This window comes from Psychrobacter sp. UBA3068, assembly GCF_002366815.1.
Lineage (GTDB): Bacteria > Pseudomonadota > Gammaproteobacteria > Pseudomonadales > Moraxellaceae > Psychrobacter > Psychrobacter namhaensis.
Genome location: NZ_DFBY01000011.1, coordinates 1 through 57671 on the forward strand (window position 1 = coordinate 1; position 57671 = coordinate 57671).

General features: G+C 44.8%; 46 protein-coding genes and 1 tRNA gene. 22 read left to right on the plus strand and 25 right to left on the minus strand.

All coding sequences use genetic code 11. The features are described from left to right. A partial coding sequence (locus tag B2P60_RS02575) for a hypothetical protein (RefSeq protein ID WP_286739293.1) occupies positions 1 to 820 on the plus strand: 820 nt, incomplete at its 5' end. A gap of 97 nt (positions 821 to 917) precedes the next feature. On the opposite strand, the gene B2P60_RS02580 is transcribed toward B2P60_RS02575, so the two are convergent. The 4 genes from B2P60_RS02580 to B2P60_RS02595 all read right to left on the minus strand — a co-directional run bounded on the left by B2P60_RS02580 (position 918) and on the right by B2P60_RS02595 (position 3776). Next, positions 918 to 1232 (minus strand): hypothetical protein, encoded by a 315-nt coding sequence (locus B2P60_RS02580; RefSeq protein ID WP_025650829.1) that lies wholly within the window; start codon positions 1230 to 1232, stop codon positions 918 to 920. A gap of 79 nt (positions 1233 to 1311) precedes the next feature. Continuing rightward, a complete protein-coding gene (locus tag B2P60_RS02585; RefSeq protein ID WP_025645715.1) occupies positions 1312 to 2589 on the minus strand; it encodes a tyrosine-type recombinase/integrase in 1278 nt (425 codons plus the stop codon). A gap of 182 nt (positions 2590 to 2771) precedes the next feature. Next, a tRNA-Leu gene (locus B2P60_RS02590) sits at positions 2772 to 2858 on the minus strand. A 144-nt stretch (positions 2859 to 3002) separates the two neighbouring features. Continuing rightward, a complete protein-coding gene (locus tag B2P60_RS02595) occupies positions 3003 to 3776 on the minus strand; it encodes a ferredoxin--NADP reductase (RefSeq protein WP_193006196.1) in 774 nt (257 codons plus the stop codon). Between the two features lie 438 nt (positions 3777 to 4214). Here B2P60_RS02595 and tsaA point away from each other — a divergent pair, with 438 nt between their 5' ends. The 8 genes from tsaA to gspK all read left to right on the plus strand — a co-directional run bounded on the left by tsaA (position 4215) and on the right by gspK (position 12163). Beyond that, a complete protein-coding gene (tsaA, locus tag B2P60_RS02600; RefSeq protein WP_193006195.1) occupies positions 4215 to 5063 on the plus strand; it encodes a tRNA (N6-threonylcarbamoyladenosine(37)-N6)-methyltransferase TrmO in 849 nt (282 codons plus the stop codon). A 74-nt stretch (positions 5064 to 5137) separates the two neighbouring features. Continuing rightward, a complete protein-coding gene (locus tag B2P60_RS02605; RefSeq protein ID WP_198334082.1) occupies positions 5138 to 6925 on the plus strand; it encodes a GspE/PulE family protein in 1788 nt (595 codons plus the stop codon). Between the two features lie 143 nt (positions 6926 to 7068). Continuing rightward, entirely contained in the window at positions 7069 to 7857 is a 789-nt protein-coding gene (locus B2P60_RS02610; protein ID WP_286739294.1) for a TatD family hydrolase, read from the plus strand. Between the two features lie 229 nt (positions 7858 to 8086). Next, the gene (locus B2P60_RS02615) at positions 8087 to 8770 is read left to right on the plus strand and encodes a TetR/AcrR family transcriptional regulator (RefSeq protein ID WP_193006192.1); all 684 of its coding nucleotides are present in this window, start codon (positions 8087 to 8089) and stop codon (positions 8768 to 8770) included. A 157-nt stretch (positions 8771 to 8927) separates the two neighbouring features. Then, positions 8928 to 9755 carry a prepilin-type N-terminal cleavage/methylation domain-containing protein gene (locus B2P60_RS02620; RefSeq protein WP_286739295.1) on the plus strand — a complete coding sequence of 276 codons (828 nt, stop codon included), beginning with the start codon at positions 8928 to 8930 and terminating at the stop codon, positions 9753 to 9755. Positions 9756 to 9785: 30 nt separating this feature from the next. After that, a complete protein-coding gene (gene gspI, locus B2P60_RS02625; RefSeq protein WP_226949489.1) occupies positions 9786 to 10229 on the plus strand; it encodes a type II secretion system minor pseudopilin GspI in 444 nt (147 codons plus the stop codon). Next, entirely contained in the window at positions 10226 to 11005 is a 780-nt protein-coding gene (gene gspJ / locus B2P60_RS02630) for a type II secretion system minor pseudopilin GspJ (RefSeq protein WP_286739296.1), read from the plus strand. The genes gspI and gspJ overlap by 4 nt, the downstream gene beginning before the upstream one ends. Before the next feature lie 54 nt (positions 11006 to 11059). After that, entirely contained in the window at positions 11060 to 12163 is a 1104-nt protein-coding gene (gene gspK, locus B2P60_RS02635; RefSeq protein WP_286739297.1) for a type II secretion system minor pseudopilin GspK, read from the plus strand. A gap of 21 nt (positions 12164 to 12184) precedes the next feature. Here gspK and B2P60_RS02640 read toward each other — a convergent pair whose 3' ends face one another. The 4 genes from B2P60_RS02640 to ychF all read right to left on the minus strand — a co-directional run bounded on the left by B2P60_RS02640 (position 12185) and on the right by ychF (position 16379). Further along, the gene (locus tag B2P60_RS02640) at positions 12185 to 12865 is read right to left on the minus strand and encodes a TetR family transcriptional regulator (protein ID WP_198334079.1); all 681 of its coding nucleotides are present in this window, start codon (positions 12863 to 12865) and stop codon (positions 12185 to 12187) included. 85 nt (positions 12866 to 12950) lie between these two features. Next, entirely contained in the window at positions 12951 to 14369 is a 1419-nt protein-coding gene (locus B2P60_RS02645; RefSeq protein ID WP_198334078.1) for a deoxyguanosinetriphosphate triphosphohydrolase, read from the minus strand. A gap of 176 nt (positions 14370 to 14545) precedes the next feature. Next, on the minus strand, positions 14546 to 15145 hold the full coding sequence (locus B2P60_RS02650; protein ID WP_193006186.1) for a hypothetical protein: 600 nt from the start codon (positions 15143 to 15145) through the stop codon (positions 14546 to 14548). A gap of 142 nt (positions 15146 to 15287) precedes the next feature. Further along, complete coding sequence (gene ychF / locus B2P60_RS02655) at positions 15288 to 16379, minus strand: redox-regulated ATPase YchF (protein ID WP_193006185.1); 1092 nt, start codon at positions 16377 to 16379, stop codon at positions 15288 to 15290. A gap of 501 nt (positions 16380 to 16880) precedes the next feature. Here ychF and B2P60_RS02660 point away from each other — a divergent pair. Further along, positions 16881 to 18128 carry an NAD(P)/FAD-dependent oxidoreductase gene (locus B2P60_RS02660; RefSeq protein WP_193006184.1) on the plus strand — a complete coding sequence of 416 codons (1248 nt, stop codon included), beginning with the start codon at positions 16881 to 16883 and terminating at the stop codon, positions 18126 to 18128. A gap of 58 nt (positions 18129 to 18186) precedes the next feature. Further along, the gene (locus B2P60_RS02665; RefSeq protein ID WP_193006225.1) at positions 18187 to 18525 is read left to right on the plus strand and encodes a RidA family protein; all 339 of its coding nucleotides are present in this window, start codon (positions 18187 to 18189) and stop codon (positions 18523 to 18525) included. A 73-nt stretch (positions 18526 to 18598) separates the two neighbouring features. Here the strand turns inward: B2P60_RS02665 and B2P60_RS02670 are convergent, their stop codons facing one another. Beyond that, a complete protein-coding gene (locus B2P60_RS02670) occupies positions 18599 to 19099 on the minus strand; it encodes a lactoylglutathione lyase family protein (RefSeq protein WP_193006183.1) in 501 nt (166 codons plus the stop codon). A gap of 107 nt (positions 19100 to 19206) precedes the next feature. Between B2P60_RS02670 and B2P60_RS02675 the strand changes: the two genes are divergently transcribed. Continuing rightward, positions 19207 to 20076 (plus strand): LysR family transcriptional regulator, encoded by an 870-nt coding sequence (locus tag B2P60_RS02675; RefSeq protein ID WP_193006182.1) that lies wholly within the window; start codon positions 19207 to 19209, stop codon positions 20074 to 20076. Positions 20077 to 20159: 83 nt separating this feature from the next. On the opposite strand, the gene B2P60_RS02680 is transcribed toward B2P60_RS02675, so the two are convergent. Continuing rightward, entirely contained in the window at positions 20160 to 21296 is a 1137-nt protein-coding gene (locus tag B2P60_RS02680; protein ID WP_193006181.1) for a glycerate kinase, read from the minus strand. 31 nt (positions 21297 to 21327) lie between these two features. Continuing rightward, positions 21328 to 22686 (minus strand): GntP family permease, encoded by a 1359-nt coding sequence (locus B2P60_RS02685; protein ID WP_286739305.1) that lies wholly within the window; start codon positions 22684 to 22686, stop codon positions 21328 to 21330. A 221-nt stretch (positions 22687 to 22907) separates the two neighbouring features. On the opposite strand from B2P60_RS02685, the gene cobT reads away from it, so the two are divergent. Genes cobT through B2P60_RS02700 form a run of 3 tightly spaced genes read left to right on the plus strand, consistent with a single transcriptional unit; the run spans position 22908 to position 25410 of the window. After that, a complete protein-coding gene (cobT, locus tag B2P60_RS02690) occupies positions 22908 to 23951 on the plus strand; it encodes a nicotinate-nucleotide--dimethylbenzimidazole phosphoribosyltransferase (RefSeq protein ID WP_286739307.1) in 1044 nt (347 codons plus the stop codon). Further along, positions 23951 to 24814: an adenosylcobinamide-GDP ribazoletransferase gene (cobS, locus tag B2P60_RS02695; RefSeq protein ID WP_286739309.1), complete on the plus strand. Its 864-nt coding sequence runs from the start codon at positions 23951 to 23953 to the stop codon at positions 24812 to 24814. Before cobT ends, cobS begins: the two co-directional genes overlap by 1 nt. 32 nt (positions 24815 to 24846) lie before the next feature. Next, positions 24847 to 25410, plus strand: a complete 564-nt coding sequence (locus B2P60_RS02700) for a histidine phosphatase family protein (protein WP_198334074.1) — start codon at positions 24847 to 24849, stop codon at positions 25408 to 25410. An 81-nt stretch (positions 25411 to 25491) separates the two neighbouring features. Here the strand turns inward: B2P60_RS02700 and B2P60_RS02705 are convergent, their stop codons facing one another. The 6 genes from B2P60_RS02705 to ppsA form a co-directional block, all read right to left on the minus strand. Further along, positions 25492 to 25716, minus strand: a complete 225-nt coding sequence (locus tag B2P60_RS02705) for a hypothetical protein (RefSeq protein WP_193006176.1) — start codon at positions 25714 to 25716, stop codon at positions 25492 to 25494. A 325-nt stretch (positions 25717 to 26041) separates the two neighbouring features. Beyond that, on the minus strand, positions 26042 to 26545 hold the full coding sequence (gene rplI, locus B2P60_RS02710) for a 50S ribosomal protein L9 (RefSeq protein WP_193006175.1): 504 nt from the start codon (positions 26543 to 26545) through the stop codon (positions 26042 to 26044). Positions 26546 to 26565: 20 nt separating this feature from the next. Beyond that, positions 26566 to 26796 (minus strand): 30S ribosomal protein S18, encoded by a 231-nt coding sequence (rpsR, locus tag B2P60_RS02715; protein WP_010198808.1) that lies wholly within the window; start codon positions 26794 to 26796, stop codon positions 26566 to 26568. Positions 26797 to 26812: 16 nt separating this feature from the next. After that, positions 26813 to 27217, minus strand: a complete 405-nt coding sequence (rpsF, locus tag B2P60_RS02720; protein ID WP_101205443.1) for a 30S ribosomal protein S6 — start codon at positions 27215 to 27217, stop codon at positions 26813 to 26815. A 302-nt stretch (positions 27218 to 27519) separates the two neighbouring features. Beyond that, entirely contained in the window at positions 27520 to 28515 is a 996-nt protein-coding gene (locus tag B2P60_RS02725; RefSeq protein WP_198334073.1) for an RDD family protein, read from the minus strand. Positions 28516 to 28644: 129 nt separating this feature from the next. Beyond that, positions 28645 to 31029: a phosphoenolpyruvate synthase gene (gene ppsA, locus B2P60_RS02730; protein WP_230709772.1), complete on the minus strand. Its 2385-nt coding sequence runs from the start codon at positions 31027 to 31029 to the stop codon at positions 28645 to 28647. 638 nt (positions 31030 to 31667) lie between these two features. Here ppsA and ppsR point away from each other — a divergent pair. Further along, a complete protein-coding gene (gene ppsR / locus B2P60_RS02735) occupies positions 31668 to 32564 on the plus strand; it encodes a posphoenolpyruvate synthetase regulatory kinase/phosphorylase PpsR (protein WP_226949486.1) in 897 nt (298 codons plus the stop codon). A gap of 162 nt (positions 32565 to 32726) precedes the next feature. Further along, complete coding sequence (gene sthA / locus B2P60_RS02740) at positions 32727 to 34376, plus strand: Si-specific NAD(P)(+) transhydrogenase (RefSeq protein ID WP_193006172.1); 1650 nt, start codon at positions 32727 to 32729, stop codon at positions 34374 to 34376. A 91-nt stretch (positions 34377 to 34467) separates the two neighbouring features. Here sthA and B2P60_RS02745 read toward each other — a convergent pair whose 3' ends face one another. The 5 genes from B2P60_RS02745 to B2P60_RS02765 all read right to left on the minus strand — a co-directional run bounded on the left by B2P60_RS02745 (position 34468) and on the right by B2P60_RS02765 (position 40880). Continuing rightward, positions 34468 to 35670, minus strand: a complete 1203-nt coding sequence (locus tag B2P60_RS02745) for an ABC transporter permease (RefSeq protein ID WP_286739314.1) — start codon at positions 35668 to 35670, stop codon at positions 34468 to 34470. Then, positions 35670 to 36995 carry an ABC transporter permease gene (locus B2P60_RS02750; RefSeq protein WP_286739315.1) on the minus strand — a complete coding sequence of 442 codons (1326 nt, stop codon included), beginning with the start codon at positions 36993 to 36995 and terminating at the stop codon, positions 35670 to 35672. The genes B2P60_RS02745 and B2P60_RS02750 overlap by 1 nt, the downstream gene beginning before the upstream one ends. 3 nt (positions 36996 to 36998) lie before the next feature. Further along, on the minus strand, positions 36999 to 38207 hold the full coding sequence (locus tag B2P60_RS02755; protein ID WP_286739317.1) for an HlyD family secretion protein: 1209 nt from the start codon (positions 38205 to 38207) through the stop codon (positions 36999 to 37001). A gap of 48 nt (positions 38208 to 38255) precedes the next feature. Further along, complete coding sequence (locus B2P60_RS02760; protein WP_286739319.1) at positions 38256 to 39149, minus strand: YihY/virulence factor BrkB family protein; 894 nt, start codon at positions 39147 to 39149, stop codon at positions 38256 to 38258. Between the two features lie 72 nt (positions 39150 to 39221). Next, on the minus strand, positions 39222 to 40880 hold the full coding sequence (locus B2P60_RS02765; RefSeq protein WP_286739320.1) for a TolC family protein: 1659 nt from the start codon (positions 40878 to 40880) through the stop codon (positions 39222 to 39224). Between the two features lie 360 nt (positions 40881 to 41240). Here B2P60_RS02765 and glpK point away from each other — a divergent pair, with 360 nt between their 5' ends. The 4 genes from glpK (at position 41241) to B2P60_RS02785 (ending at position 46077) form a co-directional block, all read left to right on the plus strand. Further along, entirely contained in the window at positions 41241 to 42833 is a 1593-nt protein-coding gene (glpK, locus tag B2P60_RS02770) for a glycerol kinase GlpK (RefSeq protein ID WP_286739321.1), read from the plus strand. 518 nt (positions 42834 to 43351) lie between these two features. Continuing rightward, entirely contained in the window at positions 43352 to 43822 is a 471-nt protein-coding gene (locus B2P60_RS02775) for a hypothetical protein (RefSeq protein ID WP_226949493.1), read from the plus strand. 303 nt (positions 43823 to 44125) lie between these two features. Further along, entirely contained in the window at positions 44126 to 45154 is a 1029-nt protein-coding gene (locus tag B2P60_RS02780; RefSeq protein WP_193006164.1) for an endonuclease/exonuclease/phosphatase family protein, read from the plus strand. Positions 45155 to 45384: 230 nt separating this feature from the next. Continuing rightward, a complete protein-coding gene (locus tag B2P60_RS02785) occupies positions 45385 to 46077 on the plus strand; it encodes a TetR/AcrR family transcriptional regulator (RefSeq protein ID WP_193006223.1) in 693 nt (230 codons plus the stop codon). A gap of 167 nt (positions 46078 to 46244) precedes the next feature. Here the strand turns inward: B2P60_RS02785 and B2P60_RS02790 are convergent, their stop codons facing one another. The 3 genes from B2P60_RS02790 to B2P60_RS02800 form a co-directional block, all read right to left on the minus strand. Then, on the minus strand, positions 46245 to 51542 hold the full coding sequence (locus B2P60_RS02790) for a hypothetical protein (protein WP_286739322.1): 5298 nt from the start codon (positions 51540 to 51542) through the stop codon (positions 46245 to 46247). Positions 51543 to 51705: 163 nt separating this feature from the next. After that, complete coding sequence (locus B2P60_RS02795) at positions 51706 to 53520, minus strand: hypothetical protein (protein WP_286739323.1); 1815 nt, start codon at positions 53518 to 53520, stop codon at positions 51706 to 51708. A gap of 38 nt (positions 53521 to 53558) precedes the next feature. After that, a complete protein-coding gene (locus tag B2P60_RS02800) occupies positions 53559 to 54263 on the minus strand; it encodes a hypothetical protein (protein ID WP_286739324.1) in 705 nt (234 codons plus the stop codon). Between the two features lie 583 nt (positions 54264 to 54846). On the opposite strand from B2P60_RS02800, the gene aceE reads away from it, so the two are divergent. Then, on the plus strand, positions 54847 to 57660 hold the full coding sequence (aceE, locus tag B2P60_RS02805) for a pyruvate dehydrogenase (acetyl-transferring), homodimeric type (RefSeq protein WP_286739325.1): 2814 nt from the start codon (positions 54847 to 54849) through the stop codon (positions 57658 to 57660). Positions 57661 to 57671: the final 11 nt, after the last annotated feature.

The window sequence follows — 57671 nt, forward strand, 5'->3', positions numbered from 1 at the left end:
CTTAAGTTTGGGAGGGTTACCATATGCTCAATCAGGTGTAAGGTGTGCGTGGTTGCTTAGAAGTGGCTCAATTAAAGATACCAACGCAATTACAGGCGATTATGCCTATAGTACGAAAGACATACCTGTATTCTCTATTTATAGAAATAAGACGCAGGGCAATCAAGCTTATATGATTTATAACGTGAATAAGCTAGACAGCAACAGTAGTCGGTACAACCACCGTTCATTTAAGCCTATTACACTACCATTAGAGAATTTTATACAAAGATTGGTTTCACAGGGCCTAGTTTTTATACCTTATGAGCGATTCACCTCTACAAAGTTTAGATTTAAATCCAACGGTATCACTGAGATGACTTTAGGGGTGAGTAAAGACTCTTGCGCTAAATGTGGTTACTCCAATCCGATAATTTCTGAGGTGAGATATAAAGAAGACTATAAAGTACGTTCTAAGAAAATAAAAGATTGTAGCGATAAAGAGCTTAGAATTATTAATACACATTTTTCTAAGAATTATGTTTTTTCACCCATAAAAAAGGTGCGTAGTGAAATACTTAACAAAGTTTTTATAGTCAACACTTGTGTTGAATGTGGTTTTGTCATAGATAGAGATGGTCAATATAGTACCTATTTAAAAAAATTTTTCACTAAGCCGCTTTTTATAAAGCATTTAGGTCTTAATACAGAAAAATTCTATACTTCGAATACAACTCTTAATACGGAATGTGTTTACCTTGTAAACAACAGTTTCAAAATCAAATATAACGAGAGTTTTGAGTTTGGTAAATGGGTTACTAGAGATAGTGAACCAGTTTAATCAGAATAATTGGCATATATGATTGTTTATAAAAAATCATATAATGTAATTTACTACTGTAGATTTTGCAATAATTACTATATAAGTTTGAAAGCGATCAAACGTAATCCTTTTGCCATACTGCGTTTTTGCAAACCATACAACACCAACTATCTTGAGCACGCATATATAGGATATCTGCTGGCATCTCTACCGGGCAAGCACTTGCACAGTACTCACAGAGCATATCATCTAAACAAGCGTAACATTGAGCAATCGTCTCAAACAATAGATTTGAGCTGATTCTATATTTCTGACATAGCATTTGTACATGTTCAAGATAATCCTCCTTATGATCATATGCCCAATAATCAACACAGATTTTTTGATCTCTACTATTCTGTGTCATACCAAATTCAAGTTTGATACCCATAGTATGTCTCCTAATCAAAATGTCATTACATGTTCTATCGATTAGTTAGTTGTACAGAACTTTAAAAAATTATATGAAGTTATGTCTGTAAGAGACTCTTAATCACCTCATCTTGAGTCATTCCTATATGCTTGCAATAAAAAGCTTCAATCTCATCTAAAGCTTCACGTAATTGTCGCTGTGATACCTGTATGTAATGTAGTGTCACATCATCACTAGATTTAGCCTCACGATGATTGAGCAGTCTCTTTAACACTGGATAGGTTACATTAAGACCATTAGCGACAGTGCCAAATGTACGACGCAAATCGTGAGGCGTAATGTGCAAGCCAGCTTTGTTTGATATTGAATGATAACTACCGCTCAAATCTTTAACGTGGTCGCTATTTCTTTTCAAATCACTCGGAAATACCCAACGCTCTCCATTGCTCAATCTATAGCGTTCACTAAGTATGGCTTGAAGTATTTTTCCAGTAGGCATATGGTAATCAGAACCATTTTTAGTGGCTTTAAAAACGATACGAGCAGCGTCAAGATCTACATCTTCCCATCTTAGTGTCTGCGCTTCATTTAAGCGAACTCCAGCAAACATAAAAAGCAGTAAAAGATCACGAGCATTATTGCTATAAGATGCTTGTTTGAAAGAACTACCGTCACGGTGTTCAATCAAAGTTCTAAAATATACTCCTAAATACTCTTCTTCAACATGACGAGTACGAGGTTTAATTTTGTTCCAATCATTTTTGGCATTCAGTATTCGAATGGGTTGATCCTTTATTATGTACTCCTCATCGTCATCTAAGAAGCTATCTTGACAATAATTCCATACTGATCGAAGAGCTCGCATAGTAGCATTCGCTTGAGCTGGACTAGATTTGCTGATTTCCTTATGTTTTTCACTTATCATAGTTTTAGTTATATCGTTTAACGATATATCAAGCCAGTCATCGAGTCGACCAAGTATTTGCTGATCATAAGTTTCAATAGTACGGCTGGCAAGATTTGGCTTCATAGATTTAAAGTAGGTATATGCTTCATTAAGTGTTGGTATATCAGAATCTTGAATGTCTTTTAACTTTGGAGTAGCGTGATAACCATCGTAAACATCAAGTCCCTTTTTTATGTTGACCATCATCGTGCTCGCTTTTTCACGAGCTTCAGTCAAAGTGATTAGATGTGTTTCTTCAACTTCGTCACGATAGAGCTTACCATTGATGCGTTTATGAAGCGTGTATCTCTTAGATTGCTTACCCACACGAAGTGCAAAACCCGTTAATACTTCATCCATGTAGATGTCTGTACCATTTGAAGCATATGCAACTGAATCGATAAACTTCTTACTAAGCTTAACTTTCATAATTCATCCGTCACGCCGCAGTTATTATATTAATAGCACTATAATACGTGAACATGCAGATGTATTAAAGTATCAAGATAGTATCAAAATTTTATTTTACGCTGTTATTACTCGACCAATTTATAAATAATTCACGCAATAAAAAACCCTCACAATCTATAGACTGTAAGGGTTTCGTATAGTGGTACCAGTGGTCGGACTCGAACCGACACGCTTTTAAAGGCAACGGATTTTGAATCCGTCATGTCTACCAATTCCATCACACTGGCATGTTAGAAGATAACGTCTATTGGATAGATATTATCGAATTGGGTTACAGGGTTAACTCTGTATAGGCTGCGTATTATAGCAGCCTTTTTTTCACCGTCAAGAATTATTTACTATAATTTTCAATCAAAGCCAAAAAATGTAGTTTATCCAACAAAAGCGCGCTCAACTGCATAATCCGCTTGGACACCCATACGCGGTGAAACCGTTAAACCGAAATCATCTAAAATCGCTGAGACTTCTGCATTAAAAGGCATACTACCGCATATCATCACGCGATCATCGTCTTTGTTGATAGGGGGTAAGCCAATGTCTTCAAAAAGTTTACCTGACTTCATCAAATCGGTCACACGGCCTTGGTTTTTAAATTCTTCACGAGTCACGGTCGGGTAGTAGATGAATTTTTCGCGGTACCATTCTCCAAAGATTTCGTCATTGGGCAGCTCGTTTTCGAACATCTCACGATAAGCCAAATCCTCTGCATGACGTACGCCATGTACCAAAATGATTTTGTCAAAGCGCTCATAGACTTCAGGGTCACGTGCCAACGCTAAGAATGGCGCTAATCCTGTGCCTGTTGAGAGCATATAAAGGTGTTTGCCGGGTAGTAAGTCATCTAGCACTAGGGTCCCTGTTGGTTTTTTACTGACCAACAATTCATCGCCCACTTTGATGTGCTGCAAGCGTGACGTCAGTGGACCATCTGGCACTTTGATAGAAAAGAATTCCAAATGGTCTTCGTAATTAGGGCTAGCAATTGAGTAAGCGCGCAACAATGGCCTGCCATCGACAACGATTCCAATCATCGCAAACTCGCCATTACGAAAACGTAAGCCGTCGTCACGAGTGGTTTTGATGCTAAATAGAGAGTCATTCCAATGATGAACCTCTGTGACCGTTTCGGTGCGAAGTTTTGACATAAAGTCCTCGTTAATAAGTTGCTAACTGTAACGTTAAGTTAAATATGTGTAAAATCAATAGTTTCAATGACAAATAAAAATTATAACGCCGTATCTGGAGCCTGATGGTTGTCTAAATAGTTGTTGTTAACACATCAGTTTTGCCAGAGTTTGGGCACGGTAGATAGTCTGTAATCAAAAATTTCAAATGCTATTCTAACATTTTGTCGGATGTTATGAGTACGTATAGATGCCTACAAAGTCTACAGAAACGTACGAGAGTCTACGAGCTTAAACGGCTGTCATTGAATGGCTCGCTCATAATAACAAACTTTAAAATAAAAATCCGTCCAGCAGTGACGATGGGGCATGATAAAATGGAATATCGTTAGCGAATAATTTTGTAAGATTGGGCATATCAGTTTAACAGTAGCAGTTTGTCACGCAGGGAGACAGTGTATGTGGGGTGAAAAAGTGTCCCAAGATGAGAGTCATCGTGCGCCAATTATTGGCTACCATCGTGCGCCGCTATCACAAAAGTTTGGTGCGCCAAGGCAGCCAAATCTGGTCGCGTTGACCAGTGTTATTGAGATGCGAGCGCCTTATGATACGCCAGCGGCTTTCGTTGGTTTGGAGGCGTTTAGTCATATTTGGGTCAGTTGGCAATTTCATCATAACTATCTTGATAAGGGCAATGGCTTGCATAAAGCAGACAGGGAATTTCGCCCGCAAGTACGACCACCAAGACTCGGTGGCAATCAAAAAATAGGCGTGTTCGCCAGTCGAAGTATGTATCGGCCTTCGGCATTAGGACTGTCTGTGGTCAAGCTTGAGCGTGTGGCGGTGGTACAAGGACGTGCGTTGCTTATCATTAGCGGTGCAGATATGATAAATGACACGCCTATTATCGATATCAAACCCTATGTGGCTTATAGTGACGCTATCGCCCAAGCAGAGAGTGGCTTTGCACCCACTGCCCCTGTGTCGTCGGAGGTGACTATCACTGAGTCAGCGTATGCACAATTTATAACGTTGGTTCATACAGGAGAGTCGGGTAGAGGTGATAATAAACCCACTGATACAGAACCTGCTACGGTCGCTGCGCTGCTATACAAGATACAAAACCAATTGAGCCTCTCTGATATCGACGCGATTAAAGCACTCATCGCGCAAGACCCGCGTCCAGCGTATCGCCGTCATGAATTAAAGATGCCATTTATTATGCGCTATAAGTCTGTCGATGTCAGTTTTCAGTTGCTAGAGTCAGGACAGTTACAAATAAGTTCTGTTGTAGCAGTCAGTTTGTAGCGGCAAATGAGCGTCACTAGTACCGCACTCCTCACTATCAGTAACTTATTTACCCGTAATAAAAGAAGAATAATATGTCTGTTCAGAACTATTCAATAGTGATTGATTTGCGTTGGTGCCTAGATGAGCTTTTGGTCGACAAGGTGATTGATCAGCGTGGCTACAATCTAGTGATTACTAGCCGCCGTGATAAGGCACAGCATCCACTGCTGACCATCAGTGAGTTTGGCTTGCCGAATGGTCATGCGCCTGATAACAGCGCTGACAATAAATTAACGTTGGCTTGGTTGAATCAATGGTTGGCCGCAAAAGCGGGTATGCCACTTGTTCGTATTGACCCTTTAAAAGTCGATGTTCCAGCCGTGACACAGCTGATGTCCTTTGAGTATGCACGCTTGCAGCATATTTTACCGATTGAGGTGAGCTTAGATGAGGTGGTCATCGGTACAGATCAGCCGTTTTATACGGACTGGCAAGCAAACATTGACAAGTTAATCAAATCTAAAAGCTATCGCACGGTCTATCTTAGTCCTGAACAGATTAATCGCTATCGCCGAGAGTTCTATCAAGTCACGCAAGCGATTGCGGGGGCAAATAGTGTCCATAAACGGGCGGCAGCTGATGTCACCAATGTCGAGGCACTATTGCAGCTGGGTGACAACACCAATCCCGATGCCAATGATCAGCATATCGTCAGAGTCGTTGACTGGTTACTACAATATGCCTTTGAACAGCGTGCCAGTGACATTCATCTAGAGCCGCGGCGGGAGACAGGCAAGGTACGTTTTCGCATAGATGGTGTGCTCCATACCGTCTACGAGATGCCACTGGCGATTATCGTGGCGGTCACGGCGCGTATTAAAATCTTAGGGCGGCTCAATGTCGCAGAAAAACGCAAACCGCAGGATGGTCGTCTAAAAACCCGTACCCCAAAAGGGCTGGAGACTGAGCTACGTCTCTCTACCATGCCGACTGCTTTCGGTGAAAAGTTGGTCATGCGCGTGTTTGATCCTGAGGTGCTGGTGCGCTCGTTTGCTCAGCTCGGCCTATCTGGTAAACAGCTGGAAACGTGGCATGAATTAACGGCGCATCCAAACGGTATTGTTTTGGTCACAGGACCAACTGGCTCAGGTAAAACCACCACCCTATATAGTACGCTCAAGCAGCTCGCCACTGAGCAAGTCAATGTCTGTACGATCGAAGATCCGATTGAGATGATTGAGCCGGCGTTTAATCAAATGCAGGTCAACCCAGGCGTCGATTTGTATTTTTCTGATGGTATCCGCTCATTAATGCGTCAAGACCCGGATATCATTATGGTGGGTGAGATTCGTGATGCCGAAACGGCAAACATGGCAGTGCAAGCCTCCCTTACAGGGCATTTGGTGCTCTCGACTTTGCACACCAATGACGCCCCAAGCTCCCTCACTCGTCTACACGATTTGGGCATCCAGCCTTTTTTGACCTCAGCGACGATATTGGGTGTGATGGCACAGCGCTTATTACGGACGTTATGTCCGCACTGTAAGCAAGCGGTGGATGTGACGCGAGATAGTGAGATAGCGATTCAATGGCAAGAGCTGGTACAGCCTTGGCGTGCGCCAGTGCCAGCACAGATCTATACGGCGCAAGGTTGTGAGCGCTGTCGCCATACCGGTTATCAGGGCCGTGTTGGCCTATATGAAATCATGCCGTTATCCAACGAATTAAAAAAGTTGGTTGCCGCCGATGCAAATTTAGACGTACTCAAGCAGCAAGCGTACCGCGAAGGGGTACAGCCATTACGCTTATCAGGTGCAAAGCGTGTTAGTGAAGGGCTGACGACCATAGAAGAGGTAATGCGCGTTGTGCCGCTGCACTGATGTCAAGTATTTATAAATCGGTATGATAAGTAAGTGACTTTTACCTGACTTGAAAACTGCTGTCTTTAGAGCAATAAACACCCATACAACTTTGAATTTTGACCTAACTTTTTTATTTATAATTTTTATTAATGAGAGTTTTTATGTTTACTGATAGTCATTGCCATCTGAACCGTTTAGATTTGACGAAGTATGACGGCCAATTGTCTGGCGCGATTGACGCTATGAAAGCCGCTAACGTCACCCGTGCGATGGCGATTATGTGTGATTTTGCTGAGTATGATGATATTGCCAACATTGTACGCACTTATGGTGACGAAACGCTAAATTTAGGGATGAGTGTGGGTATCCATCCTTGTGAAGATATTCAGGTCTTACAATCAGCGACCATCGAGCGGCTGATAGAAACGGCCAGTGCTGATCATGTATGGGCAATAGGGGAGACGGGTCTGGATTATTATTGGTCAACTGAGAATAAAAAAGAACAACAAGCCAGTCTTGCCCGTCATATTCACGCGAGCCAAAGTCTAAAAAAGCCACTCGTGATCCACATGCGTGATGCCAAAGAAGACACCATTGATATCTTAAAAAGTGAGGGCGCTGAACATGGCATTATTCACTGCTTTACCGAAGATTGGGAGACAGCGAAACGCGCCTTAGACTTAGGGTTTTATATCTCTTTCTCGGGTATTGTCAGCTTTAAGAGTGCGCAAATGATCCAAGATGCCGCTCAAAAAATGCCCAGAGATAGAATGCTGATCGAAACGGATAGCCCTTATTTAGCACCTGTGCCTAAACGTGGTAGACCTAATGAGCCGGCTTACGTACCCTACGTGGCAGCTTATCTCGCAGACATGTATGGCTGTAGTAGCAAGGAGATAGGCGCTTTGACTGCAAAAAACTTTGAAAATTTACTGGCACAGTACCACTAAAATGGGTATGCTATGACCACTCAGTCATTTATGAAATCACCATATGGTTTGCGCGCTATATCGTTAAATACCAAGCGTAATCATATAATTGTCTATGACTATTTAGCAAACATAAGCATATTCTCATTGTCGTCCTCGAGCAGTCTTTGTATAGCCTCATACTTTTTTGCCGACGTACTAGTGTAAACAATGGTCATATGCTTAATCTTGTCAGGTTTTAGGAGAGATTATGAGTCGTCAGCATCAGTTCAAGGCACGAGAAGAAAATATCTTAGCGATGGCAGAGCAACTGCTACTTGAGTCAGGCGATGGTGATATCACTTTAGACAGTTTGGCAGACCAGCTTGATTTGGCTAAAGGCACACTGTACAAGCATTTCTCCAGTAAAGATGAGCTCTATTTGCGCATTATCATTCGTTATGAAGAGCAGTTGTTCGAGATCAATCGCATTGATGATTGCCCGTCGGCAGGCGTGGCCCGCATGATTTTTCAACAGCTGTTTAACCCACAAAAAGCCATGCTGCTTAACCAAATCGAAGAGCGTTTGGCGGCATCAGTGACGGGTCTTAATCGCTTATTTGGTGAGCTTTACGATATACGCCGCCAGCGCATGAAGCGTTTGATTGATATTATCAGTGCTTATTTAAAAGATGAAAATAGTAACCTAAGTACTCGTGATTATTTATCTTCCATTTGGGCAATGGGTCAAGGCGGTGCGGGGTTATTAAATTCAAGCTTTTATCAGCGTTATTTGGGCCGCCGTGATACCTTGCGTTACGCGTTTGTCCAGCAAATGCTTGAGCTCCCCAGCCATTATCCTGCCGATGAGGATGGGGTGATGGATGAAGATATGCAAGAGCTGGTAGAACAAATCGATACCGAGTCAGAAGAGCATCGCAATACCAATTACTAGCTTGCCTGTGACTCTTTCGAAGCTCAATGTACTACCGTAAGCGTTCCGTGTTGCAATATTCTATAGTGCCACACGGGCAACCCTATCTGTTCAGTGTTTTAAAAATAGTGATGTCACTTTATACATGATAACCTAATAATAAGCTTATAGGTGCCATATGCCGGTCACTGTCAAGACTCAGTCCAGCTCAGCGGCCACTTGCCATTTAAGCATCAACCCGCAACATTCTGCCTATCATAAAACAGAGTTTAGTCTGCCCCCTCGTCCTTGTTCCAGTGACTACTCGCTGTTAAAAAATTCTCAGATTTTCTCTGCTAAACCATTAAGCCTTTGTCGATCGCAAACGGGTTTTACCCTCGTTGAAATCGTGGTGGTGGTGGTTATTCTATCTATATTTGCTGGCATGATGAGTTTGTCGGTCGGTAGCAGTGAATCCCGCAAAAACCGTGCTTTTTATGAGCACTTTACCGACTCATTAAGTTACGTTCGTCTGTTATCAGCTGAGCGTATGCAGCCCATGGGGCTAGTTTTACAAGCGGATAAAGAAGGTCAGGTAAACCCTGTGATTGTCACCTTATCAAATCCTTATGTCGCTTATCAAAGCGCTGACATCACATCGAGTAGTGTAGACAGCCGTCCCAAAAATGCCATGGAGTTGTCTACCGATTTGAATGCTATGTCAGGGGCTATGAGCGACCAACCGCCAACCCCGAGTTGGGAGAGTGAACCAGAAGTCAGCTTGCCTGAACTGCCTGCTGGGGTCAGCTTAAGGATTCAAAGCTTAGAGTCTGGTAACTTATCAATTTCTGGACAAAAACAAACACTACAGCCGTGGTTTGCCAACCAAGCAGTACCACAGGTCCTATGGTTTGGTACTGGGCAAGCGACTCCCGTCACCATTGAAGTGCTGCATGATTCGCGTTTGGTGGGTGAGGTGATTACGATTATGCCCGATGGTAGTATGATGATCGGACAGGGGGTATAGTTGATGGCTATCTTTTCCAAGTCGCTTACTATGCCTACCTACTCTCAGTTTAAGCGTGAGCGTGGCTTTACCTTGATTGAGGTGATGGTTGCTTTGGCCATTTTGGCAGTGGTTGCCGTGGCGGCCAGTCGGGCCAGTAGCGCCTACCTGCACTCAGTCGATGTATTGCGCACCCGCACGCTGGCGCACTTTGTCGCACAAAACGCGGCGTCTGATTTGCGTATTCAAAAGACGTGGCTGACCGCAAGTCGTACTCAGACTGTCAATGCCCAAGGTCGTGATTGGCAAGTGGTTATGACAGTGGGTGAGGCCATGACACCTGCCTTAAAACAAGTGAATATCGCTGTTGCTCCCATTATTGATGGACAAACGCGTAGTGCTGTGACAGACATTGATGTGATGTTAAGCAGCGCTGAGCAAGAGGTTGGCAGTTTGGATTTGGCTGGTTTAAACCCAAATGGTCGTGTGCCATGAGTCAGCGCGGCTTTACCTTACTTGAGCTGATGGTTGCCATGGCAATATTTGCGATGCTGGCGGTGGCGGGTTGGCAAGTATTTGACAGTGTCAACCGTGCTCGTGAACGGGCGCAGTTCCATGCGGATAATTTGGCAGTATTGCAATACGCTTATCTACAGCTACAGCAAGATATGGGGCAAATCATTCCTTATCAAGCGATCAATGTCCAACAAGATAGCATCAGCAGCAATGATGGTAACCAAGCAAGTAACATTGAGCCTGAGCCTTTTATGCGCTTAGATGGCGAGCAGGTCAGCTTTGTACGCTTTGCCGATCCTGATCCGCGCTATCAAAGCAGCACTAGTGTGCAGCATGTCGAATACGTTTTTGTAGATGAGCGCTTAATACGCCGTCAATACACCAGCTTGGATGGTGGGCGTGATAGCGTCAGCTTAGACAGTGTGTTGCTAGAAGGCGTCACCGCAGGCCGTTGGCAAGCGTATTTACCAGCGCTGAGCAGCACATTCCCCAACGAAGACGGCAGTAGTGTCGGTACAAATGTAACCTCTGAACAACCAGCTGATACAGTAGACATGCATCCTGAAGTGGCTTTACTGCCAAAAGGTATTGCCGTTAGTTTTACTTATCAAGACATGCCAATTACTTGGCAGTGGGCGCTCGCGCCGCAGTCGTTACCCCAGAGCAGTCGTCAAAACGTTCCTAATAAAAACAGCAACAACAATGGCAATGATGGTAGCGAGGCAGGTAGCGTTGGTGAGGAAACCAGTAATTGAAAAGGCAGTATTGAAAATGGTTTATTGGCTCAATAATGAAGGCAATTTATGTCAATGACAGCCCATTCTCAGCGCGGGGTAGCGCTGCTCACTATCTTGCTATTAGTAGTCAGTATTACTGTGGTCGCAGGGGCGATGCTTGCCAGCCAAAAGATTGCTATTAGGCGTAGCGGCTTATTGTTTGACCAAAACCAGTTATTACAAGACATTCATGCAGGTCAGCAATTGGCCCTCACGGTGATTCGTGCTGACGATAAGCTAAATGATACCGACAGCGAGCAGGATATTTGGGCACAACCCATTCCACCTTATACCTTAGGCACGCATAGCATCAGCGTCGAGTTACGTGATGAAGCCAGTCGGTTTAATATCAACAACTTATATCAGAAGGGAGCGGTAGATACAGCCGCTTTAGCACTCTTTCAAAGACTGCTGACACAATTGAACTTAGAGCCTGACATTGCCATCGCGGTACTTGACTATCAAGACACAGACAGCGACGTGTATCAAGACGGTGGTAACGAAAGTACAGTCTACTCTCAGCAATCGAGTGCGACAGTCAATAATACGTTGCCAAATCAGCCCTTTGTTAGTGTTGATCAGCTGCAAGCGGTTCGAGGCGTCAATACTGACGTGCTAGCGACACTACGCCCTTATATCACGGCGGCTCCCTACTTTGTACCGGTTAATATTAATACAGCCAGTCCTGTTTTATTGGCTGCACTGGTAGACGGCGCTACTAGTGAGCAGATGCAAGGACTGGTCGACATGCGGACGCAGCGGGCGTTAGAGTCTATTGATGCTGTGTGGCAATTGCCAAATTTGAGCGGTTTAAACGAAGAACAACGAGCCGCATTAGCGCCACTATTAGCCGTTGATAGTCAGGCTTTTATGACGCTTATTACGGTTACTGATAATGCAACGGTCGGGCAGGAAAAATACCGTTATGCCACTGTATTGGTGAGTAAAACGGCGAATGATGCTGAAGGTAGTAGCAACGCGAATAATAACAGCTCAAATGGCAACAATGCCAATAACGCCAATAACAATGTTCCTAACAGGAACCCTAACGGTGCCAACTATAACGGCGACAGCAAAAAAACCAAGCAAATCGACGTAGTGGCACAGCGGCTATGGGCTTTTCGGCCCAGTTTTTAATCACTCTCCTAAAACGAGTGATCAATCCTTTAAAAGGGTTTCCTCACTGGACTTCCAATTGTAAGCGCCATAAAAAAGCATCTGTGCTTGGCGGGTACAGTTGTGTAGCATCGTCTGTTTATTCTCTTCAATCTCATTCAAATCGATTTCATCATCATGGTCTTCAGTATAGGTCAACTCTAACCAATCGATGATCCAAGAAAAGAACATATTTACGCCAGCCTCAGCCAACAGACGGCGGTCATAGTCATTGATGTGCGTAAACGCTGGCTGTAGCGCGAGATCTTCCGCTAAGCTGTGGGCGTGCTTTTTGACCAGCTCATTAATGGCCTTTCGCACGGCGTCTGAGCCGCCATAACGTTCACTGACTAAAAACTGCCAGTAGTAAGGCTGATCACTGACCATATACAAAAAGAGTTGGATACTCTTAGCGATTTGGCGATCAAAACTACGTTTACGGCCAATCTGTAAGCTATCGCTTAATATGGCTAAGGTGCCTCCTAGCTCTTCTACCACCAAGGCTCGTCCAAGCGACTCCATATCATCGAAATGCCGATAAAACGCAGTCGGCACAACGCCCACCTCACGTGTTACCTGTCTGAGGCTGATGGAGCTAAAAGACTGCCCTGTCATACATAAATCCAGCACAGCATTAAAAAACGCGTGCCGAGTTTGAAGTTTTTTTTGTTCGCGACTGCTCATAATATTTCAAAATTATCCGATAGGGGTTTATGATACTCATTTCAGCGCGTAAATACGACTGAAATACGCCACATATGTTAATTTATTAAACCATCGTGCCCCAGTGACCTTGTAACTCTTGCGCCAACCGATAAGCCTCATGATCATTCATGCCGGTAATAAAGTCTAAGATATTCAAAATATTGTGATAAGTATTGTCTGATAGTTCGCGGCGATGTTCGTCAAAATGTGGCTGTAGTAACTTTAGTAAGCGTTGCTGTTCAAAGGACATAGGTAATGACGTGAGTGTGGCTTGAGTGCCAGTCCAAGCGAGTGGCATAAAGGCATCTAGCAGACGGTGCAAACATTGATTGGCCATCAGCTCCATTCTTACCTTGCTTGGGTGGTTAAATATTTGCTCACGTGCTAGTTGTTTGGCTTGGTGAATGCCGTTTTGTACGCTAGTGTCACAATGGGCAAACAAGCTACCGTTCAGTTTTCCAGCGAGCATAGCATCGTTATTAGCCACGAAAGCATCAGTAACTGTATTGACCAAACGCATCATGGCACGTGCTCGCAATGACGCCAAACTTTGCCTAACGGACATGTGGGCGGGCAGCTGGATATTGCTAGGACGCTCGCCAATCAGCTCATAAAATATACTGGCCACATCCTCATAGGTTAAAATATTTAAATTGATGCCATCCTCTAAATCTATCAAAGCGTAGCAGATATCGTCTGCCGCTTCCAGCAAGTAAGCCAACGGATGACGGGCAAAGCCATCGTGTTGCTCTGAGCGCGGTAAGTGCAGGCACGCTGCCAACTCTTCTAATTGTGAGGCTTCACTATCGAAACAGCCAAATTTCTGCACGTTACTGTTGATACTATGATTACTGACATCGTTGCTGTGAGACGCTAGCCACGGGTATTTCATAAAGGCACCCAAGGTTGCACAGGTTAGCCGCATACCGCCTTTATCAGGATGGTGCTCATTGCGCGCTAATAGCCGAAACCCCTGAGCATTGCCTTCGTATGCCAGTAGATCCAACTGTTCATTAAGGGTCAGGTTTTGCAACCTAGCTTGAGGAACAGGTTGCCTAAACCAGTCGCGAATGGCGTATTCTCCGGCATGGCCAAAGGGTGGGTTGCCAATATCATGAGCGAGGCACGCTGCTTGTACAATCACCCCGACATCGGCTGGCGAGACCCCGCTGGGTAGACCGCTACCTAACGTGTCATGGAGCTTTTCTGCTGACATCATCCCTAAAGAGCGGCCAATACAAGACACTTCAAGAGAGTGGGTCAAGCGAGTATGAATACCAAGCTGATTGGTCAATGGATGGACTTGCGTTTTTTGATTGAGCTGGCGAAAGGAGTGAGAAAAGACCAGTCTGTCATAGTCTTTATGAAAGTGCGAACGCGCCGTTTCACCTGTTTTGGGTTCTTTGGATGAGCCGAGCCGTTGGGCGCTGAGTAAGTGCGACCACTGTGTGGTGGCAGATGAGAGAGATAGGTGGTTAGACATTATTATTGTGATCCCAATGATGAGCCGATAGTATTTGTTATATTGCTTCTTAGCATAGCAAAATAGTCGCGTCGGTTCATCTGTTGCCGCCGCCTGTTTTTGGTTAGGCAACGGCACTCTTTTTGAGATAAATGTTGGAGATAAGAGGGAGTCGCTTAAGCAGTCATTAAGCCGTATTAGCTGTCCGTTTTTTGACAATCGAATAGTACGGTTTCAGCATCTTTAGCCACACTGCCGTCCAGTGTTTTATTGCTCAATATCGCTCTAGTCGTGTCAGCATTCACTTGCCATCTCATCCCAGCATCATTAGTGATGCCAATATCGGTTTCATACACTGCACCAGCACGGTCGGTTTGAGGTAGCGTCATTGCTGTCAGATCGTACTCAATACCATCGATCAATAGGTGTGCGCTGGTAGCAGATTGGGCATTATTTTCGGGGTCATAATGCGCTTTAATTGTCTGTTCAGGCTGGCACGCGTAAGTGGTCATGTCTGTTGCGTCATGATTGTGCCCCTCATGATTGCCTTCATGACCGTGTTCTCCGTGACTGTGTTCACCGTGACTGTGTGCGTGTTCCTCATGACTGTGCTCATCGTGGTCTGCATGCGCGTCGTGCGTGTGTTCATCATGTGAGGCCTCAGCAGTTGAGTCAAGCGCTACAGCAGCGCTACTTGGTTTTGGCTCATCAGCTTGTTGTTGGCAGCCTGCACTTACTATGAGAAAAGACAAACAAAGCAGAGCGGTCGTGGAATGAGTGCGGGAAAGTGCTAGCATGAAAAATGGCCTTGTAAAAGCAAACGTAGAATAGGGCAAACATAAGAATTTTAAAAGTTATGTTATAATATAACATATTAGCCATAAAAAAAACCAATATAGATGGCTCTATATTGGTTTTTTACTTCAGGATACAGCGTTATTACACGTTAAATCTAAAGTGCATCACATCGCCGTCTTGTACGATATAAGTTTTGCCTTCTAGGCGTGATTTACCAGCGGCTGCCGCCCCTTTTTCACCGCCATGTTCGATAAAGTCGTCATAAGCAATCACTTCAGCACGAATGAAGCCACGCTCAAAATCCGTGTGAATCACGCCAGCTGCTTGCGGCGCTGTGGCACCAACGGCGACTGTCCAAGCGCGTACTTCTTTCACGCCTGCTGTGAAATAAGTCTGCATATCAAGTAAATCATAACCACCGCGAATCACTTGATCAAGACCGGCCTCGAGCATATCCATCTCAGCCAAAAAGTCTTTTTTATCATCTTCATCAAGCTGCGCGATTTCAGACTCGATTTGGTTGCATAGGGCGATGACGATAGAGTCTTCACCAGTCGCATAATCGCGGACCGCATCGAGGTATGGATTGTTTTCAAAGCCGTCCTCAGAGACGTTAGCAATGTACATGGTTGGCTTTAGCGTGATTAGACCATAGCTTCTAATCAGTTTTTTCTCATCGGCGTCTAAGTTAGCAGCGCGAGCAGCTTTACCTTCAGCCAGTAATGGTTCGATCTTTTTGAACACTTCCAGCATGGCCTGTGCGTCTTTATCGCCGCCTTTGGCTTTTTTGGTCAAGTTAAAGACAGCGCGCTCAACGGCTTCTAAGTCAGCGAGTGCCAGCTCAGTGTTGATGGTTTCGATATCATCAATAGGACTGACGCGGCCATCGACGTGTACCACGTTGTCATCATCAAAGCAGCGTACCACGTGGGCAATCGCATCGGTCTCACGGATATTGGCCAAGAACTGGTTGCCCATACCTTCGCCTTTTGATGCGCCTGCAACCAAACCTGCGATGTCAACGAATTCCATCGTCGTTGGAAGTACGCGCTCAGGATTGACGATATCAGCCAACTTCTTTAGACGTGGGTCAGGTACTGGTACGATACCCGTATTGGGATCTTTGGTACAAAATGGAAAGTTTTCAGCGGCAATTCCCGCTTTGGTCAAAGCATTAAACAAGGTGGATTTACCCACGTTTGGTAGGCCGACGATGCCGCAATTAAAACCCATAGTGTTCTCTCAATGTATTAATAAAATCAGTTGGTATTCAGACAGTATAAGACCTGACACTTAGTCAGTATAAAACGCAGTCAAATAGTAAATCAAAATTGGGCGTATTGTAGCAAATTTAACCCAATATGGGTGAGGTTGTTGCGTTAGAAGTTTGGATTTCCAATACTCAGTAGCAGTGAGGTTTAGTATGCTCATAAAAAGTTATTGGGTCTCAAAACGGCTTCTGCTATCAGCGTGTGTTGTCTGATAGAGTGTCTCTTGTTACTCATTCTCAAACCTCAATAATTCATCAAATTGGTTAGAAAATGAATGCTCAACCCTCTGTTTATTCCTTTTGAAAATACCTAGTTTGAAAATTCATAGCCAAAAGTTTTTAATAGTAAAAATATTTATTAGATAAGGGTTTAATATTTAGCCCAATACGTTACTATTACCACCTTATCTGTTAGACCCTCATATTTGACACTCTGTATTAATACCATAAGAAAAGGACAGGTTATGCGCTATGAAGTTATCGTTATCGGTGCAGGTATGGTTGGCACCTCAATTGCGTGGCATCTACAAAAAAACCACTCAAAAGTGTTACTGTTAGATAAGAAGTTGCCCGGGTCGGAGACCTCATATGGCAATGCAGGATTGATTCAGCGCGAAGCCATTCATACGCATCCTTTTCCTCGTCAGCTGACTGAAATGATCAGAGTGTTGCCAAACCAAGGCACTGATATCCGCTATCGCATACCGGCAATTTTGCGTTATCACCAAGCGCTGCTCCAGTACTGGAAGTACTCTACACCCGCGTCAGTCAAAAAAATCGAATCTGAGTGGCAGACGCTGATCGCGCATTGTACCAGTGAGCACCAAACCATGATTAGCGCCTCTGGTGCTGATGAGCTAATTACTCGTGATGGCTGGTTACAACTGCATCGCTCAGAAGAGACGTTTAAAGAGGCTCAAGCGTCAGCCATTGATGCTCGTAATCAAGGGGTTGAACATAACGTATTAAATATTGCAGCGCTAAAAGCAATGGAGCCGAGCGCCAATTTTGAGGGCTTTGTTGGTGCAATCCATTGGTTGAACTCATGGCAAGTATCAAACCCAAGCTCGCTTGTAAAAGCCTATGCAAAGAACTTTCAAGACATGCAGGGCACCATTAAAGAAAGCGATGTAAAAGAAATCGTCCAAGATAGCGAAGGCTGGAAAATAATCACTGATAACGAGACTTATTATAGCGATAAGTTGGTCATCGCAGCAGGCCCGTGGTCCAATGATTTGATCAAACCGCTTGGCTATAATTTGCCACTGTTCCCAATGCGTGGCTATCATCAGCACTTTAAAGTGACGGATAAAAATACGATCAAGCACAGTATGTTTGATATGGACAAAGGCTTCGTCATGGGCCCGATGCAGCAGGGCATCCGTATCACGACGGGTGCTGAAATGACCACGATGGACGCACCGAAAAACTTCGGGCAACTAAAAACCGTCTTAAAATTTGCGAGAAAGATCTTGCCGTTAGAAGACGCAGTAGAAAGTGAAGCGTGGGCAGGATCGCGTCCTTGTATGCCGGACATGAAACCCGTGATTGGCCCTGCTGATAAGCATGACAAATTATGGTTTGCCTTTGGTCACAGCCATCAAGGCTTTACGTTGGGGCCAATGACAGGTCGTCTGGTTGAAGAAATGATTCATGATAAGCCTGCATTGGTCGATCTTGCCCCGTTTAGCGCCCAGCGTTTTTCTAACTAAAAGCAATTTGACTGGCTAAGTATAGATTTAAATTCATAAATGAAAGGGATATGACATGATAAAGAAGCTACATAGCAATCAACGTATGAGTAAAACTGTAATTCACAACCAGACTATTTATTTATGTGGTCAGGTAGGTAATGCAGAAGACGATATCAAAGCGCAAACATTGACTTGTTTGGAAAAGATCCAAACGTTGCTAGAAGAAGTGGGTAGCGACAAATCCAAGCTGTTGTCAGTGACAGTTTGGATAAAAAATATGGCAGACTTTGCGGCTATGAATGAAGTCTATGATAAATGGTTTGAAGGCGTGCAGCCACCAGCGCGTGCGTGCGGCGAGTCTGCATTGGCACGTCCTGAGTTATTGGTTGAGATGATCGCCATCGCTGCTGAATAATAGACCCATTTTAATGCCTGTATAAAGTAAAAAAGGACATGATAAAGATATCGTGTCCTTTTTTACGCTTGGCTTAGTAGGCGCCTTCGCTGTAGATAAGCTCGTAGCTGTGGCTATATATCTCAACGATATTGCCGAACGGGTCTTCCATATAAATCATACGATACGGTTTTTCACCAGGATAGTAGTAGCGTGGTTTTTCCATACGTTTTTTGCCACCTGCTGCCACTATACGCTCAGCGAGCGCTTCAACATTTGGATCTTGCACACAGAAGTGAAAGATGCCTGTTTTCCAGTATTCAAAGTTGTTCTCAGGGTTTTCTTGATTTTTGAATTCAAAAATCTCCACACCGATACGGTCACCAGTAGAGAGGTGAGCGATACGGAAACTGCCCCAACCTGAACCGAATACTTCAGTACACATCTCACCAATCGGGCTGTCATCTTCAACAATCTCAGTTGGCTCCATGATGGTGTACCAACCCATCACGTCAGTATAAAATTTTACGGCGGCCTCCAAGTCAGGGACTGAAAGACCGATGTGCGAAAAGCTTCTTGGATAAACGTTGTTCATTGCTTGTGCTCCTATTGGCTGTACGCTTATTTAAGGTGAGATCAGTGTACAAACGCACAGTCATTATGTAAAATTATCAAATATTATATAAATAAGTATAAATTTTAATGATAAATATCACATGGTTACGCACTTTTTGTACGCTCGTTGACGTTGGGCACTTTACTCGTACAGCTGGACGTCTATACATGACACAGTCTGGCGTGAGCCAGCACGTGCGTAAACTAGAGGAGCAGTTGGATACAGAACTACTGATTCGTCAAGGCAAGCTGTTTTCATTGACCAACGCAGGTGAGCAGCTCTATCGGGAAGGGGGTGAGATACTGCAGCGCTTATCAAATCTGCAGCAGCGTATCGGCGAGGATCCCCCTTATGCAGGGCTCGTGCGCTTAATGTCGCCTGGTAGTGTGGGGCTCAAGCTATTTCCGCAGCTTTTGACGTTACAGCAGCAGCATCCAAAGCTAGTGATTGATTATCGCTTTGCCCCAAATTCTGATATAGAGCGAGCGCTGGCCAATCATGAGATTGATCTTGGTTTTATGACAAATGTCTCAGATGATGAGACGGTTAGTTGCAAGCCTATGGCGCAAGAAGCATTGATACTGGTGACACCTGCCACTACGTTAGAGCCAAGCTGGGAGAAGCTCACAGAGCTTGGTTTTATTGATCATCCAGACGGTGCCCATCATGCGGGTATGTTATTGACTGCCAATTATGATGAATTTCAGCATATCAATGACTTTGACAAAAAAGGCTTTTCTAATCAGATTGGTTTGATTTTAGAGCCAGTTGGTAGGGGCATAGGCTTTACCGTCTTGCCAGCACATGCTGTGGCGGCTTATCAAAAACCTGAGCTGATCAAAAGCCATCATTTGCCAGTTGCCGTGAGCGAGACGCTATACCTTGCGGTCAGACGACAGCATGCACTCTCTAACAGAATGCACACGGTCATTGATGAAGTAAAAAAATGGCTATAGCAGTGTTGAAGTAAAGGTTCAATGTAAGGTTCAATGTAGAGCTATCAACGGTATGCAATGGCTCTACATTTGATAGACTACTATTATTTCAAGTTTTGCCCAAGTTTGATACTTGCGGCGATGTTAACAGCAGTCGTCTCTATATTGTGATAAGCCGTGCGGAGCACATTATCAATCGAGTCGATCTTTTGGATACTCGGCATAATGACATCGAATTGATTGGTCTGAGTAGGTTTTAGTCCATCCACGCTACCGCAAATCGCAATAACTGGCGTATGAGTGGCTTTGGCGAGCTGACTGATGCCGCCCGCCACTTTGCCCATTGCGGTTTGCACATCAAGCTTACCTTCGCCTGTGATCACCAGGTCCGCATCAGCAATATGCTCTGATAAGCTGGCAACCTCGGCGACCGTATCAAAACCTGATTTCAACTGGGCATTGCAAAAGCTCATCAAGGCATAGCCAAGGCCACCTGCTGCTCCAGCCCCCGCTACTTCCTGACATTCTGGATAGCCATGCTGAGCACATGTGGCGGCAAAGTGGCTTAACGCCTTGTCTAAGTCAGCGACTTGTTGTGGACAAGCGCCCTTTTGAGGACCAAATACTGCGCTCGCCCCTAGAAGGCCACACAGTGGATTGGTCACATCACAAGCCACTTCAAACACGGTCTCTCGCACCTTTGTATGAAGGTTTGTACTATCTAATCGGTGTAAGCTGGCAAGCGCGCCGCCGCCGTGGGTGAGTAGGCTGTCATTCACATCGTGGAACGTCATACCTAACGCCATTAGCATGCCTAGACCAGCATCATTGGTTGCGCTACCGCCCAGACCGATGATGATGCGTTTGACCCCTTCACCTAAAGCATCTGCAATAAGCTCACCCACACCATAACTGCTAGCAACGACAGGATTACGCTCTGCCTCTGTTAACAGATGTAAGCCGCAGGCTTGGGCGATTTCAATGACCGCCGTGGCATCGGGTAACAGCAAGTATTTTGCGGTAATTGGTCTCATTAAGGGATCGTGAACGCTCACTTCTTTCCAGCGTCCACCCAACACATAAGACAAAACCGCAGAAGTACCTTCGCCGCCATCCGCCATGGGTAATAACGTATAGTCAGCGTTTGGAAACACCTGACTAAATCCAGACTGGATAGCATGGCACACATCTAATGCCTCTAAGCTTTCTTTAAACGAGTCGGGAGCGATTAAAATTTTCATGAAATTCTCTTTGAATATTGCCGCTAATACGTTAAATAAATACCAAGGTTAATAACCAGATAAACATGATACTGGTCACGCCTTGAATACCAGTAGCCATTGAATGGGCTTTGTAAGCCTGTGCCACACTCATGCGACTAAACTGGCTAACAATCCAAAAAAAGCTGTCATTGGCGTGAGAGATCGTCATTGCGCCCGCACCAATGGCCATGACACAAAACACGCGGCCAAGCTCACTGTCGAGACCAATTTGATCCAATAGTGGGGCAACCATGGCCGAGGTAGTAACCAAAGCGACTGTGGTCGAGCCTTGCGCGGTTTTTAAAGCGGCTGAGACAATAAACGGCATAAAAATACCCAGTCCTAATGCCGATAGAGTCGTGCCCAAATAATCCCCAATCGGAGTGACTTTTAGCATGGCACCAAACGCCCCACCAGCACCAGTAATCAATAGGATGGGAGCGGCTACCACCAAACCTTGTGAGATACTGTCACTAATCTGCTGCGTTTTTTGATCCGTATTAATGAGTAAAAACGACAGAAATAAACCAATAAGCAGCGCGGTGAGAGGGTTGCCAATAAACACCAAGATGTCTGTCACTATACCGCTGCCGAATGGCGTGCTTGGAAAGTTAGCAACAGAAGATAGGCAGATTAAGACGATCGGTACGATAATGGGTAAAAACGCCATCGTTGCTGACGGCATGTGGCTATAGTCATCGCGGGTTTTCATGTTTTCAGGTAAAGTCGCGGCTGGCGCGTCCATCGCATCTATATTGTCGGGAGTGGCATTCAAGAAGCGGTTCGACCACCACCAGCCTGCCAACACTGCCACAGCCGTCACCACCACACCCACCATGATGACCAAGCCTAAATTTGACTCTAGTCCCAAGTTCCCTGCTGCTGCAATCGGTCCTGGGGTCGGTGGTACAAAGGTATGAGTGGCATACAAACCCGTTGCTAAGGCAATACTCATCGCCACACTAGACACGCGTAAACGCTCGGCCAAAGACTCTTTTAAAGAGTTTAAAATGATGTAGCCAGAGTCACAGAACACAGGTACTGACACCACGGCACCAACAATGGACATGGTCAAAGTAGGGAAGCGTGGTCCCAATACTTTGATGACCGTTTCTGCCATCACAATGGCGGCACCTGTTTTTTCAAGAATCAAACCGATAATAGTACCAAATACAATCACCAAACCAATGTAACCTAAGATACCACCAAAGCCATCAGAGATCGTTTTAGCGACAGTGTTAAGAGGTACTTGGTAAAATAAGGCCACCAAAAAGGCTGATAATATCAATACTAAAAAAGGATGCCACTTTAACTTTGCTGTGGCGAAAATAATAAAAAGAATGGTCAGCACAAGCCAAAATACGATCATTACTGTCTCTATATAATTGATATCTTAGTGAATTATTCATGCCATTATTACTTAGCTTAGCATCAATAATGATAGGGAATTTTAAAGGGGCATATTCTATCGTAAATACGCGCTGCTAGGAAACCTATTCGGCCCAGATATGACTTTATTAATGGCAAAAACCACACACTCTGCTAGTATGTGGTTTTGTTTTACATGTACCAACATCAGGATGCTACCCTTTGATCACATTTACTGCGCCCACTATCGCCACTATAGAGAATAACGAACGACGTCAACAGCTCCAGCAAATTCTAGACCTAAAAACCAAACCACTTGGTGCCCTTGGACGGTTAGAGGCGCTGGCATTGCAATTGGGGATGATTCAAGGTACCACCAAGCCGCATATTGAGCAGCCACAGATTCGGGTGTTTGCCGCTGATCATGGCTTAACCAAACATGGCACCTCCGCGTATCCGAGTGCGGTGACCGCGCAAATGGTTGAAAACTTTTTGCAAGGTGGGGCGGCGATCAATGTATTGGCGCGCCAACACCAGATTGAGCTAAAAGTAGTCGATGCTGGCGTAGATACGGATTTTGCCCCCCACGCGCAGCTACTGGATTGTAAAGTACGTCATGGGAGTCGCGATGCGCTAACAGAGCCTGCCATGACAGAGGGTGAATGCTTGGCGGCGTTAGAAAACGGTATGAAAGTGGCTAAGGAGGCCCCTGGTAACTTGTTGATCGTTGGAGAGATGGGTATTGGCAACACCTCAGCGGCCAGTTTGTTGTTGGCAAGGTTGGGTGATGTGCCTATTACTGATTGTATTGGTCGTGGCACGGGTCTTGATGATGCAGGGTTGCAGCACAAGCACGATATTTTAACGCAGGTATTGGCGCGTCATAGTGAGGCAACAGCACCGTTAGCGGCGCTCGCAGCACTAGGCGGGCTTGAGGTTGCTATGATGACAGGTGCGCTAATTCAAGCCGCCAGCGAGCGTCGTATTCTCTTAATGGATGGATTTATTGCCAGTGTGGCTTTGTTAGTCGCTGAGCGCTTAGCACCAGGAGTGGCGCAGTACGCTGTGTTTGCTCATCACTCGGTCGAGCCGGGGCATGCACACTTATTAACGTTGTTAAACGCTAAGCCATTGTTGGAGATGGGCCTGCGTTTAGGCGAAGGGAGCGGGGCGGCGCTAGCGTATCCGCTCTTGCAGTCTGCTTGTGCCATTATTAATGACATGGCAAGTTTTAGTGATGCTGGTGTTAGCGGACAAAACCACTGATGTCACAGTCGCTAAATCAACCAAAACCGTCAAAGAACGCACCACCGCGCCCAACGGTTGGACAGCTCATAAAATATGAATGGCGTCTGCTGCTGGTTGCCATGCAGTTTTTAACGCGCCTGCCCGTTCCCTCATTTTCCAGCTATGATCCGCAGTGGTTGCATCAGAGCAGTCGTCATTTTCCAGCAGTCGGTTTGCTGATTGGCTTACTTTGTGCTGGCGTGTTTTGGCTTGGCAGTGTTTTATTTACGCCGTTAGTAGCTGCGGTGATTAGTACAGTGTTTGGTATTAGGCTTACTGGTGCTTTTCATGAAGACGGTTTGGCCGATAGTTGTGATGGTTTGGGCGGTGGTTTGACTCGTGAGCGTACGTTAACGATTATGAAAGACTCACGCTTGGGAACGTATGGTGTTTTAGGTCTAGTGTCAGCGCTGCTACTCAAAGTGACCTTGTTGGCCTCCATGCCACCATCGGTGGCTATTGTTGCCCTTATCATTGGCCACACTGCATCACGTTTACTATGTATTAGTCTGCTCGCTTTACTGCCTTATGGCGGGGAGATCGAACATGCCAAAGCCAAACCCATGGCGCAGCAGTTGACGCCATTACAAGGACTATTAAGCAGTGGTTGGCTGCTGTTAGCCGGCGTACTAGTAACGCTCATTTTTCCTTATACGGTACAGCAGATTGGTGTGGGTCAATGGCTGTTGGCGCTATTACTTGCCCTAATAGCCACAGATTACATGCGGCGCTTATTACGTAGGCGACTCGATGGTTATACGGGTGATGGGCTGGGTGCCACGCAGCAGCTGAGCGAAGTGGCGATCTATGTAGGTCTGGCGGCATCGCTACCGTTTATCTAATATTTAAACATCAAAAAGGTAACACTCTCTTAATGGTTCTCTACATTTGGCGCCACCCTAAACCGCGTACCGCGCAGGGCAGGTGCATTGGGCAGACAGACATAGCGGTAGATAAACGCAAACTAAAACGCCTTGCTAATAAAATCGAGCGCTTTGTACGTTTGCATCAATTGCCTAGAGTGATTTGGGTCAGTCCTTTGCAGCGCTCACTCAAGGTTGGTCAGATATTGGCGCAACGTGGATTTCAATATCAAGTCGCCCCTGAACTCGCTGAGATCAATTTTGGCGTATGGGACGGTTGTCTGTGGGAACAGATTACTCAGCAAGAAATTGACGACTGGTGTAATGACTTTGCGCACTTTGCTTGTGATAAGGGTGAAAGCTTACACCAGCTCTTTGATCGTGTTGAAGGCTGGATGAGTGCTAGAGTGATCGAAAACAATGGCAAAAGGAACAACAAACCTACCTTAGTTGTCGGTCATGCGGGCTGGATCACTGCTGCTAAAATGATTGCTGACGGGCAAAATGTGCCGACGAGAGCCAGTGAGTGGCCACGTTCGGTAAAGTATCAAGAGCGCAGTCGTCTAGACTACTAATCGTCTACTAAGCAAAAAAAATGGCCATGTGTCATGACCATTCGTATTTTGAGTATAAGCATGTGGTGACTTCTTTGACTGCTAGGCTATCTTATCAAACCATGCTTTATTGTCTTTTGCTGACATCGAGTCAAAGCTTACGTAGATCCCTTTTTCATCGAGTGTGGCATACCAGTGATCATCGTTACTACCGGTAAGTAGCTGAAAATACTTGTTATTTACAATTCTACCAACGGTATAGACCTCGCCTTCTGAGTAAAAGTCATTACCTCGTATACATAACAACTTATCATTGGTATTGATCATATTATCGCGCTCTATTAGTAAATAAGATACAGACAGGATACCAATTCAACTGAGAATAATAAAGATGATTTTTTAGGGAGTATCTTGTTGTTTAGTAACAGCTTTTAAGTTGTTTATTACCGTCCGTTACCGCGCTACCTAGTTTTAAAATAAGGGATAAAAAGTGGGTGCAAGCATTCGTGTTTAACGTATCAAGAGTCACAAAATAGTGGCGTAAGATAAAGTCATGATGTTGGTATACAGCCGTAAGTAGACTGACACAAAAAAAAGCCAACAACTCAAGGTTGTTGGCTTTTTTACAGACTGAATCTAACTATTTCAAAAATTACTCTTCAGAGTAGTCTTCATCAGCAGATTCTTCATCTAGATCTTCGTTATTATTGTCTTCAGACAAAATAGTAACTAAGATGCTAGCAGTAACGTCATGATGTAGCTGAATATCAACATTATATTCGCCAATTTGACGTAGTGTGCCTTCAGGAAGCTTGATTTCAGCACGGTCAACTTCTAGACCTGAGTTAGTCAATGCTTCAGCGATATCGCGAGTACCGATAGAGCCGAATAGCTTGCCTTCGTCACCTGATTTAGCACGCATGATGACATTAACGTCAGTTAAAGCATCAGCACGCTCTTGAGCAACAGCTACTTCTTTTGCTTCTTCAGCTTCAAGCTCAGCACGACGTGCTTCGAACTTTTCAATGTTAGCTTTGGTCGCAGGTAGCGCTTTGCCCTGAGGGATAAGAAAGTTACGTCCGTAACCTGGTTTTACATCGACAGTTTCACCGAGTTTACCAAGGTTGACGATACGCTGTAACAAAATAATTTGCATGAGTCATTCCTAGTTAGCGGTTAACCTTGATGGTTATCAGTGTATGGAAGTAGCGATAAGTAACGAGCTTGCTTGATAGCAGTCGCTAGTTGACGCTGATATTTAGTAGAGGTACCGGTAATACGGCTAGGTACGATTTTACCATTATCACTGATGTACTGTTTTAGCAATTCAACATCTTTATAATCGATGTGAGTGATGCCTTCAGCAGTGAAACGGCAGAATTTGCGACGGCGATAGAAACGTGCCATGAGTATTCTCCTTTAATTAGTCTTCACTGTTGTCGTTGTCGTCATTATCGTTTTCACGATTGTCTGGACGACGAGTAGTTGCTTTGCGTGCGCGTTTTTCATCGGCATTCTTGGCTAACTGCGACTCTTCAGTGACAGCTTCGTCACGGCGCATAACTAGACTACGAATGATCGCGTCGTTATAACGGAATAATTCTTCAAGTTCAGCCAAAGTCTCGCCGTCAGTTTCAATATTGAAAAGAACGTAATGAGCTTTGTGAATCTTGTTGATAGGGTAAGCCAGTTGACGACGGCCCCAATCTTCTAGACGATGGATAACACCGTTGTTGTCTTGAACTAACTTGATGTAGCGCTCAACCATGCCGACCACTTGGTCGCTTTGGTCTGGGTGTACAAGTAACACCAGTTCGTAATGTCGCATTATGACTCCTTACGGATTAGTAGCTATTAACCCTATGTTAATAGCAAGGAGATTTATAAGGTAAACCTAATGTCCAGTAAATATAAAAAATACAGGAGAGGATAAGCTTAGTTTATAAAGCGCCGTATTATAACAGTACTTAGTGATTAACACAAAGGTTAATCACTAAGGCGCCCATAATAAAATATGCCAACACCCCATTGTTTATTACCAACAAAAAAGCAACGATGAGACGCTGCTTTTTTATGCAAGAACTCAGGCATGTGATTAAGAACCAAACTAACCATCAGGATGAAAATCGATTATTTAATCTTGGGTTCTTTGACCAATTGACTGCTGTCTGCCTTTACCACTAAGGTTTTAGCCAATTTGTCATGCCAACCAATATTTTTGGCGCTTTTAGAGGCCATATAATAGTGAACCGCAATAATGACAAAACCTAAGAAGCTAGTAAAAGAGAACAATAAATTGTAAATAATAAACAGCAGTAACGTTCGTACACCGATAAGTTTGGTAAATGATGGCAGACGATGCGTGGTTTGATCCACGACGCGGATACCCGTCAGCAGCTTACCGAGTGACTGACCACGCATGGTGATAAAGACCAACTGCAACGCAAATAAACCAAAGACCATGACTTGCGACATCATCAGTGTGCTGCTAGGAAGGCTTTCCATCAGCGTCATTGAATACTGATAAGCGGCGTCCATATCTTGGATATTTTGAAATTTACTATAATCCACATCCATGTTGGTCAAAGCCATCACTAGTGGAAAAATGGCCAATAGATACAGTAAGCCATTAATGGCAGTAGCGAGCACCCGCGACATGATAGGCGCAAGTACGACGTTTCCAATGACCTTGTCTTTATCCGTAGCGGTTTTTTTGATACTAGATTTATTTAAGGACACGTTGTTATGCGGTGTTTGCTGACGGTTGCTTGTCATGTCAGCTTTCACTTTTTTACTTGTGTCTTTTGGCCGCTCAGGCTTGCCATACAATCTATCTAACGATACTGACTTGCCATCTTGATCACTACTGGCTTTATCTTCAGGAAAGATCGTGACGTTATTAATAATAGAGTCATTAACATCCGAACTGCCAATATTGGTCGGTCTATAAACCGTTTGATTATTGGTTAAGGTGCCAACGCGCTGCCATTGATCTAAGCCTTCGTGCCACATCAAATCATCTAGTAATACTTCACCAGACGCCAACATGATATTAAGTTGCTCCAAATCGTATGGACCAGCTTGTACGTTATTTCGAGCAAGGAAAATCTGCATAATTGCCTGCATAGTTAGTCATATCTTAAGTCACTATATATGATACCTAGTATTAGGGTCTATTTAATATTTTTCAAATAGACCCTAATAATTGTTTCTTTAATGACTGTGTGAATTACTGCTGTGACTGAACGTGATGGCTTATTTCGTTTCTTCACCAGCTAAGAAGAACCATGTGTCTAACACTGAATCAGGGTTCAATGACACAGAGCTGATACCTTGCTCCATGAGCCAAAAAGCAAGATCTGGATGGTCCGATGGTCCTTGGCCACAGATACCCACGTATTTGTTTTGCTTACGGCAGGCATCGATCGCCATAGTGAGCAGTTTCTTAACAGCAGGGTCACGCTCATCAAATAGATGTGAGACGATGCCTGAGTCACGATCAAGACCAAGGGTAAGCTGAGTCAAGTCGTTAGAGCCGATTGAGAAACCATCGAAGTGTTCTAGGAATTCTTCGGCTAGTAGGGCGTTGGTCGGTAGTTCACACATCATGATGACACGTAGACCGTTCTCACCACGTTTTAGACCATTCTTTGCCAGTAACTCGATGACCTCAGCGGCTTCGCCAACCGTACGTACGAATGGAATCATAATCTCGACGTTGGTCAAGCCCATCTCGTCACGTACACGTTTCAGCGCTTTACATTCAAGCTCAAAGCAGTCACGGAAGTTATCAGATACATAACGGCTAGCACCGCGGAAACCAAGCATTGGGTTTTCTTCTGATGGCTCGTACAACTTACCGCCAAGCAGGTTAGCGTATTCGTTTGATTTAAAATCTGACATACGTACGATAACGGGCTGATCCATAAAGGCAACGGCTAGGGTTGAGATGCCTTCGACCAATTTATCAACATAAAAGTCAACCGGTGAGGCATAGCCTGCGATACGCTCTTGAATGGCTTGCGAGATTTCACGTGGCAAGCTGTTCATGTTGAGCAACGCTTTTGGATGGACACCAATCATACGGTTGATGATGAACTCAAGACGCGCAAGACCAATACCTTCGTTTGGCATTTGCGTGAAAGAGAACGCGCGATCTGGGTTACCAACGTTCATCATGACTTTGAAGGCAAGCTCTGGCATAGACTCGACAGAGTTGGTCTGTACTTCAAAATCAATCAGACTCTCGTAAATAAAGCCAGTATCACCTTCGGCACAAGAGGCAGTCACTTCTTGACCATCAACCAAAAGCTCAGTGGCGTTACCACAACCCACGATGGCTGGCACACCTAGCTCACGTGCGATAATGGCAGCATGACAGGTACGGCCGCCGCGGTTGGTAATGATAGCAGAGGCACGCTTCATGACAGGCTCCCAATCAGGATCAGTCATGTCTGATACCAAGATGTCGCCTTCTTGCACTTTATCCATCTCGTTTAGGTTGCTTACGATACGGACTTTACCTGAACCGATGCGTTGACCGATTGAGCGACCTTCACACAATACTTTTGCGCCAGTCGTATCGATGACATAACGTTCCATGACATTGCTGTCTTGACGGCTTTTAACAGTCTCAGGACGTGCTTGCACGATAAAGATTTCGTTAGTATCGCCATCTTTTGCCCACTCGATATCCATCGCTTGGCCATAATGCTTTTCGATCGTTACGGCCTGTTTGGCAAGAGAGGTTAGCTCTTCAGTAGACAAAGAGAACTGCATACGGTCTTGTTTTTCAACATCAACGGTTTTAACGGATTTTGCCGTGCTACCTTCGTCACCATAGACCATTTTCTTATGCTTGCTACCTAGGTTACGGCGAATAACGGCAGGCTTACCATTGGCTAGTAATTGTTTTGAGATATAGAACTCATCTGGGTTTACTGCACCCTGAACCACCATTTCACCCAAACCGTAGCTTGAGGTAATGAAGACCACTTGATCAAAGCCGCTTTCGGTATCGAGCGTGAACATCACGCCCGCAGCGCCAGTCTCTGAGCGTACCATACGCTGTACGGCTGCAGATAGCGCAACACCTTCGTGCTCAAAACCTTTATGGACACGGTAAGAGATGGCACGGTCGTTGTATAGTGATGCAAACACTTCTTTAATAGCAATCAGAACGTTATCAATACCGCGAATGTTTAAAAAGGTCTCTTGTTGACCGGCAAATGACGCATCTGGCAAATCTTCGGCAGTGGCAGAAGAGCGTACCGCAACCGCGATGTCTTCGCCGCCACTCATGGTTTCAAATGATTGACGCACTTCTTGCTCAAGATCTTTAGGCAGCTCTTGTTCAATAATCCAAGTACGGATTTTTTTACCAGTGGCAGCAAGCTTATTGACATCATTCACATCCAACGTTTTTAGCTCGCTATTGATTTTGTCCAGCAAGCCGGTTTCTGTTAAAAAACGGTTGAATGCATTTGAAGTGGTGGCAAAACCGCCTGGCACACTCACGCCTAAATCAGAAAGATGACTGATCATCTCGCCAAGTGAGGCATTCTTACCACCGACCATATCAATGTCGTCTTTTCCTAGCTGATCAAGATTGATTACAAGTGCTGTAGATTGCGCTGCCATGATAACTCCAGAAAATAAGGTTATTTAGTAAAGATTATAACGGTAAATTATACCGCTATATTAGGACAATTTCGAGGGGTTGAACCAAAAAACTTGTTAAAAAGATACAAATTGTCGAGTTTGCTACACACATTCATAGAAGTCGCGGTTATTATTAATTTTCAGAGGTGAATAAAGAGGCCTTACACAAGGTCAATATATGCCCGTACGACTTCACGGTTTTAAGAAATGGGCTTATAAACAAGTAAATTTAACGGCATAAAAGCGGGCTTAATATGTTCTGTGATGTGTATCTTGCCACACATTAGGCAAGTTTAACCAAGGTGACCCCTGAAACGTTACGATAAGTACAATCAATTAAGAGGAGCAGACTAAAAACAGTCTGGGTTTCTATATGAGTTTCTACATGAGCTTCTATGTGGATTTCTAGGTGTACACCTGTAACATTGATTTCTATTAGGCCGCTATTATGCGTATAATGTATGGCATAAATAGTAGAGACTGGTTCTGATATAAGTAGTCAATATCAGTGCTGATCTAAAGCGTCCCGTCAGACCACGCAACATCAGTTAAAAATAGGTGAGAGACACAAGCGCAATGAAGGTCACTATTGTGTTTTTAATCGAGGTGCCACAGTTATGTATTCAAGCAATCCAGCGGAACAAGTGAATCCCACTATTCAAAACCGCCATGCGCTCAACTTAGACAGCTCCCAAGCTGTTAGAACGGCGTTTTTTATCTCGGATGGTACAGCGATTACCGCTGAAACGCTTGGCCGTGCTATTTTGAGTCAGTTTGCCTCGGTCCCTTTTGAGACCCGAGTATTGCCATATGTGGATAGTTTGGAACGGGCAGAAGATGCGGTCGAGCAGATCAATATGGCCTATCAACGAGACGGTTTGTTGCCCTTGGTGTTTGATACGATTGTGAGCCCTGAGATTCGTGAAAAGATCAACTCTGCCCAAAGCTGTAATTTAGACATGTATGAAGGCTTGATTGGGCGCGTTGCTGAAGAGACTGGCGTGGAGCCAGATGGACATTCAGGTCATGCACACGATGATGTTGACTCTGAGACATATAAAGAACGTATCGATGCGGTTCATTTTGCTTTAGACAATGACGATGGGGCACGGACTCGCCATTATAACGCAGCAGACATTATTCTGATTGGGGTATCGCGTTCGGGTAAAACACCGACGTCATTATACTTAGCATTACAATTTGGTATTCGCGCCGCCAATTATCCTCTGACTGAAGATGATTTGTATGACAATCAGCTACCAAAAGCGTTACGTGAGCACAAGGACAAGCTGTTTGGTCTATTAATTGACACAGATCGCTTGGTAAAAATTCGTCAGGAACGCCGCGCGGGCAGTCGATATTCTAGCTATCAGCAATGTCAGCAAGAGCAGCGTGCGATACAGGGGATTTATATCACTCATGGCATCCCAAGCTTAGATGTGTCTGAGATGTCTGTTGAAGAAATTGCCACGCGTATCCTACAGATGACCGGACTTAAGCGCCGAATCGGTTGATGAGATACTGTCTTATATATAGTGGTTGCTGTCATCAACATTGTAAAAATTTCCTACACTCACGATGTATGGTAAGCAAACCTTTGCTAGCCAGCTTAAATTTGAAAAATATCAACTCTTACATACACACCTTAAATAGAACCAATAAATAAAGAGGACACCATGGTAAGTAAAAGTGCAAGTGACGAGACCAATGATACGGGTAAAGACGTTCATACCGAAGTATCAAATAAATCAAGCGGACACGTGCCAAGCCCTGAACATACCGAAGGTAAAAACAAAAAGCAAAAAATAGAGCAAACCCACGAGCAGGTCACTGATGATGTCATGCATCATCCTGACCTTGTTAATCCGCTCGATGACACGCGAATTGATATCAAATCCGGTTTTACTAAAGACTCTCGCCGTCTAAAAAGTGACAATCACGAGTATGAATACGATGCCGTTGTTTTAGGGGCAGGTCCAGCTGGTGAAGCGGCGGCCATGAAGCTGACCAAATCTGGCAAAAGAGTCGTCGTGGTCGATCCGCGTGACCAAGTAGGCGGTAATTCAACTCATGTCGGTACCATTCCCAGTAAGGCATTACGCCAATCCGTATTTAACTTGATTAACTTTCGCCGTGATCCTATGTTTACCAAGGCGATGGAATATAAGCAAGTGCCGCTAAATGAAGTGTTGGCTAAGGCGCGTCAAGTGATCCGTCGTCAAGTCAGTACGCATACACGATTCTATGAGCGCAATCGTATTGAAGTCATTCAAGGGTGGGCGAGCTTTGTCGACGCCCACACGCTGCGTATTGAAGTGGATGACAATGTTTATGAAACCATCACTTTTAATAAAGCGATTATCACCGTCGGTAGCCGTCCTTATCGTCCTGATATTCTAGATTTTAACCATCCACGCGTTTTTGACTCTGACAAGATCTTGCAAATGGATTATGTGGTTAAAAAAATCATCATTTATGGTGCCGGTGTCATTGGTTGCGAGTATGCCTCTATTTTTACCGGTCTTGGCTATAAAGTTGACTTAATCAATAACCAAGATCAGCTACTCAACTACTTAGACAGTGAAATTAGTGATGCTATCGCGCATGACTTTAGACAGTTTGGTGTGCTTATCCGGAGTAACGAAGAGATTGATTATCTGGAGACTCATGATGATTATGTGGTCTTACATCTCAAGAGTGGCAAAAGAATCAAGTCTGATGCCATTCTCTGGTCAAATGGTCGCTCAGGTAATACGGAAGGTTTAAACTTAGAAGCCATTGGTCTCAAAGCAAACAGTCGTGGTCAATTAAAAGTGGATGACACGTATCGTACTGAGATCGAAAATATTTATGCGGCTGGGGATGTCATTGGTTGGCCATCGCTTGCGTCTGCTGCTTATGACCAAGGGCGCTGTGCCGCTGCCTTTATGGTGGGTGACAGTGATGCTGAGCCAGTATCTAGTGTACCGACGGGTATTTATACGATTCCTGAAATCTCATGTATCGGTAAAACAGAGCAAGAGCTGACGGATGAAAAAGTCCCCTATGAAGTGGGTCAAGCGTTCTTTAAACATTTGGCACGGGCACAAATCATTGGTGAACGTTCGGGCGTACTAAAGATTTTGTTCCATCGTGATACGCTAGAAATCCTAGGCATACATTGCTACGGTAACCATGCTTCAGAGATTATCCATATTGGCCAAGCAGTAATGAAGTGTAAGAGCAATAATACGCTTGAGTATTTTGTCAATACGACTTTCAACTATCCAACGATGGCAGAAGCTTACCGCGTGGCTGCATTGAACGGTTTGAATCGGGTTTTTTAAGATCTGACAGTCTGAAACAATAAACTAAAAAAAGCGCCCACTAATGTTGCGGGCGCTTTTTTTTGGCTGATTGCTGTCTGTTAAATGTGCCTTAGAGCAAGGCGTTATCTTGCTTTACAGAGTTGTGCCAGCGGATCAACATGAGCAGGACAAAGTAACATACCCATAAAGCAGCAAGCGCATAAAATCCAGTAGCGACTTGTGAGACACTGGCGCCCATTTGGTTCAGCTGGACAGAGGTGTTAATAGCAGGTGTGGTGGGTATCAACCACCGTATTACTTGTAAAAACTCGGGCAGTTGGTTGGCTGGCCATGGATAGCCACTGACAAAAAACATGGGTAGGGAGCTGAAAATCAAAATTTGCATACTGCGCTCACGCTGACGGAACCAAAGCCCCAGTACGCACCCAAGCGTCGCCACTGTGGGACAAAACAGCAGCAGAAACAGTAGGCTGCCAAGCATGTTTTGCCCGCGCGGGTAGTGATGTAGCTCAAATGCCCAACCATAATAAAAGCAGCCAACAGTGAAGCTGAACATACTAAGCGCCGCAATACGCCCAAGCCAGCCCCGAACACTGGTCGTATGGCGACGTTGCTCATATAGCGTGCCAATCAGCATCGCCGTCGCTATCAAAAGTGTTTGTTGCAAAATAAGAATAGAGACCGCTGGCACGACGTACGCACCGTAACCTTCTGTTTGATTGTATAAAGGAGTAATCTCTAATGGCACCGCTTGAGTGTTGGCCGCTGCCGTCGCTAAATATGCGCCTTGTGCTACCTCTTTTTTAACCTCAATACCAGCTGATACCGTACTAACGGCTGTTAAGAACCCCATCTGTACGTTTTTATTTAACAGAAAATAGCCACCATTACCAAGAACGCTGACGTAAGCGGCTTTTCCAGACAGCACTTGCTGCTCAAGCCCGCTTGGAATAATCATGTATCCAGCGATTTCATCTGACCACATGGCTTCTTTGGTTTCTTGTTCATTGAGAAAGTGTCTTGTATCCAATTGGGGGCTGGCACTGGCATAGCGCACGATGGTTCGTGATAGATTGCTGTTGTCGTTATCAATGATACCAACTGGCACATGATTGACCACTTCTGTTGAATACGGCCAAGGGTAGAAGAAGCCATAAATGATAGGGGCAATCATTAACAGTAAAAGAACGCCTTTATCAGAAAAGACATCTGTTATGGTCTGTAAAAAATTGCCTAAAAATTTTTGTGAGGACGAGTGTGCTTTTGAGTCTGCTGCTGTGGTAGACACATTATGGTGTGATGACCGTGACATTAGCGTGCTCCCCAACGTTCAGGATGCAAAAGTGCGCGTTTGGTTAATAACGCGGTCAAAAACAGCGCAATCGATGTCGCAATGGTAAGCCCATAGACAATCGGCAACGACACCGCAAAAGGCGCCTGCATTTGCAATTGTGCAATGTGCAGCTTTAGATAATGGGTCAGTGGTAGAGCGTTGGACCAGCGCTGGGCGCTGTCACTAATGGCGATATAAGGAAAAGTGACGCCAGCAAAGGCGTAAGAAGGTGCTGACATAAACGCCGTAGAAGACAGGCCCATCCGTAACGAGAATGAGCTTAAGGTAAAAATAGCACCGAGCCAAAAGGACAGCGTCAGCAGTAGTATCAGACCGATATAGGTGACCGTGACTGATCGGATGGCAATGGATTCTTGGGGGGTGGCAAACCAGAGCGCTAACATCGCCCAACCACTATAGGCCAATATCGGCCAAAAATATTTCCCCAGTAAGCCAAACAACAACACCAAAACATCTATTTGTTCGGTAGCTATGCTTTTACTAGGGATTTTATCCTTTTTGCACCCTTCTTGACGGTTTTTGGGATGATCTGTTGCTAAGATTGATCTTGTTTTACGGTGCGTCCATAAGGTCAAGTTAGGCGGGCTGGTATTAATAAAACGATACCAGTGCCCAAGTTTTCTATCACGCAGCTCACGGCCCATGGTCGTCGCACCGATAACCATGGCCAAAATGTGTAGCAGCGCAGGAATAACGGTTGATGCTAAAAACTGCTGATAGTCGGTTGCTGCGTTAAATAGGCTGATGCGTTGTATTTTAATCGGTGAGTAAGCGATTGCTGCTTGCGACGGCGCCATGCCTTGCTTGATTAAACGCTGTATCTCAACGCCTGCTGATAATGTACCTGCGATGGTTTGGACACTGGTTTGAATGATACCTGAATGCGTACCGTACTGAGCGTTTACTTGCAAAATCAGTGGGGCTGGCTTGCCCGATAAAATATTGCGAGAAAAGTTATGAGGAATAACGACGATAGCATAAATATCACGTTGCAAGATGGCTGACTCTGCCTCAGCCTCTGAATAATACCGCTGTTTTACCGTCAGAGTAGGGCTGGCTTCTAAGTAACGTACGGCAGTGTGGGCAATAGGGCCGCTGTCTTGATCGATGACCCCAATGGGTAAATCTGTTACCTGAGTGTGGGAGAATATCCACCAAATCAGCAGCACAGTTGCGAGTGGTATCCAGACTACCATGGTAAAGTCCCATGGATTTTTGGCTAAAAACCGTCGCTCGTAGGCCGCGCTACGTACAAAAGCCCCACTTAGCTTAGTCAGGCGCATGGCTTACTCTTGGCTTTGATTATTAGGGGCGGGATTGATACGTACAATAACGCTCATACCTGAGCGAATACGTGCATCAGGAGTCGTTGGCCGTGCTTTTACTTCAAAAGTACGTACATCGAAGCCGTCATCATTGTTGGTCGGGCGCCAAGTAGCAAAGTCAGACAGCGTCGACGTGGCATAGACGGTAAACAGTTTGGTATAAGGTTTATTGGCTGACGAGAGTGCAGGAATCGTACCAGTAAACTGCTGACCAATCGCAAACTGATTCAAATACGTCTCGGTGACGTTTAGCACCACCCATTGATCATTGGTGTTGACTAACGTCAAGATAGGCACGCCTTGACCGATAACTTCACCAGCATTAACAATGACATCATCAACAACACCAGCGATAGGGCTTGTTAAATTGGCTTCTTCTTTTGCTACCAGTGCTTCTTCTAGTTGGGCGTCGACTTGTGCGACTTGCGCCATCGCGGCTGATTTGTCTTCACTGCGTGCCCCTTCCATCGCCAAATCATACTGCAAGCGCGCGGCTTCGGTTTGATCTTGAGTGGCTAGGTATTGTGCATACGCCTCATCGCGTTTTTGCCGTGCCATTAGCCCTTCTTCATAAAGGCGGTTGACGCGCTGATACGTGTTTTCTGCCAAATCCGACGCTGCCTTGTTGGCTTGCCATGCCGCTTTTGCTTGAGCGATCTCTTGTGGACGGGCACCATTTTCTGCTTTGTCTAACTGACTTTGTGCCATTTGCTTGCCGGCCCGTGCTTGATTGATCTTAGCGTTAATTTCAGGCGAGTCCATTTCAATCAGCTGTTGACCAACCGTCACCATATCACCTTCTGTTACTAAAATTTGAGCAATCCGGCCTGGCACTTTTGCCGCAATGGACGTTTGCTGCATTTGCATTTGTCCTTGTAGCGTCACAACTTGCGGCTCGCTGTGCTGATTACTCTTATACAGACCATAAGCGATGACGCCCACTACGATCAAAAAAAGTAAAGCGAGCAGTCCTTTTTTTGTCATGGCGGGCTTATTTGTTTTTGCAGGTGTGCGTTGATAATTGGGCGCCGCTCTCGATTGGTCAGCAGGGCCTTCATCAACGTCAGGGCTGGCAGGTGTTTGCTCATTGTCGTGGCTGTTTGGTGTGGTTGATGATTCTGAGTCGTTTAACTTGCGTGAGTTGTCTGATCCGTTGGTAGCGTCAGTCATGACAGTGAGATTCCTAAAGCCATAAAGTTGAGAGTAAAGGGTTTATTACTAATACATACGAACCGCATAAGGTTTGGCGCTTTCTAGGATTTCAGAGTTAAAAATAGCCCCAAAGGCGATGATAAATGCTGAATAATAAAGCCATAGCATAATGACCACGGCTGCTGAAAGCGCGCCAAATTCAGCGCTGTAGTTATTAAAGTTTTGCACATAAATCGAAAATAACACAGACAACACAATCCAGAGGACAGTCGCTAGAGTGGCGCCTGGCATCAGTTTTTTTAGCGCTCTGGCATCACGGTTTGGGGCTAGGCGATATAGGCTTAGAAAGCTTAAGAAGATGATACCAGCCAATATCGGCCATCTGCTCCAAAGCGCAATCGTCTTAGCGACTTGAGGGAAGGGAAAATAGGCGGCCCCTAAAGGAATAATAGCAATCGAGGAGATCGCTATGATCAAAACCACGACCGCGCCCAAGGTCAAACCAAGCGCTCGAATCGTGCGTTGTATAAAGCTACGTTCTTGAGAGATATGAAAGGCAAGATTGATAAGGATAATCAAAGACTTTATGCCTTTAGAGCCAGCATAGAGAGCGAGCAGGCTCGATATAATTAGGCTAAAAGTGAGTGTGGACGTGGTGTTAGAGAGTAACTCGCTTAAACGTGCGTTAAGGATGTCATAAACACTATCAGGGATAAAGGCACGTAACAACGAGATCTGTGCTTGTATCTCAGTGGGGGTAAACGCGAGACCATAAAGCAGTACAAACACGGCCATTACTGGAAAAATGGACAAAAAACCAAAAAAACCGACGCTTGCGCAATGCGCCCAAATATTGGAGTTGTTCGCAATACGCCACGTTGCTAACAAAGGCTGTAGCCCACTTGGTAATTTAGAAGTTATTTTTGTCATAAAACAGTCATCCACAATAGGGTTGGTCATAGTATGAGTCGTTGCGTGATAATCGGTATCAGCGTCTATCAACACGCCCTATGATTTTTTAACATAAAATCGTTATTCAGTATACAAGGTCGGCAGCCGAATGTCGGCTGCATTGAGATAAGCGTTAAAGGCGAGAGGTGTACCGCAGCTTTGCATAAGGGCGGCTAATGACTGTACATAACTATTCGCCGCTTGTGCTTGTTCAGTACGTGCTTTGAGGGACTGCGTTTGTGCTTGTACCACATCGATTGGCGTATTCACACCTTCTTGCAATCCCAATTGACGCAAACGCAGTACCTCTGCGGCCAAATCTACATTGCTTTGTAACGCCTGATAACGTGACTGGGCATTATTGACATCGTGCCAGTTCTTCTCAACCAAGAGTAATAGGTTGTCACTGACTTCAATCTCAGACAGGTCCGCTTGACGTATTTTGGCATGACTCGATGCCAATGACGCTGTTTTATCGATTCCACCCCACAGCTTCCAGCTGGCAGATATTCCGGCAACCCAGCTGGGGTCTTTTTCTATTTGTCCGTAGCCATAGAGCATAACGGTCGGTTTATAACCGGTGTCTGATAGCGCGTGTAACTGCTCAGCCTGGGCTCGTTTGGCAGCGACTTTTTGTAGCCCCGGGTGATTACTGAGCGCCAACTCTTGAAAGTAGGTGACGTCTGGTAAAGGACGACTGGAAACAAACAGAGGGGTCGTGGGTTTGATGCGATAATCAGTACGCAGTAGGCGTTGTAGCGCCATCATAGCCAGACGGGCATCATTATTGGCATTGACTGACTCACTCTTTGCATCAGCCAGTGCGGACTGGGCTTCTAAGCGATCCACACGCGAGATAAACCCTTCTTCAAAAAGGCGCTGCGCCATATGGTCGGTCTGCTGTAACGTATCATAAGCGTCTTCACGTAAATAGGCGGCAATGATCGCCAGTTGTGCCTTAAAATAGCGCTCAATTAAGGTGTCATAAAGCTCATTGGTGTCCAACAGACTGTCTGCTACGGCTTCTTGGGTGCGGGCATTGGAGGCGGCTGTCAAAGCAGTGGTGCGTCCAGCCGTATAAATTGGCCACACCACACCAAGACCTGCCCCAGCTGTTGAGCCCGAGCGCTTTAATTCGTATGAATCTGGAATACGTTCACCAACCAACTCACCGAAGTTTGGGAGTTCTAAGGGTGGTGGAATGGAGGGAATCACATCATCAACACTCGTGTTAACGTCATTCACAATGTTGTTTTTGAGCGTCGATAAGTCAACATCCGCGTCTAAGTTGTAAGCACTGGCTGATACTCGGGCAAATAGCAAAGGGTTATCTATGGTTTTGAGCGCGTCAGTTTGATACTCGCTGGCGGCAATCGCTGCTTGATTGGCAGCAATTTTTGGGGAAACTTGCAACAAAATACGTTGCGCTTGCTCAAGGCTTAATAGGCTAGATACTTCTAATGGGTAGCTGTTATCGATACGTTTGCGGGTAATAGGGTCGATAAGAGGTGTCAACTTACGCTGTTGCTCAGTGTTAGCAGGCGTGATGTTGTTGGGAGTGCTCGCGTCTTGAGCAAGGCTTTGGTTATCAGCGTCCACAATTTGCGTCACAGTGACGGACGTTACTTCATTTTGCGCCCCAGTGTTATTCTCGTTCGCGCTTGCCAAGGCAGAGGCAGTTAAGCCCATGAGCGTAACCGTCAACACCGCAGTAGACAGAGTTGATAAAGCAAATTTCATAAGTCACATAAGCCATTAATTAGAGTGCAAGGTATTTGATTTTAGAGTCACGTAACCTGTTAAAAATATCGACTGTCGTCGCTAACTCCCATTCATGCGAGGACGATAGTGTAGACTGTTAGCACAGGCGCGCGTTTTGTGACCAATAACAAAGCGTACACTGTAGTGCCACAATAGTGACGGGTCAATGCTCATTATAGGCTTATTTTGCATTGAATGACGGCCGTTTATGTGCTATGTATCTTAACTATCTGGACGTGAGGGATGGGCGTTGATAATAAAAAACATAGGCGATTAGAATAGAGACGGCTGTAAAATCCCAAATGACAAAAATGCATAAAATAAGACAGGATGTGAGTAATGACAGGATATATTTTGGCGTTAGATCAAGGCACAACATCAAGCCGAGCGATACTGTACGATGATCACGCGCGTCCGATCAAAATGGCGCAGCAGCCAACGACATTGAAAACACCGCAAGTAGGATTTGTCGAGCAAGACGCGCAACAAATCTGGCAGACACAGATTAGCTGTGCGCATGACGTCATCAATCAGGCAGGACTGCTTGCCACCGATGTCACCAGTATTGCGATTACCAATCAGCGTGAGTCTATTGTCATTTGGGATAAGCAGACAGGCAAGCCCTTAGCACCGGCCATTATTTGGCAAGACAGACGGACGGCAAGCTATTGTAAAACATTGGCTGCTGAGCGCGCGAGTAGCATAGCTAGTGACAGTCATGAGGACATGGCAAGTGCTGTGCAACGTATCACAGGCTTACGCTTAGACTCGTATTTTAGTGCCAGTAAAATCGCTTGGTTACTAGAGCACAATCCCAAGTGGCGTGCACGTGCCAATAAAAATGAATTGGCTGTCGGTACCATAGACAGTTGGCTCATATATAAGCTCACTGGCGGTGAGCATGTCATTGATGTGACCAATGCTTCTCGCACCCTATTATATGATATTCATAAAATGGCGTGGTCAGAAGAGCTGTGCGCCTGCTTTGCGATACCAATGACGATGCTGCCCAAAGTACTACCCTCTGATGGTGACTTTGGTAAAACCAAAAAAGGACTGTTTGCCAAACAAATCCCCATCCATGCAGTACTGGGCGACCAGCAGGCAGCGCTTTTTGGGCAAGGTTGTCTTGATGCGGGTATGGCAAAAAACACTTATGGTACCGGGTGCTTTATGCTAATGAACATTGGCAAAGAGCCCAAGCTTAGTGAGCATAAGCTATTGACCACCGTTGCTTGGCAACGAAAGTCTGCGACCACTCGTCCAGAGAGTCTCTCGTTTGATCAGATCGTACAATCCGGTCGACGTATGCTACAACCACCCAAAAAAGAAGTGACTTATGCGTTGGAGGGTAGCGTGTTTATGGCTGGCGCCATTGTCCAATGGTTGCGCGATAATTTGGGTATGATTCAACAAAGCAGTGAGATCGAGGCGTTAGCGCGGCAAGTCGACCATAGTGGGGACGTGGTATTGTTACCTGCATTCACAGGGCTTGGTGCCCCTTATTGGCGCACGGACATCAGCGCGAGTATCACGGGTATGAGCCGCGGCACGACCAAAGCCCACATTGCCCGCGCCGCTTTAGAGGCGGTCGCTTACCAGTCTTATGACGTACTGATCGCCATGCAAAAAGACAGCCCTCAGCCTCTCACCGAGCTAAGAGTGGATGGCGGGGCGGCCAACAATGACTTACTGATGCAGTTTCAAGCTGACTTATTGGATGTGCCTGTACTGCGTCCTAAGGATACAGAGATCACTGCCAAAGGAGCGGCACTACTTGCTGGGTTAAAAGCGGGTTTATACGATGAAGCAACTATAAAAACCTCATGGCAAGTTGATCGGGTTTTTGAACCTAAAATGTCTGCTGATATCCGCGAGGCGCATCTGCACAAATGGCAGCAGGCTATAAATAGAGCTTTGAGCGTCGTATAAGGCGTATAAATAATTAAGCAGAGTCGTTAAACCGCGCTAACCACTGAGTGGCTAATTACCTAAAAGGCTCTACCGTTCTACAGAACTGATATAAAGATACAGGCTGTAACGCAAGACAATCGTAACTCGGACAGAGTTTACATAACCCATCTATCGATCTTTGGCCATAAATTCCTATACTTTATTTAGACAAATTAAGTAAGACCGCTAATTCTTATTAATCAATAAATTAGCCTTTAATAACTCTAATATATAACAACGAATTTAAGGACAATACTATGAATAACGATGGCCGCATTACAGACCCTAATAATCGTGTAATTGATGATGATTACCGTGAAGTAGGGGATAGAGAGCGCATCATTGATGACAATGAACGTCGATTAACGGATCGTGATCATACGGTAACCGGTAATCGAGTCGTTAGACATGAAAACGACAATATCGTAGATGACCGCGTGGAACGGGACTATGTTGCAGGTGATCATGATGCTATCGATCGTGACGAAGTAAAACATATGTCAGACGAAACAAAAGAAGATTTAAACGCTGACATGATCACAGGCGAGCCAGGTTCGCATCCAGTAGGTACAGGTATTGGTGGAGTGGGCGGTGCCGCAGCAGGTGCCGCGATCGGTACCATGGCAGGACCGCTAGGAACTCTAATTGGTGGTGCTATTGGCGCTATCGTTGGTGGCGGTGCTGGCCATGCAGCAGCAGAAGCGATTGACCCAACACGTGAAGAAGCGTACTGGCGTGCAGAACATGCAAAGGCGGATTACTACAGAGAAGGGTATGACTTTGACCGGGATATGCATCCAGCTTATGCAGTTGGTTACGCCAATCGCGCACGCTATCCTGCGGATGCCCGTTTTGAAGATCATGAAGCCGATTTAGAACGTTCATGGCATGAAGTCAAAGGTGACTCTCGTATGGAATGGAATGATGCCCGTAGAGCATCACGTGATGCTTGGAATCGCGTATCATAGAGCTAAATGAGTACGACGTTATGAAGTATGACTAATAGCTGACTTCATTTTAGTAAGCCAACAATACAAAATCTTACTATCTCATCACTAAAGTTAGTCTGATTGTAGATATTGGTCTACAGATGAGAAAACCAAACTAATTTATGTTATTTTAAAGCCTCCAAAGGTCTCTTTGGAGGCTTTTTTATGGTAGATCCTACTATGAGATGGGTTTTACTATGAATTAGTACGGTTTGATATCTTAATATCAGAGGCGTGTAATTGTAATAAACTGGGATTAATGACGATAATTATAGGTAATTTATGACCAATGATGCGAATGGAAGCCGACAAAAGCAATTCTACATAGCAACGGCTAATTTACTGAATCTTGCTAATCCCAATCGTATCTATTATGACAATGCGCCCGCTTATACCGATAAAGAGTACCAACATAAACTGCGCGGTATTAGTGATTTATTAGCAAAGGCCCATGCCGATATCATTGCTGTACAAGAAGTGTGGGACAGTAAGGCACTTGAAGCATTGGCTGTCTCATTAGGTTTTCAGCCTGAGCATGTTGTGATTCCATTGGCAAGCAACGAGAGTGCGAGTCCATATACGCAAGGTAAAGGGGCGCAACATACGCCAGCTGTCGGTATTATCAGTCGCTTTAAGCAATTAGAGAGTCGTTTGCTCGAAGACGTGGTACCAAAGGCGGTGATTGATATTCCTGATATTGGTCCTTATCAACGGTTTAATCGTCCGCCCTTGCTCTTACGTGTCAATGCTTATGGTCAGCCAATCACTATCATTACCGCACATCTAAAAAGCAAACGCGCTTTTTTCTTGCGTGATGAAAACGGGGCGCTACTAGAAGACATGGACGATCCAAACATTCGAGTCCGTGCCAAGCTTCGTAGTTTGTGCATGCGCGCCGCAGAAGCGGCCTCTATTCGTCTGTCGATCATTGAGCGCTTGCATCATACTCGTGAGCCATTGATTTTGTTAGGTGATATGAACGATGTCACGGGTAGCGTGACCACGCAATTGATGAGCGAGACGGGTGAAGTCAACTACGATAAAAGTATGCGTGACGTTGCGTTGTTTGATGCCGCTCGTATTCAAGCGCGTTATGGTTGGATGAAAGATGTGGCATACACCCATATATATCAAGGTATGCCAGAGGTGATCGATCAATTATTTGTTTCAGAAGAGTTCTTACCTGATAGCAAGTTTTCACTGGGCCGGGTCGAGCGGGTTGACTATTTTAATGACCATTTGAAGTGGGATTATGCAGATAGGGTCATCGATCATGGTATTATAAGAGCGCAAATTAAACTTAACGACTAATTTTATTACATTGAATGGTCAACTCTACTAAATTGTTGGCCCCCACATTATTTTTAACCCATTTATCTCCCTTGCTTGATAGTGTACAAGCGTTTATGATGCCTCTCCATTAGCCTTAATAGTATTAGCGCTATACTATAGCTAATAGGAAGTAATCCTTCAATTTGGGATGAATACTATCCACTGAAGATTATATTTATAAAATAGGGTGTAACATTAAGAGACTTATGATGAGCGAAAACAAAGACGAAAAAATTGAAGATGTGTTGGTAGACTCGGAATTGGCAAAAAAACTGGTACCAAACAAGTTCAAATTTACCAGTCAACAAGGCCGTGCGCGCCGTCAAAAACTTTTGGCTGGGGCCAAAAAGTTGAGTGAAACACAGGCTATTAACGATATTACCTTAGCTGCTGTATGTGAAGAAGCAGGTATTCCAAGAGCCTCTGCTTATCACTTTTTTCCTAATATCGAAGCAATATTTTTAGCCCTACGCTTTTTGAATGCTATCGAAATATTGGAGATGGTAGAAACGGTCGATATTGGTAATTATGACAGATGGCAAGGGTATCTCACCGCACTTATCGATAAGTGTGTGATGATATTCCATAGCGATGAAACCAAAGCCAAGCTGATTTATGACACCAACACGCCTGACTTTGAAGGTGATAGCTTTGGCGAAGATATAGATCATCAAATCGTTGATTTGGTTTATAAGCGTTTATCAGAGCGTTATGAGATGCCAAATTTTGATGATATTCAAGACACCTTGTTAATTGCTTATAGTATTGTCAACGCTATATTCACGTTGTCTTATCGCCGTCATCAAACGATTACCAATGACTATATTCAAGAAGCAAACACCGCGTTTATTGCTTATTTACGTTGCTATCTGCCAGAAAAACTTCCCCGTAAAAACCGCTAATGTGGATGGTTTATAGGTAGCGAGTATAGAAGAGCCGGCATATAATGTCGGCTTTTTTGTGATTGTATTTATAGGTGTTCATTTTTGCCTGCGGCAAACTTTATCGCTCATGTTGTCATCAGTAAATAGCACGACAATATGGATAAATTATAAGGTAGCAGTATTGGTTAGACTTTGTTTTTATGTGGGTCATCACGCGTGAATAACTCTTCATCAAATTTAAAGCGTAGTCTAAAGTAGGCGCCTTGTTGCGTGGTGTCATCATAAGCGATGTCTTCATCCTCAAAGCCCATAAAGTTATAACCCAATGACAACCAAAGATTGGTCATCGGGCTATAACCAACTTCTGCACCCAACATGTAAGTCACATCATCCGCTTGTTTGTTCCAATAAGTACCCGCTTGTAAGCCGATATCCCAGCGCTTACTAACATCATAAAGACCACGAGCGTAAAGCGCGTGAGCTGTATTGTCACTGCTGATGTTATCGGCACCAAACTGAGTGTACTTACCTGCGTAGTGCCCAGACAAGGTGAGTGGCTGCGTTGGGTGATAATTACTACTCAAAGACCAAACAACCGCATCTTTTTGATAAGCGTCGTCGCCTGTACTGTTATCATCTAAGCGATACTCAAGCTTCGCCAGCATGTCTAGCTGATTGCTATCATAATCACGATACGCGGCGCCAAGTTGGAAGCGGTTGATCGTACGCACGCCCTCATCATAGGTGACTTGTGAGTAGATGTCTTTAGCCAGTAAAGTGACATCATCGGTATAGCGATAAGCAATGCCAGCGCTACCTAATAATGTATCACTGGTCTCACCCCAGCGTTTTTCAAGACGAGCAGAGGCTTTATAGTCTTCTTTTGCAAGATACTCAACGCCGATACCGGCTGCCGTTGCGGTATTTTCGGTATCGCCTTCTAGGGATTCAACCCGTTCAAACAAAGTGTTTATCGTTAAGCCTTGCTGAACATACCATTTATTTTTTAGGCCAATAGCAGCTTCAGCTTCGCGGGCGCTGATGGCGTCACGCATACGATATTCGCTATAAACTTTGCCGTCTTTCATGTAGTTGGCGTCAAACCCAACCACCGTACGCTGACGCTCTTCCGTATCATCCAAACCATAGCTACCAGATAGACTGTTGATTAAATCATGACGAGCGTACAGACGCCCCAAGTCACCTAGCGGCGTCTCACCGCCAATAGATGTGGCATTACGATCACTGTTGTTAATATCTTGCTCATACTCTGCAAATACTAAAGAGTTATTTAGCTTTGGTAGACGTGCGGTGAGCCGCGCTCGGGCCGTGATACCTTCGATGTCTTTTTCAGCGTCATTGACACTATTCAGTGCTGATTGATTGATGATGTCATCATTAAAGACAGTGTCGTCAGTAACATCTACGACGTCTGTAGCTGCTTGGGTATTGCGTGAGGCCGCAGTGGCCTCTTGTTTATAATAACGTACACCAATCTCGCCTACGACATTGGTACTCAAGCGTTGCTCAATGCTGGCCAAAATACCTTCGCGGCTGGCTTTGGTTGTGTGATCTTTAGTGTGTACGCCTTCAAATTTTAGGGCGGTATTTTTATCATTGATTAAGTGAGTGACCTCAGCGCCCGACTCTTCACGGCCAGCCGTTTGTGGCGAGGCGCCAGTCACAAAACCTTCATCAGTGTCTTTATAATACGCTTTAGCACGGGTGTTTTTCTTATTATCAAAATCGAGCTCGACACGTAGCGCATCGCCCTTAGCGTCACGTCCGTCTAATTTTGTTGTATTAACCTGATTGCTGGGCTGAAAATTTGGGTTTTCAGTTTTATTCATCGCATATTCGGCAACCAGCTTTAGCGTATCATTGAGTTTAATGACGCTGTTGACGCTTGCCAGTTCTTCTTGATTCAGCGGGTCGTCACTATGAATGTAGCTACCGCCGATAGCGATTTTATCAGTCAGCTGTTGCTTGGCAGCAATACCGCCGACCAAGTACTCTTCGCCGCCTTCATCTACTTCTACCGTGACACGTAGATAAATAGGGTTGCCATTGATGTCTTGGCTAGCAATAGGCGCTGTTAGAAATAAGCTGCGACTAATAGGATCAATCTCATAATCAGCAAAACGAGTAAGCGTCGTGCGTTGAATGATTAATCCAGGATTGTTTGCATCACGCGTGATCACTTCAACGGTTTCTGAGTTTTCTACAACGGCGTCAAAGTTTTCGCCCAACGGATAAGGGCCGGATATGCCTAAGCCGCGAGTCTCATTGACGCGCTGGCTAGTGCTGGTTTCGGCCATAAAGGCAGTAATGCGAGTATTATTGTCTTCATACTGAGCTTTTATACCGGTCAACGTACGGTTGTATTGACCCAGCTTGATACCTTCATCATTATCAATTTGAGTTTTTAGGTCACCATACATCGCAAACGAACGACCTTTGTCTAAGCGCACATAAAGCTTGCTGGTAGACTGCGCATCGAAGCCTTTGGCTGATGAGTCGCCGTATACAGGATAATACTCGCCAGGCTCGATATCACGGAACAAGCGCTCGCCTTTTTTGTCACTGTCGTAAGCCAATGTCAAAAGATAGTCGCCGCGCACCTTACCTTTGAGAAACATCGCCGCACGACCAGAAGCCGTATAGTTATCATCGCCTGCAAAGTCATTGAGTTCTTGCTCGAATGCACCTTGAGCATCAGTGATGCTATCGCCATCGAAGTCTTTGAGCGAGACAGTGCCTTCAACGATACCAACGGCAATGAGTGGACGTAGTTTGGCCGTGAATTGTAACGGAATGATCTGTTTGCGACTGCCCGTGTCAATGACCAATTCACCTTTACCTGGTGCGCTTGGCGCGGTCACTGGTATTAGTAGCTCGCCACCAGAGACGATAACTTGAGTGCCCGCTTGCTCTTTACTGCTGTCATTAAGATTGACACGACCAATATTGGTATCAATGGTGATTGGTGTTGAGGCGATATAAGGGCGGCCATCACGATCTTTTAGGCTGATAACGACTTGGTATTCGCTTATGCCATCAGCTGCGACTAGTTGCGTTTGGGTACGATAATCGATCGCTTGTAAACTTTCAGGGGTTAATACTTTGATAGTCTGCTCAGAGATAACGTTACCGTTTACGTCAGTAGCCACACCGCGTAAGGTGTTGTGGCCGCGCTGTAAGTCAACGGCATAGTAGTCAAAAGCAGTAACACGCTGCTTTTCTTGCTCAGCAGTTTTACCGATTTGCTGCTCTGATACTGCTTTTCCATTAGCATATAGCGTGAACAGTGAGCCAAGGGGCGCTTGTACCTGTACCAGTTGTTTATACGTGCTTAGCTGCTGGCCTTCGCTGAGATTAATAAAAGCCACATCATTACTAGCCACTTCTTTTAGGTACTCTTCTAGCTCTTTTTCTACCGGAGGCGCAACAGTAGTAGTCGACATATTCACACGATTGGCAGTGGGATCAGTCATTTCATTGATAATAGCGGAGTCACAATTATTACCCAAATCTAGATCAGCGGTGATATTACAGCCACTGGCATCTACGTTATCCGTATTGTCACGATCGTAGTCAGGGTCTAAAGTCAGCTCGGTTTTTACTGCTTGCTCAAGTGTGTCGTTTTTAGCACTCACGGATTGACTACGAGCGATCAGCTCTATGTTTAAGCGCTCAGTGCTATTGCTCGTATCGCCAATAACTCCGAAGTCAGCCCGATGCAATTCACCGTACTTTAAATCCACGAAACGGCTACCTACATCCCCAGTATTACGGTTACTTTGGGTGATCATGTCGGTGGCATGAGGAAGCGTCGTACGGTCAACTTTTAGGACGTGAGTCTTGGCGCTCACACCATAGAAGTTATACTTACCTTGAGGATCGGTAATGACAAAATTACCGTTTTCCATGTAGATGCGCACGCCTGCAACGCCAAGCTCGCCATCTTCTTTTTGTTGAATGCCATCACCGTTGATATCGTGGTAGACCTTACCGATGATGATGCCATCGGTATTCATGACCCCACGCTCTACATCAATTTTCCATTGGGCTTCTCTTGATGCTAAGCGTTGACCTTGCTCATTATGAGCAATGGCAGTTGCACGATTGATCCCATCACCGCCCAATGATGAAGCGCCGATCAGTACACGGTATGTGATTTTTTTACTTTCACCGTTTGCTATATTACCCAAGTTTAATACCTGATATTTACCGTCAGCTTTAAACTCAGTGGTTTGTGCTTTATTGATGTCGATATCAGTAGTTTGACTGAGGCGCACGCTACCATCCACATAGTCAAAACCACGTGGTAAGGCATCTTTTAGTTGTACATCAAAAGCCGTAGAGTTGCCGCTATTGGAGACATTGATGGTATAACTGACGTAATCACCAATCTCAGCACTTCTCACGTCACTTTCTTTGGTCACAACGAGGCTTGGGTTGTCATCGATGACACTGATTTGCGTATCTAAGTCATCGATATGTGCCGTTAAGTCGCCATCGTTCGGTAGCTGGTCATCTCCCGTGCCGACAGAGGGCGCGATACAAGCGTTCAAGCTAGCAGTTAAGGTATCGTTTGCTAACGTCTGAATGAGCTTGTCATTGACAGCATTGGCATTGTTTTGTGTCGGTGCAGACAACTGATACTTACCCGTACTGTTGCCCGTTTCAAGCGCTTTCAATGAGTATTTGTCACCAGTCAATAACGAGGTGATCGTGACCCACACCTGATCTGGCTGATCTAGCTGGACGTTACATGGCGCGTAGCTGGCATCGACATAGACATTCTCACCGATTTGTAAGGTGGTTTTATTTTCATCAAACCCAGAGGTTGTGAATTTTATCTCAGGTTCAACGATGAGTAATTCATCTATAGCATTAGCGGCTGATACTGATCGATCTTCTAATACAACTGCCCCCATCTTAACGCTGGCAGTGTCGCCACTCTTACCATTAGGATCTGACAAAGCTTGTACGATAAGTTGGATGCTTTCGCTATGTCCAAGCTTAATTTGGGTGGTAAAGTTTTTATCGAAAAAAAGCTCTACACGTCCTTTGTCTTTTAGTTCCTGATAAACTTTTACATTAGAAAGGGTGGGAGATATATCTAACGTTAGCTTAACAGTTTGATTGCTATAACTGGTGTTACTTAGGACATTAACCCAGTTTACCAAGGCATTGGGCATGACGGTATGTACCGGCTGCTGAGTCAAACCAATACCGTACTCAGGCAGATGGGAGGCTTTGATTTGTACTTGATTTGAGGCAGTAGCAATCGCTGTGTCATTTTGGCTGTTGACGTGATAGCTGGCATTGGCAATATTATTGATGATCTGCAACTGAGGGTTTGCTGCTGGAATTGAGGCAGCAGCTGCGATCGCGATGTTCGATTGGATAAGTAACATGGCTAACGTCAACGCAGAAATCTGAACGCTGCGTAATGACGTGGGTTTAGACAATGTCATTGACTGCTCTGTCATATGTCGCTTATCCAATAAAACACACTGTTTGATTTAGAGTACTTTAGCCGCATGGTTTTTAGGTGAAGGCAGGTCTATAAGCCCCGTTAGATGCTTATAGACCTTAAAACTATCTGTTTGAATTAAGTTGACGATACAGAGTGATCGTTTAACGATTGTTTTTAATCTTCACTCTGAAACTCAGTGTCGCTGTACCTTGAGGCGCTAATGTAGAGACATTGGCATAAATAGAATCAACACTGTCTGGCGCTGGAGGTGTACCTTTAACAGCATTAGACTCAGCAGCGGAACCAATTTTTATTTTAGCGGTATTAGCAACGTAGTCAGCTGCAGTGCTGTACTGAGATGTCGCATCAGCAATAAGCAAATTAGTAATGTCAAAACCTAATGGTGCTGTAGAAGAGGTGTTTTTAGCATCGATTCTATAAATCACACATTGATCAGGTTCTGCTTGTTCGATTGGATCTTTTGTGAAGTTGATTTCACCTGCTCCTGAAATGATGCCATCACAGTTGATGTCTAATGCTTGGAACTTATCTAACGTTAGGCCTTTGACATACGTTGTATGAGTAATAGGCTCTATGTTAGTAGGAGCACCGTTACCGCTAGCAGTCAGTTTCACGGTAGTAGTCTCGGAGCTACCGACGAGTGCATCAGTAGAACCCATGTTATAACTAATAGTTACTGCCCCACCTGGAGCTATACCGATACCTCCGGTCAATGAACTAACTATGGTGTAAGCCTTTCCGTTAACTGTAGGTTCAACTTGAATTGGTTCAGTAGGCGTACCATCTGGTGAATTGTAAACAAGAGTAAGCGGACCAACAGGATTTACTTGTTCGTTACTACCGTCAGTAACTATAAAAGTTAATGGGTTGTCAGCGTTGCCTTCGGTATCTTGTCCCTTATTAGTGATAGTGACTTGATACGTAACCTGACCATCCGTACTTGTGCCGTCCGTAACTGTAATTGGTGCAATTTCTTTTAAGGTAGTTGAACTTGCCAGAGTGATAACACGTCTGGTAAAGCTAATAGTCGGCGTTGTGTCTGCGCCAAGTGTGTCTGAGTCCTCAGTAGGTATTTTGGTAGTATTAAGAGTAGGAGTGCTGTCATCTGTACTATCAACAATGTCGTACTCGGTATCATTCGGGGTCATACTAAGTACAGGCGTAACACTATCGAATTTATCGTAAACCGTGGCGTGGTTGGTAGCAGAACTATTAGCCTTAGTGTATTTAGTTTTGTCAACGTCGACCTTGAAGCTAATAACCTGATTTGCGCCAACCGCCAAACTTGGTACAGTGATGTCAACAATTGTCCGGCTATCTTCAGTTCTAGCATTAGAGGTAACTGTAGCACCGGATGCAGTAACAGTGCCATTTAGAGTCATGCCTAGCGGCAAAATGTCTCTCACGATAAAGCTTGTAGCTGTATCGCTGTAATCAGTAGATACGTTAGTTACTTTGATACTGTAGTCGATCGTAGGAGTAGCAGCGGTTAAATCTAAAGTAGAACAAGGAGCAGTAGTACCACAAACTGCTGTCTTTTCAATCTTGAATACTGGAAGTTTCACCAGTGTTTGGTTTTCATTGACTAGCGTGGGCTTAGCAGCATTGACAGTAGTAAAGAAAGCACTCGTTGCCGTTAGGGTACCCACACCTTTATCATTACCTATTTGATTGATAGGTGTCGCTGCCTCATAGCTAAGATTCGCTCTTAAACCTGGTGATAACTGGATAGTACCGCCATTAGTAAGCGTACCCTCGGAAACCTGATTAAAAGCATTCAATGCACTAGTTTGATCGGGTGTTAGAGGGTCACCGTTAGACTGTACAATGGTATATGCGATGCTGTCTGAAGTTCCCAGTGCATAGTCTGGAGTAGCAGTGGTAAGCTCAGAGGTGTCATCACCTGTTGTTGTAACTGTATAGGTGTCGGTGACGTTACCAGTATTGGTAAGCATTTAATCTAAATGGCAGTTACACAGAATCTGGGATGGTCTCAGAAATCGTCAAAAGTGACTGCGATATTTTGCTCCTCCGGGTTATTTCTGGCGCCATTCGTATTCCCGTATACAATGCTTAATTCTGAGATTGGTTCTTTAAAAGAGGCAGTAACTTTACAGCGGTTACTAAAATCATTATCGCTGCACAACTCAAATAGCTCACTATCCGCAAACGCTGTGTCTACTGAAGTACTAACAAATCTTCCAGGGTCTCCTAGTTCTGGCAGTACGTTCCCATTACTCTTATCTTTAGCTATAAACTGTACTCTATCTATCCAATCATAACCATAAAGGAAAGACCATAATGCTCTATTAATGTGATAAACACTTATATTAAGATTAGAAAGAGGTTTATCAAACTTATATGTGACAGTGTTGGTATCGTTTTTGCTGTTCATGTCTTGTTTAATGAAAAATGCGCCGTCTATCGTAGAACTGGGGTTAACGGCACCACTGATACTCTGTGAGCTGCCAATTGTGGTCATGGATCCTGTAATGGTGACATCATCTAAACTAGAAGTGCTGCCTACTGCCGATGTTTTTGGCCATTGATACTCTGCAGGTTCAAGCGTTGAAGAAACGTGACCAGCTGGGCAAGTAGCGGCAAATGCTGCAAAACTTGGGAAAAATAACAATATAACTAACGCTATCCAATAAGCCATCTTGGGTTTTAGTTCTGATAACTTCGCAGACAAATCCATGATAACTCCGATAAAAATGTCAAAATATTAATAAAGCTCTGAAATGATAGTAGTGTTTAGAGCATGATTAATATACAAAAATAAGACGAACGTATGTTTAGAGGGTATGGGTGACGAAAATGTCGAATGTAGTCGACAGAAGGAGATAGGTCTTTACAGAACCAGAAAAATGTCGATTATATAATTAGGTTGGATCAGGTCATATGCTTGTTAGGATTTCTATTAACGTTCATTTTTACCCCTATCTACTGTAAATATTTACCTAATCACTAATCATTATTTATTTCAGAAATACTTGTCATATCGTCATTTTCTTATCGCTATAAACAACCCCTCCATAAACGCCTATAATAAAGCGTTATTATTATTTGATAATTAACCCCACACATTAAGTTGCAACGTGACTTTCTATAACTAGGCGGTCATACATCGTCACGTAAATGCACCATACTAAATGCCACTTTTTAAAATTAACAAGGAAGTCATTGAGCGAACCATTCACGTAAGACACTATGAACACACTAATTTGATTTAATAACGTCCTGTATTAGGCAGGATGGACTGACAAAAAAGGACAACGAAGATGAATTATTATAAGGATGCTGATAGCACCGAAACCCAAGAGTGGCTGGAAGCCTTTGAGTCTGTTATCAAACATGCAGATAAGGATCGTGCTCAGTTTCTACTAAAAGCCTTATACAACATGGCGGTTCAAGAAGGCTTGCCATTTAATCGCCTCGATACCGCTTATATCAATACGATCGCAGTTGAAGACGAGCCAATGTATCCTGGTGACTTGACGATTGAGCGCAAAATTCGTGCGTTGATTCGCTACAACGCGTTGGCGATGGTCATGCGTGCGAACAAAAACGACGACGATTTAGGGGGTCACTTAGCGACATTTGCCTCTAGTGCCACGCTCTATGAGACAGGTTTTAACCATTTTTTCCGAGCCGCGAGTGATCATTTCGGTGGTGACATGATTTATTATCAAGGTCACTCAGCCCCTGGTATCTACGCACGTTCTTATTTAGAAGGGCGTTTGAGTGAAGATCAGCTAGATAACTTTCGCCGTGAAGTCGGTGGTAAAGGCTTATCAAGCTATCCCCATCCATATCTCATGCCTGATTATTGGCAGTTCCCAACGGTATCTATGGGACTTGGCCCCATCATGTCGATCTATCATGCGCACGTACATCGCTATATGGAAAACCGTGGTTTGCTTGAAAAAGAAGATCGTAAAATCTGGACATTCTTAGGAGATGGTGAGACCGATGAGCCAGAAAGCTTAGGGGCGATATCACTTGCTGGTCGTGAGAAGCTGGATAACCTGATTTGGGTGATTAACTGTAACTTACAGCGTCTTGACGGTCCTGTTCGTGGTAATGGCAAAATTATTCAAGAGTTAGAGTCTGTATTCCGCGGCGCAGGCTGGCGGGTGATTAAAGTGGTTTGGGGTGGTAATTGGGACAGTTTGCTTGCCAATGATCATACAGGCGTGCTTAAACATCGTATGGAAGAAGTGGTTGATGGTGAGTACCAGTTATATGAAGCGCGTACCCCTGAGTTTACTCGTAAAGAGTTCTTTGGTAAGTACCCAGAGCTAGAAGAGATGGCTGATGCGCTATCTGATCAAGACATTGCCCGTCTAAACCGCGGCGGTCATGATCCCCAAAAGGTCTACGCCGCTTTTAGTGAAGCCATGAAGACTAAAGGGCAACCAACGGTTGTTTTGGTTAAAACCGTCAAAGGCTATGGTCTCTCTACGCAAGCACAGGCTGTTAATAAATCGCACCAAATTAAAAAGTTAGATCATGACTCTTTGAAATATTTCCGTGATCGCTTTGATTTGCCGTTTACCGATGAAGAGCTTGAGACTCTACCGTTTTATCGCCCTAAAGAAGACTCGCTTGAGATGAAGTATCTAAAAGGTCGCCGTGAAGCGTTGGGCGGGCATTTACCAAATCGTCGTAGTGGACATATTCCATTAAACATACCCGATTTATCCATATTCGATCGTGTGTTAAAAGGCAGTAATGGCAAAGAGCAGTCGACGACGATGATGTTTGTCCGCTTGCTATCAGCGATGCTAAAAAACAAAGACATCCAAGACCGTGTCGTGCCTATCGTTCCTGATGAAGCACGTACCTTTGGTCTAGAAGGCATGTTCCGCCAGTTGGGTATTTATTCAGCGTCAGGCCAAAAGTACACGCCCGAGGACAGTGAAGCGTTGATGGGTTATAAAGAAGCCATCGATGGTCATATGCTAGAAGAAGGCATTAATGAAGCGGGTGCGATGAGCACATGGATTGCGCTTGCGACCAGTTACTCAGTTAACGCTTTACCAATGATACCTCTATACATCTACTATTCTATGTTTGGTTTCCAGCGCGTTGGTGACTTGGCGTGGGCGGCGGGCGATTGTCAAGCGCAGGGCTTTTTATTGGGCGCAACAGCGGGTCGTACCACCCTAAATGGCGAAGGCTTACAGCATCAAGATGGGCACTCACAGATTTTATTTAATGTGGTACCCAACTGCGTCAGTTATGATCCATGCTTCGGTTATGAGCTGGCTGTTGTCATGCATGATGGCTTACGCCGTATGTACGGAGAAGGCGAGCGCGTTTATTATTACTTAACACTGATGAACGAAAACTACGAGCAGCCTGCGATGCCAGAAGGCTGTGAGGAAGGTATCAAGCGCGGTATGTATCTGCTTGAGGACAATGGCTCAAGTCAAGTACAGCTGTTAGGGTCTGGTGTGATCTTACGTGAAGTACAAAAAGCGTCGAAGATTTTAAAAGACGAGTTTAATATTACCTCCAACGTTTGGAGCGTGACCAGCTTCAACGAGCTGACACGTGATGGAATGGCTTGCGATGATTACAACCGCTTGCACCCAATGGAAGAAGAAAAAGTGCCTTGGGTCACCGAGCAATTGGCACCGCACGAAGGGATTGTCGTAGCAGCGACGGATTACATGCGTAACTACTCAGAACAGATACGCGGATGGTTGCCTGATAATCGCCCTTATACCACCCTTGGGACCGATGGTTATGGCCGCTCAGACACTCGCGAAAAACTACGCAGCTTCTTCCACGTCGATGCGGCTCATATTGTCGTCGCAACCCTCAAACGCTTAGCAGATGAGGGCGAGGTAGAAATGCGCTTGGTTAAAGATGCGATTTCAAGCTTCGGTATTGAAGCGGATCAGCCACCTGCATGGCAAATCCAGCCTCATTATGATCATTTTCCAGATGCGCCAGCACCCGACAATGTCAATCCCACTCCTGTGCCGGAGTTTATCGGTGAGGAAGATGAAGAGATCAGCAACGAAGGCCGTGCTGAAGATCAAGCGGATGCGACTTTACTCAATGATGGCGATGTCAAAGAATAATAATCATAAGA

Coding starts and splice junctions, on each gene's coding strand:
- B2P60_RS02760 (WP_286739319.1), bottom strand. CDS start 39,149: ATGACCAACCCTATTGTGGATGACTGTTTTATGACAAAAATAACTTCT.
- gspI (WP_226949489.1), top strand. CDS start 9,786: ATGCCTACCTACTCTCAGTTTAAGCGTGAGCGTGGCTTTACCTTGATT.
- B2P60_RS02685 (WP_286739305.1), bottom strand. CDS start 22,686: ATGATCGTATTTTGGCTTGTGCTGACCATTCTTTTTATTATTTTCGCC.
- tsaA (WP_193006195.1), top strand. CDS start 4,215: ATGTGGGGTGAAAAAGTGTCCCAAGATGAGAGTCATCGTGCGCCAATT.
- glpK (WP_286739321.1), top strand. CDS start 41,241: ATGACAGGATATATTTTGGCGTTAGATCAAGGCACAACATCAAGCCGA.
- B2P60_RS02595 (WP_193006196.1), bottom strand. CDS start 3,776: ATGTCAAAACTTCGCACCGAAACGGTCACAGAGGTTCATCATTGGAAT.
- B2P60_RS02680 (WP_193006181.1), bottom strand. CDS start 21,296: ATGAAAATTTTAATCGCTCCCGACTCGTTTAAAGAAAGCTTAGAGGCA.
- B2P60_RS02800 (WP_286739324.1), bottom strand. CDS start 54,263: ATGGATTTGTCTGCGAAGTTATCAGAACTAAAACCCAAGATGGCTTAT.
- B2P60_RS02775 (WP_226949493.1), top strand. CDS start 43,352: ATGTCAGACGAAACAAAAGAAGATTTAAACGCTGACATGATCACAGGC.
- rpsF (WP_101205443.1), bottom strand. CDS start 27,217: ATGCGACATTACGAACTGGTGTTACTTGTACACCCAGACCAAAGCGAC.
- B2P60_RS02580 (WP_025650829.1), bottom strand. CDS start 1,232: ATGGGTATCAAACTTGAATTTGGTATGACACAGAATAGTAGAGATCAA.
- rplI (WP_193006175.1), bottom strand. CDS start 26,545: ATGCAAATTATTTTGTTACAGCGTATCGTCAACCTTGGTAAACTCGGT.
- B2P60_RS02660 (WP_193006184.1), top strand. CDS start 16,881: ATGCGCTATGAAGTTATCGTTATCGGTGCAGGTATGGTTGGCACCTCA.
- sthA (WP_193006172.1), top strand. CDS start 32,727: ATGGTAAGTAAAAGTGCAAGTGACGAGACCAATGATACGGGTAAAGAC.
- B2P60_RS02705 (WP_193006176.1), bottom strand. CDS start 25,716: ATGATCAATACCAATGATAAGTTGTTATGTATACGAGGTAATGACTTT.
- B2P60_RS02640 (WP_198334079.1), bottom strand. CDS start 12,865: ATGAGCAGTCGCGAACAAAAAAAACTTCAAACTCGGCACGCGTTTTTT.
- aceE (WP_286739325.1), top strand. CDS start 54,847: ATGAATTATTATAAGGATGCTGATAGCACCGAAACCCAAGAGTGGCTG.
- ychF (WP_193006185.1), bottom strand. CDS start 16,379: ATGGGTTTTAATTGCGGCATCGTCGGCCTACCAAACGTGGGTAAATCC.
- B2P60_RS02745 (WP_286739314.1), bottom strand. CDS start 35,670: ATGTCACGGTCATCACACCATAATGTGTCTACCACAGCAGCAGACTCA.
- B2P60_RS02765 (WP_286739320.1), bottom strand. CDS start 40,880: ATGAAATTTGCTTTATCAACTCTGTCTACTGCGGTGTTGACGGTTACG.
- B2P60_RS02700 (WP_198334074.1), top strand. CDS start 24,847: ATGGTTCTCTACATTTGGCGCCACCCTAAACCGCGTACCGCGCAGGGC.
- rpsR (WP_010198808.1), bottom strand. CDS start 26,796: ATGGCACGTTTCTATCGCCGTCGCAAATTCTGCCGTTTCACTGCTGAA.
- B2P60_RS02725 (WP_198334073.1), bottom strand. CDS start 28,515: ATGCAGGCAATTATGCAGATTTTCCTTGCTCGAAATAACGTACAAGCT.
- B2P60_RS02790 (WP_286739322.1), bottom strand. CDS start 51,542: ATGACATTGTCTAAACCCACGTCATTACGCAGCGTTCAGATTTCTGCG.
- B2P60_RS02610 (WP_286739294.1), top strand. CDS start 7,069: ATGTTTACTGATAGTCATTGCCATCTGAACCGTTTAGATTTGACGAAG.
- B2P60_RS02755 (WP_286739317.1), bottom strand. CDS start 38,207: ATGACTGACGCTACCAACGGATCAGACAACTCACGCAAGTTAAACGAC.
- B2P60_RS02675 (WP_193006182.1), top strand. CDS start 19,207: ATGATAAATATCACATGGTTACGCACTTTTTGTACGCTCGTTGACGTT.
- gspK (WP_286739297.1), top strand. CDS start 11,060: ATGACAGCCCATTCTCAGCGCGGGGTAGCGCTGCTCACTATCTTGCTA.
- cobS (WP_286739309.1), top strand. CDS start 23,951: ATGTCACAGTCGCTAAATCAACCAAAACCGTCAAAGAACGCACCACCG.
- B2P60_RS02750 (WP_286739315.1), bottom strand. CDS start 36,995: ATGCGCCTGACTAAGCTAAGTGGGGCTTTTGTACGTAGCGCGGCCTAC.
- gspJ (WP_286739296.1), top strand. CDS start 10,226: ATGAGTCAGCGCGGCTTTACCTTACTTGAGCTGATGGTTGCCATGGCA.
- B2P60_RS02795 (WP_286739323.1), bottom strand. CDS start 53,520: ATGCTTACCAATACTGGTAACGTCACCGACACCTATACAGTTACAACA.
- B2P60_RS02605 (WP_198334082.1), top strand. CDS start 5,138: ATGTCTGTTCAGAACTATTCAATAGTGATTGATTTGCGTTGGTGCCTA.
- B2P60_RS02620 (WP_286739295.1), top strand. CDS start 8,928: ATGCCGGTCACTGTCAAGACTCAGTCCAGCTCAGCGGCCACTTGCCAT.
- B2P60_RS02785 (WP_193006223.1), top strand. CDS start 45,385: ATGAGCGAAAACAAAGACGAAAAAATTGAAGATGTGTTGGTAGACTCG.
- B2P60_RS02650 (WP_193006186.1), bottom strand. CDS start 15,145: ATGCTAGCACTTTCCCGCACTCATTCCACGACCGCTCTGCTTTGTTTG.
- B2P60_RS02615 (WP_193006192.1), top strand. CDS start 8,087: ATGAGTCGTCAGCATCAGTTCAAGGCACGAGAAGAAAATATCTTAGCG.
- B2P60_RS02645 (WP_198334078.1), bottom strand. CDS start 14,369: ATGTCTAACCACCTATCTCTCTCATCTGCCACCACACAGTGGTCGCAC.
- ppsR (WP_226949486.1), top strand. CDS start 31,668: ATGTATTCAAGCAATCCAGCGGAACAAGTGAATCCCACTATTCAAAAC.
- ppsA (WP_230709772.1), bottom strand. CDS start 31,029: ATGGCAGCGCAATCTACAGCACTTGTAATCAATCTTGATCAGCTAGGA.
- B2P60_RS02585 (WP_025645715.1), bottom strand. CDS start 2,589: ATGAAAGTTAAGCTTAGTAAGAAGTTTATCGATTCAGTTGCATATGCT.
- B2P60_RS02780 (WP_193006164.1), top strand. CDS start 44,126: ATGACCAATGATGCGAATGGAAGCCGACAAAAGCAATTCTACATAGCA.
- B2P60_RS02670 (WP_193006183.1), bottom strand. CDS start 19,099: ATGAACAACGTTTATCCAAGAAGCTTTTCGCACATCGGTCTTTCAGTC.